Source organism: Streptomyces sp. NPDC058086, assembly GCF_042885015.1.
Lineage (GTDB): Bacteria > Actinomycetota > Actinomycetes > Streptomycetales > Streptomycetaceae > Streptomyces.
The window spans coordinates 110840-161880 of sequence record NZ_JBHVST010000017.1 but is presented as its reverse complement, the minus strand read 5'-3'; the positions used below and the strand labels follow the sequence as shown (position 1 = coordinate 161880).

The following is a 51041-nucleotide window of genomic DNA, read 5'->3' as shown; positions in this document are numbered from 1 at the left end:
TTATTTGGGTATCTTGGGGGGGTTTTTGCGTAATTTGACCAGGGGTTCCGGGCGGCGGGGGCGGGGTGCCCGGTGCGGAAGCAGCCGTATCTTCGGGAGCTTCGGCGGGTCGATGCGGACCTTGACCAGCGGCTCCGGGCGGCGCTTACGGGTCCTGCGCGGAAGGAAGTGCTTCGTCATGCGCCGCACCTCGCCCTCGCCACGTGCAGCTCGGGAGTGAGCACCTGCTTCGTCTTCGGCAGCACGATCCGGCCGTCGAAGTCGCAGAGGTAGAAGTTGAACCACGAGCCGTAGGACGCCGTCCCCGTCAGCTCGCCCAGCTTGTTCGGCAGCCGCTTCAGCACGCCCTCCACGGTGTTCTCGTTCTTGTTCAGCGTTCCGGTGAGATCGGTCAGCTCGGCGATGTCGTCCTTCAGGGGCGGACGCGCGTCCTTGAGCAGCCCCGAGGTGGCGTCCGTCAGATCGCCGATGCCCACCAGGGACTGCCCGATGGGCTTGCGGTCGGCGGACAGCCCCGAGATCACCCGACGCAGCTGCTTGAGCAGCCCGGAGAAACGGGCGCCGCGCTTGTCCAGCGTCTCCAGCACGGTGTTCAGGTTGTCGATCACCGAGCCGATCAGCTTGTCGCGGCCGGCCAGCGTCGTGGTGAGCGAAGCCGTGTGCGCGAGCAGGCTGTTGACGGTGCCGCCCTCGCCCTGGAGCGTCCGGATGATCTCGGTGGCGAGCTGGTTGACGTCCTGCGGGCTCAGCGCCGCGAACAGCGGCTTGAAGCCGTTCAGCAGCGCGTTGAGGTCCAGCGCGGGCTGGGTGCGCGACAGCGGGATCGTGGCGCCGGGCTTCAGCCGGGTGCCGTCTCCCGCGCCCTCGGTCAGGGCGACGTAACGCTGTCCGACCAGGTTCCGGTAGCGGATGACCGCGCCGGTGCTGTTCAGCAGCGGCCGGTCCTCACCGACAGTGAAGGCGACCTCCGCCAGCGTCCGGTCCTTGATCCGGATGCCCTCGACCTGGCCGACCCGCACCCCGGCCACCCGGATGTCGTCGCCCTTCTCCAGGCCCGTCACGTCGCTGAACACCGCGCGGTACGTGTGCTCGGGGGTGAAGGAGATGTTGACGATGGTGGCGGCGAGCAGGGCCGTAGCCAGGATCGTCACCAGGGCGAAGAGGCTGAACTTGATCAGCGGGGCGGCGGCCTGCCGGGCTCCTGACGTCCTCGTGGTCTTCGCGGTCTTCGCGGTCCTCGTGATCCTCATGCGACGCTCACCGCCGTCCCGCGCGCCAGCGGTCCGAACAACAGCGTCGCGACCGGCGGTACCTCGTCGACGGGCACGCCCATGACGGGCGCGACGAGCGAGCCGACTGCGCGCTGCTCGGTCCGGGTGGCGGAGACGCCGCCCGGGCCGGACGAACTGCCCCCCGCCGAACCGTCGTTGAGGTGGACCCCGGGCGCGGGCACCGGCGGATGGGGCAGGTCGCGGCAGTTGGGTCCCGACCGATCGTCGTAGCGCGGATACTCGCCGGGTTCGTACGCCCCCTGCTGGCGGACGACTTCGAGCGTGATGTGCATCTTGCCGCCCTGGAAAGCCTGCTCGGATGCCTGCTCCTCGCGCACCAGGCCGGCAAAGAGGCAGGGGTACTCGGGCGAGTAGCGGGCGAAGAGGTCGAGCGTGGGGCGGGAGACCCGGCCCAGGGTGATCAGCCGGTCGCCGTTCGCGTCGAGGAAGTCGTCCGCGGTGCCCGCGGCAGTGGCCGTCGTGGTGAGCGCGGACGCGAGCCGGTCCCGCTGCTCGACCAGGGTGCGGCTGGTGGTGACGGTGTTGCGCAGGATCTCCATCAGGTCGGGGGCCGCGTCGCCGTACACCTCGGCGACATCGGCCAATCGGGCGAAGTCCTCGGTGAGGGAAGGCAGGTGAGGATTGAGCCGGTGCAGATAGTCCTCCACGCGCGTGAGGTTGTCGCCGATCCGGTCGCCGCGCCCCTCGAGGGCGGTGGCGAACGCGGAGAGCGTGGCGTTGAGCTTGCCCGGCTGCACGGTCCGCAGCAGCGGCAGCAGGTCGTTCATCAGCTGCTGGAGCTCGATGCCGACGCGGGTGCGGTCCTGGGTGATGACGTCCCCCGCGCGGATGGGCCTGGCCGAGGAGCGCGCGGGCGCGACCAGGTCGACGTACTTCTCACCGAACAGGGTCTTGGGCAGCAGGCGTGCGTGCACGTCGGACGGGATGGACGCGACGTACTCCGGCTTGAGCGCGATGTCGAGCGTCGCCTTCGTCCCGTCGGCATGCACCGCGCGCACCTCGCCGACCAGCAGCCCGCGCAGCTTGACGTCGGCGCGGGGATCGAGCTGGTTGCCGATGCTGTCGGCCTCCAGCTCGATCCGTACGGCCGGGGTGAACACCTGTTGGTACACGGCGACGGACAGGGACAGCAGCAGCGCGAGTACGGCGAGGAACACGACGCCGTACAACCGCAGTCTCAGCACTCTCATACGGCTCACCCCGCAATCCGTACGGTCGTGCTGGCGCCCCAGATCGCGAGCGACAGGAAGAAGTCCAGGACGTTGATCGCGACGATCGAGGTGCGTACGGCGCGGCCCACGGCGACGCCGACGCCCGCCGGTCCGCCGCTCGCGTAGTAGCCGTAGAAGCAGTGCACCAGGATGATCAGGACGGCGAAGACGAGCACCTTCCCGAAGGACCACAGCACGTCGACCGGCGGCAGGTACTGCTGGAAGTAGTGGTCGTAGGTGCCCGCCGACTGCCCGTAGTAGCCGGTGGTGATGGTGCGGGCGGCAAAGTACGAGGACAGCAGCCCGACCACGTACAGCGGGATCACCGCGACAAAACCGGCGATCATCCGGGTGGTCACCAGGAACGGCAGCGAGGGCACGCCCATGACTTCGAGGGCGTCCGTCTCCTCGCTGATCCGCATCGCGCCCAGCTGCGCCGTGAACCCGGCGCCCACCGTCGCGGACAGCGCGAGCCCCGCCACCAGTGGCGCGATCTCCCGGGTGTTGAAGTACGCCGAGAGGAACGCCACGAAGTTCGAGGTGCCGAGCTGGTTGAGCGCGGCATAGCCCTGGAGGCCCACCTCCGTGCCGGTGAAGAACGACAGGAAGGCGATGACGCCGACCGTGCCGCCCACGACGGCGAGGGCGCCGCGTCCGAAGCTCACCTCGGCGAGCAGCCGCAGGATCTCCTTCTTGTAGCGGCGTACGGTGCGGCCCGTCCACGCCAACGAGCGGCCGTAGAAGGACAGCTGGCTGCCCAGTTCCTCCAGACGATTCAGCAGCGCCATGACTCAGCCCCTCTGCGGAACGACTTGGAAGTACACGGCGGTCATCACGAAGTTCGTCACGAACAGCAACATGAAGGTGATCACCACCGACTGGTTCACCGCGTCGCCCACGCCCTTCGGGCCGCCCTTCGCATTGAGTCCCTTGTACGAGGCGACGATCGCGGCGATCGCGCCGAACACCAGCGCCTTGATCTCCGCCGCCCACAGGTCGGAGAGCTGGGCGAGCGTGGTGAAGGAAGCGAGATACGCGCCCGGCGTGCCGTTCTGCAGGACGACGTTGAAGAAGTAGCCGCCCGCGACGCCCACCACCGACACCAGGCCGTTGAGCAGCACTGCCACCACCATCGACGCCAGGACCCGCGGGACGACCAGCCGGTGGATGGGGTCGATGCCCAGCACCTGCATCGCGTCGATCTCCTCGCGGATCTTCCGCGCCCCGAGATCCGCGCAGATCGCCGTGCCGCCGGCGCCCGCGATCAGCAGCGCGGTGACGATCGGCGAGGCCTCCCGCAGCACCGCGAGGACCGAGGCGGCCCCGGAGAAGGACTGGGCGCCGAGCTGCCGGGTCAGGCTGCCGATCTGCAGCGCGATGACCGCGCCGAAGGGGATGGACACCAGGGCCGTCGGCAGGATGGTGACGCTCGCGACGAACCAGGCCTGCTGGATGAACTCCCGCGCCTGGAACGGTCGTCGGGGGATGGTCCGGACGACGTCCAGCGCCATCGCGAAGAGGTTCCCCGAGTGCCTCAGCGCCCCGATGGGTGAGAGCCTCATGCGCCGGTCACCGCCTTCCGGTGCAGCTCGGCCTCGCGTCTCGCGATCGCCTCCCAGCGGGGCGGACGGGCGATGCCGGGGCCCGGCATCAGGCGCGGCGTCATGTCGTTGCCGACGTGGCGGGGTTTCCGGTCCGCGTCGCCGAGCCGCGCCAGCTCCTGCTCGACCTGCGCGGCGTCCTTCTCCTCCGCCATCCCGATCGGCCCCTGCATCCGGCCGTTCAGAAACTGCCGTACGACGGGCTCGTCGCTGGTCAGCAGCTCCTCACGGGGCCCGAACATGACCAGCTCACGGCGGAACAACAGCCCGATGTTGTCCGGCACCTGGCGGGCCGAGGCGATGTCGTGCGTGACGATCAGGAACGTCGCGTTGATCTGCGCGTTGAGGTCGACGATCAGCTGGTTGAGATAGGCGACGCGTACGGGGTCGAGGCCGGAGTCGGGTTCGTCGAAGAGGATGACCTCGGGGTCGAGGACCAGGGCTCGGGCGAGACCGGCTCGCTTTCGCATGCCGCCGGAGATCTCGCCGGGCAGCTTCCCCTCCGAACCGATCAGCCCGACCATGTCCATCTTCTCCAGCACGATGCGCCGGATCTGGCTCTCGGACTTGCGGGTGTGCTCGCGCAGCGGGAAAGCGATGTTGTCGTACAGGCTCATCGAGCCGAACAGCGCGCCGTCCTGGAACAACACCCCGAACAGCTTCCGTACCTCGTACAGCTCGTGCTCGCGCAGCTTGGTGACGTCCCGGCCCGCGACCTTCACGGAACCCCGGTCCGGCTTCAGCAGTCCGACGAGCGTCTTGAGGAACACCGACTTGCCCGTACCCGAGGGGCCGAGCATGACCGAGACCTCCCCGGCGGGCAGCGTCAGCGAGACGTCCTGCCAGATGACCTGGTGACCGAAGGACTTGGTCAGCCCTTCCACACAGATCTCGACACCCATCCGGTTCACCCTTCGGCCGTGGAGCAGCTCCGACATCTGCTCTACGGGGAGGGGCCGGGCGTCCGTCGCGACGGAGGCGGTTTTTTTCGGGGATCTTGCGGCCAGGTTTCCGGCGGCTCGACGGCCGCGCTTTTCCCGCTGGTTCTACGGCAGTCCTTTTTCCGGTTTTTCCGGCGGTTCTACGGCAGCGCGGTCGGGGTCGGTACGACGGCCGGGGCGGACGTGGCGGGAGCCTTCGGGAGGGCCGGAGGCGTCGTCGGGACCGTGGACGTGGCCGGCAGATCGGGGAGGCCGGGCACGCTCGGCAGGTCGGACACGCCGGGGACGTCGGGGACGGACGGCACTGGTGACAGCGAGGCGTCCGGCAGCGGTGGCACCGACAGAGGCAGCAACGACCGGTCGTTATCGCCGGGCGGCACCGTCGGTGTCGCCGCGTGGGACGCCGAGGCGGCCGACAGATCACGGGCGTTCGGGGCGGCCACCCGGCCGACGCCGTCGGGCCGGACGGTCTGCGTGGTCGCCTGGGCCATGCGGGACACGGAGGGTCGGGGAACCGTGCCCTGCCTGTCCCCGTCGTGGACGTACGGCAACACGAACCCCGCCACCACCAGGGTCGCGGCCGTCGAGGTCACCGCCACGGCCTGCGCGTGTCCGCCCGCGCGTAGCTTGCCGCGCCCCCACAGGAACAGGGCGAGGCCCAGCGTTCCGGCCAGCGAGTTGCGCAGCGTGCGCCGGGCCCGGGCGAGCAGCGACTCGACGGTGCGATAGCTCAGCCCCATGCGCACGGCGACCTGGCCGACGTCGAGGCCCTCGGACTTCAGCCGGAGTGCCTCGGCCTGGCGCGCGGGCAGCTCCCCGCTGCGCACGGCGAGCCACCTGGCCTCGGCCCGGTCGCACACCGCCTCCTCGACGGGCACCGGACCCGGCGCGGCGAGCGTGGGGCTGCGGTGTACCTCGGCCTCACGGTTGACCTGGCGATACCGATCGACGCACAGCCGCATGGTCACGGTCGTCAGCCAGCCGCCGAGGCGCTCGTCGTCCAGGTCGGGGCGCTCCGCGGCGCGCAGCATGGCCTCGTGCACCGCGTCCTCGGCGTCCTCCGGGCTCATCGACCTGCGCCGGGCCACCTTGAGCAGTTGCTCGCGGTGGCTCCACATGCGCTGCCAACGGTCGTGGGCCGCCTGTATCTCCGCAGGCATGTCCGGCATGTCCGTCGCCATGAGGGCCCCTTTGCGCTCACCCGCCGGTCCTGTGCCGTCCGGCGGGTGGTGACATTACCGCCCGGTAGCCGCGGTTGTGGAGGGGGCGGAGGTCATCGAGTCCCCGCTGTTACTGGTCAGCGGACCGCCGCTGGGCAGCAGGTCGTCGCCGGGCAGTTCGATGTCCGCACCGGGCGGGGGGAGTTGGGGCTTCTCCGTCGGAGTGGCCCCGCCCGCCGGACGGGACGTGCCGGGGGTCGGCGAGGGACGTGCGGACGGTGTCGGGGAGGGGACGGCGCTCGGACGGGCGGACGGTGTCGGCGAGGGTTTCGGCGTGGACGGCGGCCTCGACGGCTTCGGGTGCGCCGAGGACTTCGCGGAGCTGTCCGGCACCACCCGGTACCCTTCCAGGAAGTACGCGTACCAGGCCCTGACCGTGCGCAGATACGCCTCCGAGTGGTTGTAGCCGAGGACCGCCCGGTCCAGCTCGGCCGGGTCGGAGAGGTCTCGTCCGCCCGCACACAGGTAGCGCCCGGCGGCGAGCGCCGCGTCGAAGACGTTGTCCGGGTCGGCCCGCCCGTCGCCGTTGCCGTCCGTGCCCCAGCGGGCCCAGGTCGACGGGATGAACTGCATCGGTCCGACCGCCCGGTCGTAGGCCGCGTCCCCGTCGTACGTGCCGCTGTCGGTGTCCCGCACGACGGCGAAGGCGCCGCCGTCCAGCCGCGGCCCGAGGATGGGCGCCACGGTCGTACCGTCCGCCGTCACCCGTCCGCCGCGCGCCTGTCCGGACTCCACCTGGCCGATCGCGGCCAGCAACTGCCACCGCAGCCGGCAGCCGGGCGCGGCGCGCGCGAGTTCCGCCTCGGCGTGCCGGTAGGCGGCGAACACGCTCGCCGGCAGCCCGGCGCCCGCCACCGACGCCTCGCCCTTGCCTTCCCGGGTCCGCAGCAGCGGGAGGTCGGTGCGGTACCGGGTGTCGCCCGACACGGTCGGGCCCTGCTCGGCGGGCGCCTGCCGCGGGGGTACGGATGCCCGTGCCGGGACCGCCCCCGGCGCCTGTGACGCGGTCAGCGCCGCCATGGCCGCCGCCGCGATCGCCGTACCCCTGGCGCCTCTGACTCTGTGCCCTGCCACGTCGCGCTCCCGTCCCTGTGAGCTGATGTCGTCTGCTCTACGGGGCAGGGCGGCGTGTCCGTCGCACGGAGTGGGGCGATTTCGGGGAACGGGGTCCGCACGGCCGCAAGCGGATGTACTCCCGCTTCGTGGCCTTGCGCATCCGGCCTGCCGGACGCGAGGTCCGCCAGAACGTCGACGGCCCGGAACTACCCGTGTGCCGGCTGCTGGCCGAATGGCCCGTCGGTGAGAGCGAACCTGTGCAGTTCTGGCTGTCCGACCTGCCCTCCGGCATGCCTCTGACCACGCTGGTCCGGCTCGCCAAACTCCGCTGGCGCATCGAGCACGACTACCGGGAGATGAAGCAGGCCCTGGGACTTGCCCACTTCGAGGGCCGGACCTGGGGCGGCTGGCACCACCACGTCACCCTCGTCTCCGTCGCACACGCCTTCTGCACCCTGCAACGACTGGCCCGGGCCCCAAAAGACCCAGCGCCGGCCTGAGCCTCTCCCAAGTCGTCCGCGAGCTACAGACACTCCTCGCCCTCTGGACCGGTGCCTGCTCCACCTGCCACCGCAACATACCCACACCGATACGAACCTGACCAAGCCCTACTAGATGCCAGAACCTCAGCCCCGCTCCCGGTCGTCGCCCGGCCGGACTACGGCAGAGGGCCGCCGGGTGCGGAGGGTTCGGCGTACGCCGGGCTGCGCGAGCCGGTCAACTGGGCGGCGACGCTGACGGGTTGGGCAACCGGCCCGGTTCGCGCTCAGCGGCGTCCGAGGCGGCGCTCGGCCCGGTTGCGGGGCGGGAGCGGTCGGGCGGCCTCGGCCCGCTCCTCCTGCTCGCGAACCCGGCGCTCGTAGTCCTCGCGGGCGCCGATCTCGGCGGCGGTGCGGCGCGCGAGCGTCGGGGCGGCCCAGGTGCCGATCGCCCAGGCGACGGTGGCGGGCAGGACGGGCGCGAGGAGCAGCAGCGTCCAGCGGCCGCCGGCGGCCGAGGCGGCGTTCCTGCGCTGCCGGGAACGGTGCTCCCGCCATGCCTGTTCGGGGGTGGGGATCTCCACCGGTGCGCGCCGGGTGCGCACGAAAGCCGCGACGAGGCTGAGCAGGCAGGCGACCGCCGTCACCGCGTACACCGCGGTACGTGCGGAGCGGGGCACCCCCACCGCTTCCCAGAACCCCGCGTAGAAGGCGGTCACGACGAGCCCGGCGAACAGCAGCAGGGCGAGCTGGAAGCAGCCATGTGCGATCCGGCGCAGCCAGTACCCGGCGCCCCGGTCGAACCAGGTGGTGCCCAGGCGCGGAATCGTCGCCGGCTCCACCTGCTCCCCGGGGACGCCGTCCGCCGTACTTTTCATGTCGTCCCCACCAACATCAGAAGATCTTGTGCCACAGCGCCTTGGACTTGTCGCCGATCCAGTGGCCGGTGCCGGTCACCGTACCTTCGCCCGCGTGCCACGCCTGGGCCCCGGAGTGGCCGATGCCGTACAGCGTGCCCACGACCGCGCCGTGGTCGTCCCAGTCCTCGCTCCAGTGCTCGTGGAGCAGCTTGTCGGCGAAGGTTCCCACGCCGACGACGACCGCGCCGCCGACCGCGGCCGTGGCGACCACCCCGTCCACCGGGATCGAGGCCGCGAGACCGACACCGGCACCCAGGGCCACCAGGCCGCCGCCCACGTCGACGAGCACCGAGTGGCCCCAGGACCAGCCCTCGTCGTGGTCCTGCTTGGCCTCCAGACCGCCGACGGCCACCGTGGCCGCGACGTCGATGACCGGGATCTCCTTGAGGAACCCGGGAGCGCCCTCGGCGAGTTCACTGCCGCGCAGGACGTCCGCCATCTTGTAGTTGAGGTACCGGTCGTACGGCACATGGGAGCTGCCGTTCTCCAGCCCGGCCAGCCGCCCTTCCAGGCTGTCGAGTTGGTCGGCGGCGGCCTGCCACTCCCCGCGCAGCTTGAACGCCTTGGGGAGGTTCGCGTCCGCCGTCCGGAACTTGGCCTCCTCGTCCTTCAGCGCGGACAGCGCCTTGTCGTGCTCCTCCTGGGCGTGCTTGATGTCGTCGGCCATGTCCAGGCCGAGCGCCCGGTCGCCCTCCGCCCCAGCGGTCCACAGGCCGCGCAGGTAGTCGGCGACCACGATCTTGTCGCCCTTCTGCATCGGCTCGCTGAGGTCGATCTCGGCGTAGAGCTGGCCGATGTGATTGGCGGCGAGGAGCCGGGCACGCTGGGCCTGGTGCATCAGCTCCGTGTAGAGGGTGGTGTAGTCGTTGTTGTCCTTTGTTGCCTGCTCCTCCTTCTCGGAGGGCGGGTTGTTCGTCGCGAGGGGGATGGGCTCCCCCTTTGGCCCCATGGACACGCCCTTCTTCTGGGCGACATAGGCGGCGTTCTGCAGTGCCGTGTTGGCCGAGGACAGGTTGGTGGACAGGTCGGTGAGCTCCTTGCCCACCGCATACACCAGTTCCGCGAAGCCGCCGGCGGTGATCGCGTCCTTGGTCCAGGCGGCCTCGAACTTCTCCGCGGCCTCGCCCTTCCAGCCCGCGTCCTTGACGAGCTTGTCGACTCCCTCGCTGAGCGGTTTGACGATGTCGTCCAGGTGCTCCTTAGCACCGGTGAGGGCGGTGCCCATGGCGGCCAGACCGTCGATGTCGCCGCCCACCCAGGAATCCGTCACAGCTTGTGCCCCCCGTCTCGCTATCCCATCAGGTCTTCGAAAAGCCTGGTCGCCGCGCTCGGCGACGCGCAGCCGTGGGTGGCGGTGCCCCGCGCCGCAGCCGGCGGGCAAACGCGGGCGCAAGCCCAAGCGCGGGGCGGAGTTCGCGTTCGAGGTTGCCGCCACTCAGCCGGTCCCGTCCGTCACCACGGTGACCGACACCACCCACTACGGGAAGGCCGTCGCGACTGCCTGGGACCGCCTGCACCCGCTGCTGGTCAGGCGCTCGGCCTGGGCCGACCACCCCGAAGGAGAGCCGCCGGTCATCGAAGGCACCGTCATCCGTCTTCAGGTCGACCACCTCCGTGGAGACCGCAGCCCCAAGCCGGTCTGGCTGTGGTGGTCAGCCATCGCCGCTACTGCTGGGGATGTGGACCGGCTCTGGCAGGCATTCCTGCGCAGATTCGATCTTGAGCGCACATTCAGGATGTTCAAGCAGACGTTGGGGTGGACCGCTCCCAGACTCCGCGAGCCGGCCGCCGCCGACCGCTGGACCTGGCTCGTCATTGCCTCACACGCCCAACTCCGCCTTGCCCGGCCCCTCGCAGAAGACCTCCGCAAACCCTGGGAACGGCCCGCACGCCAAGGGCGCCTCACACCCGCACGCGTCCGTCGAGGATTTCGCCGCCTCCACGGGAAAACCCCTCAGCCGGCCAGCGCACCGAAACCCAGCACCGCAGGCCCCGGCCGGCCAACCGGCGTGAAGAACAAGCACCGTGCACGCGAGCACCCCGTCGGGAAACAGGACAAACCAAACCTCGCGGCAGCCATCACAGGCAGCAGAGCTGCATAAACGCCAAGCTGAGACTGTGCAGTGAAATTTGGGGCCTTACACCTCCCCACGGTGCCGCCGGACCCCCCCGTCCGGCGGCACCGCCATGTGCGCGGCCCGGTGCTGGATGCGGCCTCAAGGCTTCACATTAGATCTTGCAGGCTAGATTTTCATTGTTGCAATGTTCTGTCTACTTCTTGCGTGTCCATGTCGACGATATTACGGTCCCCCTCGCGTCGTCAGCACCCCCTGCCTCCCCCCTGTCTCCCGGCTCCCCTTGAGCCCCGTCCCTCCCTCTCTGGCGGTGTCAGCGGCACAGTTCCGGCATTTCGTGATGAAAGGAGTGGCAAGTGTTCCATTCCATCCGAGATCTGAGACGAGTCCTCGTCTGGGCGGTGAGCACCGCGATGGTGGCTGCCGTCGGCGTCTTCGCTCTGGCTGTCCAACCTGCCTGGGCGGCGACCGCTGCCACTGGCGGCAGCGGCGCGAACCTGCCGTACGTCGAGGTGCAGGCGGAGAACTCCGTCACCAACGGCACGTCCATCGGCCCGAGTTACACCCAGGGTCAGTTGGCCGACGAGGCGTCGTACCGCAAGGCGACGACGCTGCAGGGCACCGGCGAGTACGTCACGTTCACCACGCCGGTGGCGACCAATTCGATCAACTTCCGGTACAGCATCCCCGACACCTCGGGCGGCTCGGTCTACACCGCCGCGCTGTCCCTGTACATCAACGGCGTCAAGCAGCCCGACTTCACCCTGACCAACGCCTACAGCTGGTACTACGGCAGCTACCCCTTCACCAACTCGCCGGGCAGTAACGCACCACTTCTTCGACGAGGCCCACCGCCTGTTCTCCACCACCTATCCGGCGGGAACGACCTTCAAGCTGCAGGTCGATTCGGGGGACACCGCCTCCTCGTACACGATCGACTTCGCCGACTTCGAGCAGGTCGGCGCCGCCCTGACCGCACCCTCGGGGTCGGTGTCGGTGACCAGCAAGGGCGCCGACTCCACCGGTGTGAGCGACGCGACCAGCGCGTTCAACGCCGCGATCAGCGCGGCCGGTTCCGGCGGCACCGTGTGGATCCCGCCGGGCACCTACAACATCCCCGGCCACATCAGTGTCAACAACGTCACGATCGCCGGTGCCGGCATGTGGTACTCGACCGTCACCGGCACGGCACCCGGCTTCTACGGCAACTCCGCGCCCTCGGCCAGCACCAACGTGCATCTCCAGAACTTCGCGATCTTCGGCAATGTGCAGGAACGCGACGACAGTGCCCAGGTCAACGGCATCGGCGGCGCGATGAGCAACTCGACCGTGGCCGGCCTGTGGATCGACCACATGAAGGTCGGCGCCTGGATGGACGGGCCGATGGACGGGCTGACGTTCACCGGCATGCGCATCCGTGACACCACCGCCGACGGCATCAACTTCCACGGCGCCGTCACCAACTCGAAGGTGACCAACAGCGACATCCGCAACACCGGCGACGACGGCATCGCCACCTGGGCGGACTCCGGTATCGGCGCCGACGCCAACGACACGATCTCCAACAACACCGTGTCCCTGCAGATCCTCGCCAACGCCATCGCGATCTACGGCGGCCACGACAACACCGTCAGCGGCAACCGGGTGGTGGACACCGGCCTCGCCCAGGGCGGCGGCATCCACGTGGGGCAACGCTTCACCTCGACGCCGGTCGGCACCACCACGATCTCCGACAACACCATGATCCGGGCCGGCAGCCTGGACCCCAACTGGCAGTTCGGCGTGGGCGCCCTGTGGTTCGACGGCAGCCAGGGCGCGATCACCGGCCCCATCAACGTGACCAACGCGCTGATCCAGCAGAGTCCGTACGAAGCGGTCCAGTGGGTCGAGGGCACCATCAGCGGCGTCAACCTCAACAACGTGACCATCGCCGGCACCGGAACCTTCGCCCTACAGGAACAGACCGGCGGCGCCGCCAAGTTCACCAACGTCACGGCGACCGGCGTCGGTTACTCGTCCCCGGTGTACAACTGCTCGGGCGGCAACTTCGTCGTCACCGACGGCGGCGGCAACTCCGGCATCAGCGGCACGCCGTACTGCGGCGGTTGGCCGGCCCCGGTGTATCCGCCGTACCCGTCCGAAGGTGTGACGGCCACCCCCGGCGCGCTCAACTTCGGTTCGGTCGCGACCGGTTCGACGAGCACCGCACAGACCGTGACGGTCTCCAACCCGACCGACACCGCCGCGTCCGTCTCGTCGATCTCCACCAGCGGCGACTACTCCCAGACCAACACATGCGGCGCGTCGATCGCGGCGAACGGCTCGTGCACCGTCAGCGTGAGGTTCGCGCCGACGGCGACCGGCAGCCGTAACGGCACTCTGGCCGTCGACGCGGGCGGGATCACCAACACGGTCAGCCTCTCCGGTACCGGCACCACGCCGGGCCCGGTGCTGAACACCGACCCGGCGAGCCTGTCCTTCGCCGATACGGTGGTCGGCTCGTCGGCCACCGCGCAGACGGTGAAGGTGACCAACTCGGGCACCGCATCGGCGACCGTCTCGGGCGTCACGGCGACCGGTGACTTCAGCCAGACCAACAACTGCTCCACCCTCGCGGTCGGCGCGTCCTGCACGGTGACCGTCGGGTTCAAGCCCACCACGGGCGGATCGCGCACGGGCAACCTGAACGTCACCAGCAACGCCAACAACAGCCCCACCGTCGTCGCCCTGTCCGGCAGCGGCATCGACAGCACCACCAACATCGCCGCCGGGAGGCCGGCGTCGACGAGTTCGAGCAACAGCCCGTACGTCGCCTCGAACCTCACCGACACGGACGCGTCGACGTACTGGGAGGGCACGAACGGTTCGTTCCCGCAATGGGCCCAGGTCGACCTCGGCCAGAACTACGGCGTAGGCAAGGTCGTGCTCAAGCTCCCGCCGTCCACGGCATGGTCGGCTCGTACGCAGACCCTGTCCGTGCAGGGATCCACGGACGGTTCGAGCTTCTCGACGATCAAGGCCTCGGCGGGGTACACCTTCGACCCGAACGCCAACAACAACACGGTGACCATCACGTTCAGCGCCGCCACGGCGAGATACGTGCGGGTGAACATCACCGCCAACACAGGGTGGAACGCCGCCCAGTTGTCGGACTTCGAGGTGTTCCCCAGCGACGGCGGCTCCTCGCCGGCGACCTTGTCGGCCAGCCCGACGTCGTTGACGTATCCCACCCAGGCGCTCAACACCTCCAGCGGTGCGCAGACGGTCACGGTGACCAACACCGGTACCGCGGCCGCGACCGTCTCCGGCATCACCGTCACGGGCGACTTCTCGCAGACCAACAACTGCGGGACGTCGATCGCGGCGAACGCCTCCTGCACGGTCAACGTCACGTTCAGGCCCACCGCGTCCGGCACCCGCACCGGCGATCTCAGCATCGCCAGCAACGCGTCGAACGGCACGACCACGGTCGCGCTGACCGGCACCGGGGCGGGCACGGCGAGCAGGAACCTGGCAGCAGGCGCGGCCACCACCGAGTCCAGCCACACCGACGTCTACCCGTCGTCGAACGTGACGGACGGCAACCAGGGCACCTACTGGGAGAGCGCCAACAACGCCTTCCCGCAGTGGGTGCAGGTGGATCTCGGTTCCGCGCAGAGCGCCGGCCGGGTCGTCCTCCAGCTCCCGGCCGGCTGGGGTGCCCGTAACCAGACGTTGTCCCTGTCGGGCAGCACCGACGGCGCCGCCTTCACCACCATCAAGTCGTCGGCCACGTACACCTTCGACCCCGCCACCAACAACACGGTCACCATCACGTTCACCGCGACCACCCAGCGATACGTCCGGGTGAACATCACGGCGAACAACGGCTGGCCGGCCGGTCAGATCTCGGAGTTCCAGGTTTGGAACACCTGATCCGGCCTGAGGGTGCCGTCGAGCGCGAGCGCGTTCGTGCCCGGCGGCACCGACCACCGAAGAGGAGTCCGGGAGGAGTCCAGATGGGTGCCACACGCAGAGTCTTCTTACGGGCCGCGGTCGCGGCCACCGCGGTGGGAACCGTGGGAGCGACCGAGACCGTACTCGCCGAGACCGCGTCGGCGGCCAGCCCGCCGGGCGACGTGGTCGGCAAGATCAGCGTCGGCTACCAGGGCTGGTTCGCCTGCATCGGCGACGGCGCGCCCATCAACGGCTGGTGGCACTGGAGCCAGAACTGGGGCCAGTCGCCGTCCCCGAACAACACCAACATCAAATGCTGGCCCGACGTGCGGGACTACACCAGCACGTACCAGACCTCGTACGCCGCCCTCGGCAACGGCCGGCCCGCCACGCTGTTCTCCTCGTACGACCAGCAGACGGTGAACACCCACTTCCTGTGGATGCAGCAGAACGGCATCGACACGGCCGCCCTCCAGCGCTTCAACCCCACCGGCGGTGAGGGCCCCACCCGCGACGCCATGGCGACCAAGGTGCGCGGCGCCGCCGAGTCGTACGGCCGGAAGTTCTACATCATGTACGACGTGACGGACTGGACGAACATGCAGTCCGAGATCAAGGCGGACTGGACGAACAAGATGTCCGCGCACACCGCGTCCTCGGCATACGCGAAACAGAACGGCAAGCCGGTCGTCTGCGTCTGGGGCTTCGGCTTCAACGACAACGACCACCCCTTCACCGCCGACGCCTGCCTCGACGTCGTCAACTGGTTCAAGGGCCAGGGGTGTTACGTCATCGGCGGCGTCCCGCGCGAATGGCGGACGGGCACCGGGGGCTCACGGCCCGGCTATCTGGGCGCCTACCACGCCTTCAACATGATCTCGCCGTGGATGGTCGGCGCCATCGCCAATGTGACCGAGGCCGACGACGCCTACAACACCTACACCCTCGGCGACCAGGCCGACTGCAACGCCAACGGCATCGACTACCAGCCCTGCGTCCTGCCCGGCGACGTCTCCGGCCGGCAGCGCGCGCACGGCGACTTCATGTGGCGGCAGTTCTACAACATGGTGCGGGCCGGGGTGCAGGGCATCTACATCTCGATGTTCGACGAGTTCAACGAGGGCAACCAGATCGCCAAGACCGCCGAGACTCAGGCATGGGTGCCCACCAACTCCGGATTCCTCGCTCTCGACGAAGACGGCACCGCCTGCTCCTCCGACTACTACCTGCGCCTGACCGGCGACGGCGGCCGCATGCTCAAGGGCCAGATTGCGCTGACCGCTACTCGTCCCACCCAGCCGACCGTCCCCACCGGCGGTGACACCACACCGCCCGCCGCGCCGGGTGCCCTGACGGTCACCGGGCACACCAGCAACTCCGTCTCGCTGGCCTGGAACACGTCGACCGACAACGTCGGCGTGACCGGCTACCGCGTCTTGCAGGTGCCCGGCTCGACCAGCACACAGGTGGGCACCACCAGCGCCGCCTCGTTCACTGTCACCGGACTCGGCGCGTCCACCGCGTACACCTTCGACGTCGTCGCCTTCGACGCGGCGGGAAACGAGTCGCAGCCCTCCAACCAGGTCACCGTCACTACCGACCCCCCTTCCAGCACCACCGACCTCGCCCTCCACCGCCCCACCTCGGAGAGCAGCCACACCCAGATCTACGCCTCGGGCAACGCGACCGACGGCGACACCAACACCTACTGGGAGTCCGCCAACAACGCCTTCCCGCAGTGGGTCCAGGTCGATCTGGGCGCCGCCACCGGCGTCAGACGGATCGTCCTCGACCTCCCCCCGGCGTCCGCCTGGGCCACCCGTACCCAGACCGTCTCCGTCCAGGGCAGCACCGACAGCGGCACCTTCGCCCAGCTTCTCGCCCCGGCGGGCTACACCTTCGACCCGGCGACCGGCAACACCGCGACCCTCACGCTTCCCTCCACCGTCACCACCCGCTACGTACGACTCACCTTCACCGCCAACAGCGGCTGGCCGGCCGGGCAGGTCTCGGAGTTCCAGGTCTTCGGCGCCTGATGAACAGAGGGCCTCGACCTTACGGTGGGCTCCTTCTTCTCGGATTCAGGCCACCGAAGCCGTCCGTAAACCCGTGCGCCCTCGCCCCGTGCGGAATGCCGTTTTCTTGCCTGAGAGCCGTAGGGAAGTCCCGCTCCCGCCCCACGTTCTGGAGGCCCTCGAACGTCACATCCACCGGCTGGAGCGTGACGTCGTGGTCTTCACCACCGTCATCAAGGGCCGTGCCAACGAGGGGAAAGGCCCGGCCCCGGATTACGATCGCCGGCGTGTGCACGGCTTCACCACGCTGCGGGTCGGTCTGGTCTCCACCGTGTAGCCGCGGCTCTCGGCTTCGGTGAGGAGCGCGTGCATGATTCGCAGGGCTCGGTCGGCGAGCGGGCGAGACAGGTACAGCGGGATGACCTCCGGTCTGCCCCGGGTGTCGACCACGTTCTGAGACCGGCCGAGGGCCTTGCGCGTCGCGTATGGGGCTCGGGGTTCTCAGGCGCGGAGGCGACGGCACCCGCCGGATAGTGCGCGGCTGCCGTTGGGCTGCCCCCGCAGTGATCAGGGATATCCCTCGGACGGTGTCGAATGGGGCAGGGCGTCCGTGGTCGTTACCGCTGGAGGACCGCGTGGTTCTGGTGACTGCGTACCGGCGGACCGACCTGAAGCGGTGGCAGCCCGCCGTGCTGTTGGGCCAACCGGCAGCCGTCCTGGTCGACCAAGGCTATGTCATGGTGCCAGGTCGGATCGGATCGGATCTGACCTGGGCTTTCTCATGTCCTGGGTAAAGTCAGGACTCGTACCAGAAGACCCCGTCGACGCCGCCGTTCGCGATGGTCTGGGTCATGACGTTTCCGTCGTTCGCGTAGCGCCTGTGCGTGTCTGTGAGGAAGAAGGTGTAGGCGGACACGGGTGTCGTGGCGTCGCAGGCCAGGTCTGTGCGGATGCAGAAGCGGGCGACCGGGACGCCCGGGAACTCCTTGGGGCCGGGGCCGGCGGAGGTGAAGCCGAGGGCGCCCAGGCCCTTGGGGACCTTGGCCCACAGGCCGGTGTCGGGCTGCTTCGGGTCGGCGTACAGCATGCCGTTGACCAGTTCCCGCGGGATGTCGGTGCCGCCGCCCGCGATCGTCTCCAGTACCTGGTCGGCGGCCTGCGCGCCTTGGGAGTAGCCCACGATCGTGAGGCGTGCGGTCGGGTCCTTGCGGTGGGTCTCCTCGGCGGCGGCCAGGAGGTTCTTGTAGCCCTGCGCGACGCTGCTGTCGTAGCTCGGCGCGGTCACGTCCGGCGTGTTCTGGCCGTTGAGCCAGGGGCCGGCACTGGCCGGGTAACAGACCGGGACGGGGATGCCGCCGTCCAGGTGCTGGTTGGCGTAGTAGTACGTCATGGTGCACCCGGGCGCGTCCGTCGCGGAGCCGGTGCCGCCAAGTTCGATGTAGTAGTGGTTGGGGGACTCGGCGTGCGCGGCCGTGGGTGCGATGGCGGCGGCGGCCGCCATCGCGACTGTGAGGGCGACGGTCTTGGCGCGGCGCGTGAGTCGGTTGGTGTTCCGCATTGGATGTTCCCCCGGGGTCCGATGACATGGTGGTTGCTGGTGGGACGGCACCTGACGTTAGGGAGGAGCGATGAAATCGTGATGAAGCGCGATCCCGCGGACGCGTCATCTCCGACGGGCCGGCCGGCCGGGGACGGGGAGTGTTGGATGGGCCTGGGCCAGGTGGTGTTGCAGGCGGGCGTGGCGGAACTGGTAGACCGCGCCGGCCTGGCGCAGTACACCGCGCCGGTAGGCGTCGTCGAGGAAGGTGACGACGGCCCAGGGCAGGCGCCCGGTCAAGGGCAGCCAGATCCGGGAGAGTACGAGCCACTGGCCCCAGGCGGTCATGGTGAGCGCGTATCCGAGGGCACCGCCGAGACCGCTGATGGTGCCGAGTACGAGTCCGGCGCTGGGGCTCCAGACGAGTGGACCCAGTGGCCCCTGCAGGAGGTCGACCACTGCTCCGGCTCCGAACCCGACCACCGCCCCGAAGGTGGGCGCCCAGACAAGCAGTTGGGTGGTCACGGTGCCGCGGTTGGTGTTCAGGAGGCTGCGTGGGTCGACGGCGGAGCGGATGTCGAGGGGGCTTTCCAGAAGGCCGACAAGGCAGAAGGTGAGTCCGGCGCCGCCGCTGAAGACCAGGCCGAAGACGATCGCGTCGACAAGCCCGATGTGCAGCGCGGTAGAGAGCCCGGCCTTCCCGACGAGCTTGCTGACCACCGCGCCGACCGCGAATCCGTAGCCGAAGCCGAAGACCAGTCCGCCCAGCATCCCGATGACCAGTCGGGGCCCGGCCTTCCACTGGATGGTCCCTGGCCTGCCGCGGATCTGCAGGCGTACGACGGACGGTGTCACCGGTATGTCCCTGACCGCGAACGTGAGCCAGTGCACGAGCCCGAACATGAGTCCGGAAAGGAGTCCGACGATCGTCGCGTCCACGATCGGGAACGGGAACGGGCTGCCAATGGCGGTGGAGACGGCGCAGTCGACGAGGCCGATGGCCAGTCCTGTCACCAGTGCCGTGACCAGGGTGCGGGTGGAGCGGCGCAGTCCGCTGCCGAGTCGCCACCAGGCCAGGTCGGGGGTTTCGAGCCGGTTGAGGTGGTGGGCGAGGTAGCCGAGCCAGTGTCGGGCGTGCTCCGGGTCGAAGGTGGGGCGAGGCCGGGCGCCCGGGGCCTGCGGAAGTCGGCGGCGGTAGACGGTCGGGATGAAGTTGTCCAGGAGGTGGTCTTCCAGCTCGTCCGGGCTGCCGAATCGCTCGGTGTCGAGGAGTGAGGCCGGGTCGTGGTCGGGGGTGTCGCTGTAGATGGTGCGGGCGAGCGCGACCATCAGAGGGTTGGCCAGGACTGCGGCGAGGGGGGACACGGGCTGGTCCTGCGGCTGCTCGCGCAGTGTGGTCAGTACGGGCTCCCAGGCGTTCGCGGTGGGGTTCGCGCGGCCGGGCTTGCGGGTGGTGCGGGGGAGGTAGTTGGCCAGGTCGTCGAGGGTGAGGTCGGTGAGTTCGAGCGCGGCGGCGGAGGTCAGTACGTCGGTTTCGGCGACCGCGGCGGCGTATTCGGCGGGGCGGCTGGTGAGCAGCAGGGGGAGGGTGGTGGCGTTGAGGGCTTCCAGCGCGGGGCGGCGCAGGCCGTGGGCCATCTCGTCGAAGCCGTCCAGGACCGGGAGTATGCGGCCGGACTCGACCAGGGCGGAGGCCAGGGTTGTTCCGCCGGGGCCCTGGGCGGCGTAGCCGGGGTGGTCGCGGGTCAGTTGGCTGGTCAGCCAGTCCCGCAGGGTGATGGCGGTGGGGTTCCATGCGCCGATGCTGAAGATCACCGGAACGGGCTCCGCCGGCGTCCGTGACTTGAGGCGGTCGAGGACGAAGCGCAGGGCCAGGATCGTCTTGCCCGAGCCGGATCTCCCCAGCACCACCAGTCGCCCGGACGGGATGCGCCGGTACAGCTCGGCGATGTCGTCCAGCCGGCCGTCCAGGTCCAGCGGGTCGGCCGCCGCTCCCGCCGGGAGACGGAGGATGTTGGCCCAGTGGTCGGTCAGCTCCTCGGGGGCCGCCTGCCAGCGGACGGGCAGAGGGAACGGGTCCTGGATCTGTCGGTGTTCCTCCTCGCGCTGCCAGCGGGCGGCCACGGCCTTCGCGAGTTGCTCGGTCGCGTCCGACGGCGCGTCATGCGCTGCCGACGTCGGCTGTCCCGAAGCCGACGACGCAGACCCTGGTTCCTCCGACCCCGGTTCCTCCGATTCTGGATCCTCCGGACCCGGCTCTTCCGTGGCGGCCTCGTCCTGCCCGCCGCCGTCCGGGTTCCGGCGGACGGCGGCGCCGAGTAACTCCTCGCGCTCCACGGGCCGTAGCGGCAGAGCCTTGGCCAGCTCCCGCACCGTGGTCATGCGCGGGTTGGAGCGCCTGCCGGTTTCCAAGCCGCGGATGGTGCGCACGCTCACCCCGGAACGCTCGGCCAACTCCTCCTGGGTCAGCCCCGTCTGGACCCGCAGCCGCCGCAGCACATCGCCGAACCCACTGGTCACAAGTCACGGCCCTTTCCTCTGAGATATCGCCTTTTCGCAGGTGGGGGACTCTAGCGCGGCCACCGGCCACATATGACCGGTTCAATGTCCTGTCCACGTTTCCTCCACCGGGGCCACCTTCGAGGGCATCGAGGGATCGACTCGACGGGTCGAGTGGATCGACCGGTCCGGAGAACGGGGAACAGCCATGCAGACGACGACCGCACCGCACGGACGGCCGACCGTCACCGCCCTTACTCCGCAGGAGCGTGAGGTGCTCTACGCGCTCGGCTGCGGCCTGGAGGACGCCGAGATCGCCGACGTCCTCGCCCTGCCCGAGCTTGTGGTGAGCGGGCTCCTGGGGCGCGTCCTGGTGAAGTTGGAGCTGCGGGACCGGGCTGCCGCCATCGTGCACGCCTTCGACTGCGGCCTGGTCGTGCCCGGACAGGGCCCACGCAGGCAGGCGGCGGCGCGGGGGATCACTGTCCGTCAGCGGACGGGCCCCGCACCCGGTCCGTGGCTTCGGGTCTCCGTGCTCGGCCCCTTGCGGGCGTGGCTCGCCGGTCAGCCCGTGGACGTGGGCCCGGTGCGGCAGCAGGCCGTGCTGGCGGCGTTGGCGCTGAGCCCTGACCGTTCGGTCAGCCGGCAGCAACTGCTCGATGGCGTCTGGGGGATGGAGTCGCCGGGCGGGAACGTCGTACCGGTCTATGTCTACCGGCTGCGCAAGAGCCTGCGTCTCGGGGAGTGCCCGGACTCGCTGATCAGGCGCGACCGGTACGGCTACGGACTGGTCCGCGGTGTGGCCGAGCTGGACGTGGCGTGCATGGAGGTACTCGTCACCGCGGCCGGGGCGGCCGAGCGCGCCGGTGACCTGTCCGAGGCGGTGCGGCTGTGCGACCGGGCGCTGGACCTGTTCTGTGGTGTGCCGTTGGCCGGACTGCCCGGCCCGTTGGCCGAGTTGGAACGGCTGCGGCTCGCCGAGCGCAGGGTCGCCCTGGCGCAGCGGAAGGCGGACTGGCAGCTGAGGCTCGGCCGGGTTGCCGAGGCGATCGCCGGGCTGTCCGCCCTGGCTCTGGAAGAGCCGCTGAACGAACCGGTCGCCGTGCTGCTGATGCGCGCGCTGCAGCGCGGCGGTCGGCGGGCCGAGGCGCTGGCTGTCTTCGACCGCGCCGGCCGGCGGCTCGCGGACGACCTGGGGGTGGCCCCGGGCGAACTGCTGCGGCGGGCTCGGTGGGCGGTCCTGCGCGGGGACGACTCGGGCGCCGGTCGCGGCCGGGTGGGTGCGGCATGAGCGACGGGACCTCCCGCGACCGTGACGAGGAGTTGCTGCTGGCGAGGATCTCCGCAGCCGCCGGCCGCGCACACCTCGGCAGGCGACGCGCCACCTATCGGGCGGCACCGCACGGAGCCACCGCGCGTGCCGGGCGGGGAGTGGCGATTCGGGTGCTCGGGCGGGCCGTTGCGGAGGGCGCGTGCCGCTTGTGGCGGGCCGGTGGCAGGACGGGGGTGAACGCGGGCGCCCGGCTGGACTTCTACGAGCAGGGGATGACGGCTGTCGTCGACGGGCGGATCCATGTCATCCGCTACGACACCACCCTGGTGCGTCGGCGCAGAGTTCTGTCCCCGAAGGGAATCACCCGCGCCCACGTGCTCGTCGACGTCGACGGTGAGCGGATCATGCTGAGCGGCGGCGACTTCGGCCACCCGGAGGTGTGGGGACCCGAGATCCGTCGTGCCGTCACCGAGGCCCAGGTGCCGCGGGCCCTGGCCGCGCTGGCCGAGGGGGCGCGGCTCACCTTCGGCCCCGTATGGATCACCAGGGACGAGATCGGCTCCCGAGGAACGTCCCTGCGATGGCCGCAGGTCCAGCAGGTCGAGATCTTGAACGGTTCCGTCGCGATCCGCGTCGCCAGGCGGTGGCAGGTGCTGGGAGCCGTGGCGTCCGGGATCCCGAACCCCTTCGTCTTCCACGCCCTCGCCGAGCACCTGGTTGGTGCCGCACGGAACGACGACTGACGTACGACCCCCTGTTTCACGGCGATTTCACCGGCTGCTCCTAGCGTCCGGCAGGACGCGCCGGCAGCCACACGCAACCCACCGAGCACAACCGCCGGTGACGATCCGAAGGAGACCGGCATGGCCGACAGCTACCGACACCGGTGCGGCGAGTGCGGGCACCGCACCGCCTGGGGGAGCGAATCGCACGGCGAGCAGGCGATCGAGACCCACTACGCCCGGAGCCATCCGCATGTCGTCCCCGGGGGGATGGTCGAGTTCCGCAAGGGGTCCTCCTCCGGCGGCGGTTCCGGTTGCCTCATCGCCCTGGGGATCGTGGTCCTGCTCCTGATCATCGCTTCCCGGCACTGACGGACAGGCGACAGCCAGGAGACGGAGGATCACGCGGCAGCACCGGCCGGCATCGAGTTCGCAACAACACCGAACACACCCAACACTCACCAAGAACACCCGGAGGTCAGATCCATGTCCGTTCCCTTTCGGCCGAGCCGGCGCTCCCTGCTCAAGGCCGGTATGGGCCTGCCGCTCGCTGGAGTGGGCTTGCTCGGTGCCACCCCTGCCGTGGCCGCCGGGCAGAGCGGTACGCCGCTGTGCGACCAGGCCGGTGACTCGGCGAGTCAGCAGGGCCTGGGCTCCAGCGATCTCGGCATCCCGTACCTCCGGGAGCACGACGGAAGTTGGGGCTATGTCTTCGGCGACTCGTGGACGGGGATGCAGCAGAGCGGCGACTACATCGGCTCCCCGGTGATGCTGAACCAGGCGAGCTTCGACGCCTCCGGCGCGACACCGATCTCGTTCACCTGGGCGCAGCCGACCGGCGGTCAGGCCGACCAACTGTTCAACTACCAGCACAACACGGACAACGGGTACGGCTTCGAGGTGAGCCGCATACCCAACGACTGCATCGAGTTCGGCGGCCGCACGTACATCCAGTACACGTCCGTGGCCACCTGGGACCCGCCGGCCGGCTACGACGGTTCGCTGATGTCCGGTGTCGCCTACTCCGACGACTACGGGGTGACCTGGAACGACTACGACTACCACTGGGCCGGCGACACTCAGGGGGCGAACCAGTCCCTGTACGGCATGTGGTCGTTCGCGGGCATCGACCCCGACGGCTGGCTCTACATCTTCTCCAAGCGCTGGAACGGCACCCACAAGAACACGGCCGACGGCGGAGCCATCCAGCTGTTCCGGATCCAGCCGGGCGACTTCCGCGACGGCAACTTCGGCGCCCAGCAGAACTGGGCCCATCTCGACGGTTCCTGGCAGTGGACCACCGCGGCGGCGCCGTCGGTCATCCTGACCGGGCACAACACCGGCGAGTTCTCCGTGAAGCGGATCGACGGCACCTACTGCATGAGCTACTTCGACGTCGACATGGGCGCGATCTGCACCCGCGCCGCTCCCCACCCCGACGCCGGGTGGAGCATCCCGATCCCGCGGATCACCGCCTTGACGGTGCCCAACCTCTACGGCGGCTACATCCACCCCGGCAGTGCGAGCGCGACCTCGCTGACCCTCCTCGTGTCGCACTGGAACGGCATCCTGGGGCAGCCGTACCGGGTGCTGCAGTTCGACGGCATCAATCCGTGATCGGAGCGGGTCCCAGGTCAGAGCGCCTCCGACCTGGGCGGGCGCCTCGGCCACCGACGCTTCGCCTGACGGAATCGAGCAGCAGAGTCGCCCTGCCCCACGGGGTCGGCCATGGGCCGCAGACTCCTCGGATCGGCACCGTGCTCGCTTCTTGCTCTGGGGCTCCTCAAATCGCGGGACGCCGTTTCCCTCCGGGCGATGTACACGTTGACCCAGGAAGTCGATCGAATACAGGGGTGGCGATGGAATTGGAACTGGCGGCACTGGCGAGTGTGGCCGCGTCGACGGTGGTCAGCGGAATGGCGACGGCCGGGTGGGAGGGAGTGCAGCGGGCGATGGGCGAGCTATGGCGCCGGGTGCATCCCGAGCGGGCGGATACGGTGGTGGCCGAGCTGGGCGAGGCGCGCGCCGAGGTGCTCGTGGCACGGCGGAACGGGGACGAGCAGGCCGAGCGGGAACTCGTCGGTGAATGGCAGGCGCGGCTGCGCCGGCTGTTGGTCGCCAACCCGGAGATGGTGACCGAACTCCAGCGGTTGATCGAGGAGTTGCGGCCCACTGCCCGCGAGGAGGAACCTCGGGCCGGCAGCGTCACTCTGACCGCGAACGCGTCGGGGCACTCCCGCATCACCATGTCCGGGCGGGACATCAACATCACCAAGGGGTGATCGTTTGAGCTACTCCGGAGGGACATCGGACGGTTCCGACCGCGACGGCGACGGCAACGCTGGGACCCGAATCGATGTACGAGGGGACGGTCGGTCCCGGATCAGGGTGGCCGGCCGCGACATGAACACCACCTACTTCGTCAGCGCCTCGTCGGCGGCGCTTGCCGCCCTCGTGGGCCTCGTGATTCTCCTCGGCATGTGGCAGCCGTGGCAGGAGACGGCGTCGACCGGCGAACGGAACCGCACGGACACCGGGATCGGTTCGGGTCCCTCCGGCGGATCCTTTGCGAAGCCCGCGCCGTACCGGGAGCCCTCGTCCGCCGGCGGGGACGACAAGGAGTCGGAGGCCCCGGAAGCCTCTTCCAGCCCCTCTTTCAGCCCCAGTCCCAGTCCCAGCCCCTCTGCGACCCCCGACCCGCCGGACCCGGTCGACGTGGCATTCGCGTCCGTCGGTGTCGGCACCTGCCTCAACGTGTACGACAGCGGCTGGGGCAAGCTGAACCACGACCGGCCTTTCGCGGTCGACTGCGGTGCGAACTTCGCCTTCTCGAAGGTGACCATGGTGACGACGTCCGCCTCGAACTGCCCCCAGGGCGCGGGCCGACGGGGCTGGGGTCACGTCAACGACGACGGATCTTCCATCGCGCTGTGCCTTGACCGCGTGTTCGCCGTGGGGCAGTGCTTCCCCGCGACACTGAGCAAGCAGGCCGACGGGTCCCTCCACGGTGAAGGGCGGCTCTTCAGCGTCTGGGGCTGTGACCGGACGCAGGTGCCGAGCGGCCAGAACGCGATCATGGCGATCACGGCGGTGTTGAGCGGTGGCAGCTGCCCCCAGCGGAACGACAGGCAGACGCTCTCCTGGCAGATCTTCAATGGCGCAGGCAAGGTCTGTGCCGTGCAGAAGACGAACTGAGTCGCTTGACGCGTCGGGGCGGCCCGAACGGTTCTCGGGCCGCCGCGCCCTCCAGCAGTTGCGTGTCGGGATCGAACAGCAGGTCGGTCGGCATGTGATTGCGCAGGATGTCATTGCGTCCCACTGGCAGTCCGGGGCTTGACGTCAACGGCCTACGAGCCGCCTGCGGGCGGTGCGCCGGACCTCTCGCCCATTTCAGGGGAACGCGGGTCTGCAGCGGATATATGTCGATGCCCGTTCGATCCATGGCGAGAGGACGTTCGAAGGCAAGACCGACATCCTCTACGTCAACGGCACGGACATGCCGTCCGTGAAGTCGACGATCACCGCCAAGCTCAAGCAGGACAGCTCCATCGACTACGTGACGACGCTCGGCGCCATCAAGTCCGGCAAGATCCAGTGGGCCATCGACCAGCAGCCCTACCTCCAGGGGTACTTGTCGGTCGACTCCCTGTGGCTCTACAAGACGAACGGCAACTACAGCGGAGGCGGTGAGGCACCCGTGCTGACCGGGCCGGCCTTCGTCGACAAGTCCAACGTCGACAAGATCGCCGAGTTCGCCGAGTTCGCCGCGAAGGGAACCCGGTGACGACCGTGACCCAGACAACGGCACCGGCGACGGGCTCCCCGTCGCCGGCCCCGCCGGCCCCTCGGAAGGCCGGGCGAACCTCTGAACGGCCGCTGACCATCGGGCTGTTGGCACGGTTCGGCACCGGCAAGATGGGCGCGGATCATGTGCGCGGACTCCATGACGTCGTCAGCGGGGCACGCGTGACAGCCGTCGTCGACATCGAGGCGGAACGGGCGAGGACTCTCGCGGACGCCATCGAGGGCTGCACGGCGTACGCCGAACCCGCGGCGGCCATGGCAGCGCAGGACATGGACGCCGTCCTCATCGCTTCCCCGGGGCCCGCCCATGAGGCGGCCCTGCTCGAAGCCCTCGGCCGTGACCACCATCGGCACCGGAACCTGTCCATGCCGCCATGGTTCACCAACGAGATGCTCATCAACGACTCGGTGGTGCACGAGATGGACGTGACACTCTGGCTTCTCGACCAGGAGATCGCAGCGGTCACCGTGCACAAGCCGGCCCCGACGTCACACGCTCCGGCTGTTATGAACGACCCTCAATTCGTGCTCTTCGAGACGGAGTTGGGTGCCCTGGTCGACGTCGTGATCTTCGCTCTCCGCTATGCCGTGGCCGGAAGGACCGTACGGGGCCGTACCGGGAACCCGGCCGCCCGGTAGGAATCGTCGATGAGCCGCATCGTGGTGAGCGCGTCGTCGGCGTCGAGCGCCGGCGGCACACCGCGCCGCAGGTGGGCGGCGAAGGCCTCTAGTTGGTAGGTGTACGAGGACCGGCGGCCGAGCTCCTCGGTGCGCTCACCGGCGGCTGTACGTACGACGACACGGTCGTCCAGATGGGGCTGTACGAAGTTCACCGCTGTGGCTTCGCCGCGCGAGCCCACGACGCGGCAGCTCATCTGCCATGTGTGGTGGGCCATGTGGCAGCGGGCGCTGCCCGTGGCGCCGCCCGGGAACTCCAGATCGGCGTCCAGCCACTCGTCGACCCCCGCGGTCTCCGCCTTCTCACCACCGCGCGCGGCGACCAGCCGGGGCGCCCCACCTGCCCAGGGCGCGAGCATGCGCTGGGCGTGCAGGCTGTAGCACCCGAGGTCCATCAGCGCGCCGCCCGCCAGCGGGAGCGACCACCGCACATCGCTGTCCGGTGGCGCGGGCATGGCGACCATGGTCTCGACATGCCTGAGCTCGCCCAACTCCCCGCTGTTCAACAGCTCGTGCAGGCGCCGGGTGACCGGGTGGAACAGGTAGTGGAAGCCCTCCATGAACACCGTGCCCGCCTCGGCGACGGCCTCGTGGACCTCAACCGCCTCGGCTGCGTTGCTCGCGGACGGCTTCTCGGTGAGGACGTGCTTGCCGGCCTGGAGGGCGGCCAGGTTCCACGGCCCGTGCAGGCTGTTGGCCAACGGGTTGTAGACGACCTCGATCTCCGGGTCGGCGACGAGCTCGGCGTAGGAGCCGACCACCCGCTCCACGCCGTGCGTGGCGGCGAAGGCCTCGGCCCGGTCGCGGTCGCGGGCGGCCACCGCGACGAGGCGGTGGCCGGTCGCTCGGGCCGGTCCCACGATCGACAGCTCGGCGATGCGGGCCGCGCCCAGGACGCCGATCCGCAGGGGTTCGTCCGTCATCACTTGCGCACCTCGTCGAGTCGTACGGGCCGGTGTTCACGGAGCGACAGTGTGCACGCCCCGGCGATCAAGCTCGCCTCGACGGCGTCCCCGACCGTGCAGGAGGAGGGGCGGGTGCCGGCGACGACCTCGGCGAACGCGATGATCTCGGCGCGGTAGGCGTCGGCGAAGCGGTCCATGAAGACGGTGTGCGGCGCCACCGGGTCGGTGACCACCAGCGAGTCCACCGCCTCCAGCCCGGCGAGGGTCTCCGCGTGGAAGGCGCCGATGCGGCCCAGCCCCATGATGCCTATACGCATCAGAATCGTGCTCCTTCTGCTGAAGTGCGGCTCAGTCCTGGCCGCCGAAGACGATCTGCTCCCACAGGTTGATCGCGCGACGTCAGCCCTGCCGCGCTGACGAGACAGTCGATGCGTCCGTGAGCATCGACGGCGACGACTCCGTCCTCAATCAGTCCCATGAGAGCGCTGTGTCCCTTTCAGCCCTGGCGGTGCTTGGCTGCGGCCTGCAGTTCCTGGCGCAGTCGCTCGGGGTCCCATTCCTCGGCCACGGCCTGCCAGAGGGTGTCCGCCTGGGAGGGCGGGGCGAGACCGTCCACCGGCGGGTCGAGGTCGAGGTTGGTCGGAAAGGGGTAGCCCTCGGCGGTGGCCGCGATCACGCGGCGCAGCCAGTCCTCCGAGACACCTTCGGACTTGCGGCGCAGCAGCACCGCGAACAGCGCGTTCGCCATCGCCTCGCGGTCCACCGTCTCCATGGCGCGGCCGAAGGCGGAGGAGATCTGCAGCAGATTGGCCATGCGCCTGATGTCAGCCGAACGGTTGTGCCCGGCGGCGTGGAAGAGCGCCGGGTTGAAGAAGACCGCGTCGCCCTTCTCCAGGGGGAGTTGGACGTGGTGGGCGTCGAAGTACTCGACGAACCGCGGGAGTCGCCAGGCGAGATAGCCGGGCTCGAACTTCTGCGAGTGCGGCAGGTAGAGGGTCGGGCCGGACTCGACGGGCATGTCGCAGTGGGCCACCGCGCCCTGCAGGGTCAGCACCGGAGAGAGCCGGTGGACGTGCGCCGGGTAGGTCGCGGCGCGCTCCTGGGAGAGGAAGCCGAGGTGGTAGTCGCGGTGGACGTTCTGCGCCGCGCCGCCCGGGTTGACCACGTTGACCTGTGAGGTGACCTGGTAGGCGGGGCCGAGCCAGGCCTCGGCGATCAGCTCCAGGATGTCGTTGGCGTAGTAGTCGGCGAACGCCTCGGGCGCCCGTACGGCCACCTTGTCCAGGGCGTTCCAGACGCGGTCGTTCGCACCGGGCTTGGCGAAGTGGTCGCCGCGGGCCGCGCCGCTCGCGCGCTCCTCCTCGATCAGTGCGCGGAAGGCGTCGGAGGCCCGGTCCACGACGGCCGCGTCCGGGAAGGCGCCCTTGAGGACCACGATGCCGGGCCCGTCCAACAGAGCCCGGATCAGCTCGTCCTGCACGCTCCGACGGCTCTCCGGGGAGGTCGCCAGAGAGCGGAGCCGATCGCTGTCGTAGAGCGGGACGTTCTGTTCGATCCGCTCGGCCGAGAGGTGGTCGGCGGGGTCGGTGTGCTGCTCCACGAGCGAGCGGAACACGTCGAGATCGCAGTCCGCCTCGGTCAACCAAGTCCGCGATCCTGCGGCTGTGGGAGACATCCGGATCCTTTCGCAGTCCGTGTATTTCTGCCAGTCTTGAGAACCCGAACCCATCATTCAATGCTTATCAGCGCATCAAAAATCCATCATCGGCATTTGGGACCAGTCATGCGACACCGCTACCCGATCAGGGAAATCGCCCGTCAGGCCGGACTGAGCACGGCCACGGTCGACCGCGTCCTCAATCAGCGGGGCAACGTGACGGAGAGCACCATCAGGGAGGTGCACGAAGCCATCAAGGACCTGGACCGGCAGCAGAGCCAGGTCCGGCTCGGGGGACGCACCTTCATGATCGACATCGTGATGCAGACCCCGGAGCGGTTCTCCACCGCGGTACGGGACGCACTCGAAGCCGAACTGCCCTCCCTGCATCCCGCTCTCGTGCGTTCGCGCTTCCACTTCCGCGAGACCTGCCCTCCCGCCGAACTGATCGGAACCCTGGACAAGATCGCGAAGCGTGGTACGCAGGGCGTGATCCTCAAGGCCCCCGACGAGCCGGAGATCGCGGCCGCGGTCGGCAGGCTGGTCGCGGCCGGCATCCCCGTCGTCACCCTGGTGACCGACCTGCCTCACAGCGCACGCCTGGCGTACGTCGGCATCGACAACCGCGCGGCTGGCGCCACCGCCGCCTACCTCCTCGGACAGTGGCTGGGCAAGCGGCCCGGCAACGTGCTCACCACCATCAGCCGGGGCTCCTTCCGAGGCGAGGAGGAACGCGAGATGGGCTTCCGCAGCGCGATGCGCCTCGCCGACCCCAGACGATCCCTGGTGGAGGTCACCGACAGCGACGGCCTGGACGCCACCCAGCACGATCTCGTCCTGGAGGCGCTCAAGCGGGACGAGGGCATCATCGCCGTGTACTCCGCGGGCGGGGGCAACCTCGCCACCCTCGACGCCTTCGACGCGCTCGGGCGGGAGTGCGAGGCGTTCATCGCCCACGACCTCGACCACGACAACACCCGCCTGCTGCGCGAGCGCCGCCTGTCCGCGGTCCTCCACCATGACCTGCGCCAGGACATGCGCCGCGCCTGCCAGATCATCATGCGCGCCCACAAGGCGCTCCCCGACGACGGGCCGTCGCTGCCCTCGGCCATCCAGGTGGTCACACCGTTCAACATGCCACCAGGTGCTCCGTCCGTGCCGGTCGTCGAGTGACGGCCGCGGCGCCCGCCATGCGCATCCGCTGACCGGCGCATGGGCGATTGCCGCGACCGCGTCTCGTCACGTCAGGGGTGTGGCGGGCCCCAGGGCGGGCGGGGCGGCGTCGGTGGACGTCCCCCAGCCGGACGGTTCGGCGCCGACGGTGAAGGCGAGCGACCGCAGGCCTCGGAGCGACTCGGTCGTCAGATACGTACGGCTGTAGGAGGAACCGTCGACCCTCGCCGACTGGATGTACCGGTCACGGTCCGAGGTGCCCGTCGCCGTCACGGTCAGGGCGCCCCGCGGGTAGTAGCGCCGGTCGAGCGTCAGATCGACCCGCTCGAAGACGGGCGTCGACAGGCCCCAGGTGTCGTAGCCGGGCTGCACCGGGAAGATCCCGATGGACGAGAGCACGTTCCAGGCGGACATCGTGCCGAGGTCGTCGTTGCCGGTCATGCCGGTCGGCGCGTCCGTGAACAAGGTCAGCGCGGCATGCACCACATCGGTCGTCTTCCACGGCTGACCGGTCGACAGGTACGTGTACGGGGCGATCAGGTCGGGCTCGTTCTGAGGGTTGTACTTGTCCGCGTTGTAGTAGTCGTACGGGCCGTTGACCCATACCTCTCGTGCGGTCTTCGCCGGGTCCTTCAGAAGCTGCTCGTACGCGAAGAACGAGTCGAGCCGGTCGTTGGCCGTCTGCTTGCCGCCGATCAGGTCGACCATGCCCGGCAGGTCCTGCGGCACGAGCCACTGGTACTGCCAGGACGTGCCTTCGTGGAAACCCTCGCTCAGTGCGGGGTCCGCCGGTCCGGTGAAGGCGCCGGAGGCATCCCGCGCGCGGAAGAAGCCGGTCGAACCGTCGTAGATCTTCCGGTAGTTCTGGGACCGTGCGGCATAGCGTGCGGCGTCCGCGTCGTGGCCCAGATCCCGTGCCATCGCGCCGAGCATGGCGTCAGACAGGGCGTACTCCAGGGTCGCGGAGGCTCCGTGGTCGTAGTCCGAGTCGCCGGGCTTCGCGTGTGGGCGGTCCTTGACGTAGGGCGCGAAGCCGTTCGCGATGTACTCCTTGTTGGCCTCGCGGCCCACCGCGGGCGAATCGGCGGGAGGCACTCCGTCGGCATTCTTCTTCAGGGCGCGGTAGGCCCGCTCCTCGTATCCCTTGAGCAGGCCCTGCTGGTAGGCGTTGGTCAGGAACGGGGTGACAGGATCGCCGGTCATGATGTTCGTCTCGACCGTGCCGTAGCCCCACTTGGGCAGCCAGCCGCTGTCTTCGTCGATCTTGATGACGGAGATCGCCATGTCCCTGGCCTCACGTGGCGCGAGCAGGGAGAGGAGTTGCGACTGGGTGCGGTAGGTGTCCCACAGTGACCAGTTCTGGTAGTAGGTGAAGCCCTGTGCGCGGTGGACCCGCTGGTCCCAGCCGGTGTAGCGACCGTCGGCGTCGCTGCCGATGTTGGGCGCGAGGAACGACCGGTAGAGCGATGAGTAGAACGTGCGGCGCAGGGTGTCACCGCCGCCCTGGGCGCGTACGTCGTCGAGCCGGTCCTCCCAGGTGCGGTGCGTCTGGCTCCGGACGGCGTCGAACGAACGGCCCCCCTCGGAGAGGAGGTTGAGGGCGGCGCCGCGGGCGTCCACGTACGAGAGCGCGGTGGTCGCTTCGACCGTCCGGTCCTTGGTCGTGTCGAAGCGGACGAAGGCGCCGTTGCGTCCCGCGCTCACGGATTCCTTGGAACCCTCGGTGACGGTATCGCCGTTCCAGGTGCCCGAAGTGGTGAACGGGCGGTCGAAGCGGGTGACCGTGTAGACGGTGTACGGCTTGGTGTCCTGGCAGAAGCCGCTGCCGGTGATGGCGGTGCGCACCGTACGGTTGTCGAGGATCTCTACCTTGGTGGAGATCGTCCTGTGCAGCGACTGCCCCGCGTTGAGCAGGACGTTGGCCTTGTCCGTGGCAGGGAAGGTGTAGCGCTGCACCCCGGTCCGGGCGGTCGCGGTCAGCTCGGCCTCGATGCCGGTCTTCAGGTCGACCCGGTACGAGCCGGGGCTCGCCCGCTCGCTGTCGTGGCTGAACTCCGCCTGGTACTTGGCGTAGTCCGTCTCGGTGACGTCCCCCGTGGTCGGCAGCACGGGCAGGTCGCCGCCCAGGCCGCAGCCGACGCCCGAGAGGTGGACGAGGGAGAAGCCGCGGATGTGATTCTGGGAGTAGTCGTAGCCGGTGTTGTGGCCGGTGTCCGGCGAGAACTGCACCATGCCGAAGGGCACTGCGGCGCCGGGATAGGTGTTGCCTTCGTTCTCCGTTCCGATGAACGGATTGACCAGATCGGTGAGCGGGGCGCTCGGCGGGACGGCCGCCCGAGCCGCCGGAACCGCGAGGGAGCCGCCGAGGAGGACGGTGGTCGCCACCACCATCCCCGCATCGCGCAGCCGTTGAGTCCATCCCATGGGCGGGAACGCCTCCTCGAAGCCTAGACAACGTTGTCAAGCGCAGAGTGCGATCATTCTTCGTCGTGTACACGTAATCGTCAAGTACTCCGAGTGGGCGGGCAGTTCAGCGGATCACGCGCACCCGCGGTCTTCAATGACCAATCACGCGAGCCACCCGGCGGCGTAGTTGAACAGGGACAGAAGCCGCTCTCGCTGATCGTCACCGTCGGTCATCGGGGCGACTCACCGCAGTCCAGCCCGTACGGGAGCGCATCCGTGTGCCCCGGACCGGGGCCCGCCGTCCACGCACCCGGCCACGAGGGACGACAAACTCGCCGTCCCCTACGAAGCCGCAGTCACCGTCGTCGGCATCAACGAGTGGCTCTGACGACGTTGAACGCGCGTACCGCAACGTGGTCGGATACGCCCGTCGTACGCACGAACCTGTCGCCCCGGGAGATCCGTCGTGCCCTACTACCTGCTCACCGTGGAGAGCTCACATCGCACCGGCTTCGGCCTCCAGGTCAAACCCACCGTGCGGATCAAGGAGCTGGCGTCACGGGTGAAAGACCTGGACGTACCCATGCCGGGCGACAAGCTTCTGCTTCTCTTCCCGGGCGAAGGGACATGGCAGGCACCGCTGGCCGGGTTCGCCATCGAGGCATGGAGCCGGGGCGGCGTGTACTACAGCCGCAGCAGCCCATCGGACCCGGAATTCACCCTCACCATAGGCGGCTACCGCGAAGCCCCGGATCTCCCCGTGGGCACAGAGATCCGGCTTGACGACACAGCCCCTACGGGGGGCCACCACACGAAAGGCTGGCGGCAGATCATCGAGGACATCACATCGGCGCCGTGGTGGCGGGCAGACCCGGACACCATCGACCGGACTGTCCCGGATCGCTGAGGCCTCGTCGCCTCGGCCACGCGCATCACGAAGGCCAAGCACGTTGAAAACGGCCGGCCGGAGGTCAGCAGCGCGCCGACCTGGGGACGTACGATCGGGCTTCCTTCGCTCTGGAAGGTGGTCTGTGCATGCCCGTGCCGAGCCTGCTCGCGGTTTTCGCGCACCCGGACGACGAGTCATTGTCGGCCGGCGGAGTGCTTGCCCGGCACGCGGCCGAGGGCGCGCGCACCGCAGTCGTCACGGCTACCTGGGCCGCGGACACCCCTCGGGCTGCGGAGTTGGCCGAGGCGCTGCGGATCCTCGGCGCCGGCAAGCCGCGGATGCTCGGCTACGCCGATGCGCGTGTACCGCACTCGGCCCCGGGCGGCGTACGGTTCTGCGATGCGCCGCTCGACGAGGCGGTGCAGCGGCTGGTGGCGCACATCCGGAAGTTCCGACCGGACATCATGGTCACCCATGACGCCTACGGCGGGCTGCCCGGTCACCCGGATCACATCCACACCCATCGGCTGACCATGCTCGCTGCCCAAGCGGCAGGCCTTGGGCAGCTCTACCCGGATACTGGTGCCCCCTGGCAGTCGCGTGCCCTCTACCTGGCCACGCACCCGCACTCGGCCGTGCCGGCGCTGAGAGACGTGATCGGTGCACGCAAGGCGGTGTACAGCGTTCCGGATGAACAGGTCACCGCGACTGTCGATGTCGGCCCCTGGATGAAGCAGAAGATCGCCGCCGTACTCGCGCACCGCTCCGAGGTCGAGCGGGGAGCCCTGCCGGGGGTGATCGCCAGTCTTCCGCCGGATGCACGGGAGCGGCTGTTCGCCACCGAGTGGTACATCCGTCATGCCCCCATTACCGCGGCCGCGGCCCAGACGGAACTGACCGCCTGACCACGCGGGGGTCAAGGCGGCCTCGTGCGACCGCGGGATCGAACGGTGGCAGCTGTATCTGACACAGGAGCAGATTGACTCCGTGGTGTACGGGTTGTGGCCGCGCCGGATGACCGGTTCCACCGGGGAGGGGCCGGGGCGTTGTGGAACCGGCTCGCTCATCAAGGTGATGCCCTCCCTGTTCCTTGGGGTCGTGGCCGATTTCGCCTGATTTCCCGATGCATGATGGCAGCTCACCGCCGCCCGTTTTCCATATGTGCAGTGCATGGGAGTCCAGCTTGTCCGCACATGCCCGTCGCGCCCGGACCGTCATCGGATCCGTACTTGCCGCACTCGCACTGGCTGCGAGGTGCACCACGCATACCGAGACGAGCGCACTCGGCCATCCGGAAGTGTCGACGGTTCCCGTGCGGAGCGTGTCCCCATCGCCGGCCCTCACCGCGCGGGGGACGCAAGAGCTGCGCGACCCCCCGCAGATCGTGAGCACGAACGGGCTGCTCAGGACCAGGATCGTCGTCGAACGCAAGAAGGTGCGTCTGGCAGGCCGCGATCTGTGGGCCCTGACGTACAACGGGATGTACATGCCGCCCACGCTGCGTCTGCGGCCGGGGGACCGGATGGAGATCTCCTTCGAGAACAAGCTCGACCATCAGACGAATCTGCACGTCCATGGCATGCACGTCTCGCCCGTCGGCAATTCGGACAACATCTTCCTCAAGGTCGAGCCAGGGAAGACGTTCACCTACGAGTACACCTTCCCCAAGAGCCTGGAGCCGGGAACGTACTGGTACCACCCGCACCCGCACCCGCTCTCCGCCGCCCAGACCGCCGGCGGCATGGCCGGCCTGATCGTGGTCGACGGCCTCGACGCGTATCTGCCCGCGCCGCTCCGCGGGATCACAGAACACGTCGTCGCGCTCAAGGACTTCCAACTCGTGGGCGACCAGATCAAAACCACGAATCTCAAGATCGGTTCACCCACGACACGCACCGTCAACGGGCAGCTCAACCCGCGGATCCGGATCAGGCCCGGCGAGACCCAGCTGTGGCGGCTCGCGAACATCGGGGCCAACATCTTCTACAAAGTGACGCTGCCGGGCACCAGGTTCCACGTCGTCGCCCAGGACGGCTACCCGGTGAACAGGGTCTATTCCGTCGACACCTTGGTCATCCCGGCCGGTGCCCGCTACGACGTGCTCGTACAGGGCCCGAAGGCCGGTGTGTCGGAACTGCGGACCCTGCCGTACAACTCCGGCAAGGCCGGAAACCAGTTCCCCCTGGCGACACTGGCCACGGTCCAGTCCGAGGGCGAACCGATGCGAGCCGCGGCCCTGCCCACTGCCTTCGCCCCGCTGGACGACCTCGCGAAGGAGGCCGTCGCGGGACGAAAGACGGTCATCTTCACGGAGAACAAGGCGGGCACGCTCTTCTACATCAACCACAAGCAGTTCGACCACAACCGCATCGACTACCGGTCCAAGCTCAACACCGTCGAAGAGTGGACGATCAAGAACGACAGCGACGAGGTCCACTCGTTCCACATCCACACCAACGACTTCCAGGTGATGAGCATCAACGGCAAGCCGCAGGCCAACTACGGCTTGCAGGACACCGTCGACGTCCCGCCTCGCGGAAACATGGTCATCCGTATCCGGTTCCTCGACTATCCGGGCAAGACGGTCCTGCACTGCCACATCCTCAACCATGAGGACGCGGGGATGATGGCGGTACTCCAGATCGACAAGTAACCGCCCCGACCTCGCTCGTCCGTGATCATCGGTCCGGTATGGGGCGGACGGTGAGGATCTGTTGTGCGTGTCCGACAGGGCCGTTGAGGTCGTGCAGGACGGTGCTGGTGAGGCCCTGGCCAGTGGGGCCGAAGGTGACCGTGGTGTCCAGGCCGGTCCAGTGGCCTTCGGGTTGGCGGTGGAGGTGGACCGTCAGGTCGACGTTGGGGTACATCCAGGCGGTGGGCGGCTGTCGTACGGCGATGCCGTTGGCGGTGTCGACGAGGGCGAGGTAGGACGCGAGCGTGCTGCTGGGCTCGCCGGCGACGAGGGCGTGGCGGGTGGAGATCCAGGCGGTCGTACGGCCCGGCCGCGGTGGTGCGAGCGGGCGGACGTCCAGGGAGGCGATGTATCCGCCGGGCCACACCGAGGCCATCGGCCACGGGGTGAGCGCCTGGGGAGGGGTGAGCAGGTCGTCGGGGCCGGCGGCGACGGCGGAGGTGTCGACGGTGGCGAGGAGCCACGCACGGGCACGGACCACGGGCCGGTCGGCGATGAGCACGACGGCTTCGATCAACTCGATGGTGCGGCCGGGGCGGATGGTCTCCACCCGGATCTCGCACTCGTCGAGGGCGAGACGGCCCAGGATGTCGTAGCTGATCCGGGCCGGCACCAGGCCGGTGTCCGGCCGCGCGGCCAGGTGGCGTTCGATGGCGTGGACGACGAGGCCGCCGAGCGGGCTGAAGTGCTGTTCGTCGGGGTCCCATGCCCCGCCCGTGTGGGCCGTCGGCTTGTAGTGGCGCTCGTCGATGCGCTCGTAGTAGCTGTCGGGGGCCGGGGTGCCGGTGTTCAACGGACGTTTCTCCTCGGGCGGTTCGCGGTGCTGATCACAGAGTATTGAGCAGGACGACGTAGAGGGCGGTGCCGATGCCCACGCTCAGGATCGTGCGGCGGCCGAAGGCCAGGTGGACGCCGACGGTGACGGCGACCGCGAGCAGTGCGTACCCCGTTCCGTTCGGGTCGTGCGTGATCGTGCCGTGCAGGGCCGTCACGGCGAGGATCGCGAGGATGCCGACCGGCATCCACACCGACAGTTGCCGCACCATCGCCGAGCCGCGCAGGGTGCGCAGTACCGCGAACGGCAGGGCGCGCAGGGCGAGCGTGATGCTGAAGACGATCGCCAGGACGGCGATGAGATACGAGGTGCTAGGCATCGGAGGTCTCCTGGGCGGGTCGGCGAGTGGTGAGCGTGTGGCGCACCAGGAGCAGGCCGACGAACAGCAGCAGTGCGGTGAACATGGCGAGGCCCGGCGTCAGTACGAGCGCGAGCGCGGCGCTGGCACCGGCGAGCAGGACTGAGGGGAGTTCGCCGCGGGAGCGGAAGGCGTCCAGGGTGAGCACGGTGAACAGGGCGCACAGGGCGAACTCCAGGCCCTTGATCGGCGCGGGCAGCGCGGCGCCGAGAGCGACCCCGACCAGACCGCCGCCGACCCAGTAGGTCTCGCACGCGATCTGCATCGCCAGCAGCCGGGGTGCCGAGCGTTCCGCCTCGGGCAGGGAGGCGTTGACGGCGTATGCCTCGTCGATCATGGCGTAGACGGCGTACGCCTTCGCGACCGGGTGCTTGACCAGGTGGAGGGGGAAGGAGAAGGCGTAGAAGACGTGCCGGAAGTTGACCACGAGGACGGTCAGCGCGACCGCGGCGAGCGGGGTGACGGTGGCCGTCATGCCGACGAGCAGCAGTTCCAGGGAGCCGGCGAACGCGGCCAGGGACAGGGCGGGGGCGAGCCACCACGGGAGGCCGGCCTGCATGATCAGCAGGCCGAGAGCGATACCCAGGGGGAAGATCCCGAGTCCTGCGGAGAAGGAGTCGCGGACTCCGAGGGTGATCAGGCGGCGCCGGTCGGCGGGAGCCCGAGCCGCGACCGGGGCGGCTTCCGGTGTGGCTGCGCGGGGCGGAACGTCGTGGTGCATGTGTTTATCGTCCCGGAAAACGCACGACATGTGGTTGCAAAGATTGCTTGTCCGGCCGCCTTGGGTGCAATCTTCTGTCGTGGATGCGATTGATCTGGCAATCATTGCCGAGCTGGAGCGGGACGGACGGCTGACCAATGTCGAGCTGGCGCAGCGGGTCGGGCTCACGACCGGGCCGTGCCTGCGGCGAGTGCAGCGCCTGGAGGCCGACGGGGTCATCCGCGGTTACCGGGCCGTCATCGACCCCGTCGCCGTGGGCCGCTCCTTCGAGGTGCTCATCGACCTCAGTCTCGAAGCCCAGGACGCGGAGACGGTCGAGCGCTTCGAGCAGACCATGGCGCGGGCCGAGGAGGTCATCGAGCTGAGACGGCTGTTCGGCAGCCCGGACTACTTCGTGCGCGTGGCCGTCGCGGACCTGTCCGCCTACGAGACCTTCCTCAGCGGGCACGTGATGACCATCCCGCGGATCAAGAACGTCACCTCACACTTCACGATGAAGGCGGTGAAGACGGCCTGACGACCGGCCGTCCCGCCGGCCGCCCCCCGACGGCGGCCTGGTCACTGGGGAATGGTCACCAGCACCCGGCCCCGGCCGCCGGCGTCGACGCGGTCATGGGCTTTGGCGATGTTCTCCAGCGGGTAGCGGTCGCCGACGTCGACGGTGAGGGCGCCCACGGCGGCCGCGGCGGTGAGGTCGCGGGCGGCCTGGCGTCTGGCCTCGGCGGGGAAGTCGTCGCTGCCGAGCAGACGCAGGGTGACGTTGTTGAACAGCAGCGGCCAGAAGGGGATTTCGGTCCGGTCGGCGCGGGTGGCGTAGGCGGCGATGACCGCGTCTGTCGCGGCGACGGCGGTGTCCAGGTCGGCGTTGTCGGAGAGTGCCACTTCGATGATGCGGTCCACGCCCTCGGGCGCGCGGGTGCGGATCGCCGTCGCCGGGTCGGCGGAGTCGAGGGCGACGGCGTGGGACACGACGGCCGTGTCGACGCGGTCCAGATCGTCGCCGCGGCGGACCGTGGCGAGCACGGTGGCTCCGCCCCAGCGGGCGAGCTGAGCGGCCAGGGAGCCGACCCCACCGAGCACTCCGTGCACCAGCACGGTCCTCCCGTCCACCGGCCCGTCGCTGAACACGGCCCGGTGCGCGGTGATCCCGGGGATGCCCAGGCTCGCACCGAGTTCGTCGCCGAGGTGGTCAGGCAGGGGAACGGCCAGGTCCTCGGGTACGACGGTGTACTGGGCGGCGGTGCCGAAGGGCCGGTACGACTGGGCGCCGTAGACCCAGACCCGCTGTCCGACCCTGCGCGCGTCGACACCGTCCCCCACGGCGTCGACCACCCCGGCGGCATCGCTGTGCGGAATCACCCGCGGATACGGCATCGACGAGCCGAGCCACCCTCGCCGCTTCTTCGTGTCCCCGGGATTCACCCCCGACACGGTGACACGGACCCGAACCTCACCGGGGCCGGGCTCGGGGTCAGGGAGTTCGCCGACCCTCAGCACGTCGGTGGCCGGGCCTTGTTCGTCGTACCAGGACGCAAGCATGTGGGACCTCCGTCGTCTCTCAGCTCGCGGGCTCTTCGAGCGTACGGGGAACGTTCTCGGTGTGCGCGCCGCCGGGCTCGTAGGCGTCCTCGCCGAGGACCTCGCGCAGCCGGGCCTGCTCGACGGCCTGTTCGGGGGCGCGGCGGTGGCGGCCGCGGCGATCTGTGCCGCCGGGCGGCCGCACATCCACCTCCGTGAAGCGCACACCTACCTCCGTGAAGCGCACACCTACCTCCGTGAAGCGCGCGACCGCTCTTCACCCACCGGCAACTCAGTGGTCCTGACAAAGACATCGGGCGTGTCGGTGGATGATCGGGCAGGTGTGGCCGCGCGGGTCGGTTCGGTTCTTCTCCGATCCGGCGCCGGTGACTTCACCGAGCCGCGGTGTGGTCGGTCAGTTGGTCCAGGAAGCTGTCGACGGTGACCACGGGGGTCGGCCAGCCGAGTCGTCGGCCGAGTCGGGCCATCTGGGGCTGTTCGAAGGCGGACACGGACGGATCCCCGGCTCCCTCCAGCCAGCGCTCCACAGGGCCGTCCCACCGAACGCGGCCTTCGGTGAGGACGACGACCCGGTCGAAGTTCTCCGCGCAGAAGTCCGTGTCGTGAGTGATGGCGATGATCGTCTTTCCCCGCTCGTGCAGGTCTGCGACGAGCTCTTCGAGCAGGACGACGGAGCGGTGGTCCTGACCGGTGGTGGGCTCGTCCAGGACGATGACCGGGGTGTCCATCGCGAGGACCGAGGCGAAGGCGACCCGTTTGCGCTCGCCGAACGACAGATGACGGGGATGGCTGTTCGCCTCCCCGGTCAGGCCGGTGACCCGCAGTGCCCACTGCGTGAGGGCGGTCCGGCGGTCGGTCGGGAAGCCGAGGTTGCGGGGTCCGAAGCCGACTTCCTTGGCCACCGTGGCGGCGTGCAGTTGGTCGTCCGGGTTCTGGAACACGAAGCCCACGCTGCGGGCCAGCTCGGCGATCTCGAGCCCGGCGGCATCGCGGCCGTCCACCGTGACCGTCCCCGACGTGGGGCGGGCGATGCCGATCAGGTGCCGGGCCAGCGTGCTCTTGCCCGCCCCGTTGGGACCCACGACCGCCACACGTTCGCCGGCCGCGACGGTCAGCGAGACGTCCGCGAGCGCGGTCGTTCCGTTCGGGTAGCGATGGAAGAGGGAGTCGACGCGCAGCACCATCACATGCCTCCGGCGGTTCTCGTGCTCTTCAGCGAGACGGTGAATCCTTCCGCGGCTGCCTCCAGGGTCACCGGCAGCGGACGGTCCGACTCCCACAGGCCGCGCCCGGCGGCGCGGCGTGCGGCCGTCGTGTAGCGCAGCGGGGCCACCCCCCACTCCGCGAGCCGGGGGTCGGTGAGGACATCGGCCGGCGGCCCGTCGGCGGCGATCCGCCCCTCGTTCAGGACCAGGACGCGGTCCGAGCACCGGGCTGGCCGTTCCAGCCGGTGCTCGAACAGGATGACGGTGACGCCCTGCGCCCGCAGGGTCTCCAGCGCCTCGAACACCAGGCCGGTCGCCACCGCGTCGAGCTGTGAGGTCGGTTCGTCGAGCACCATGACGGCCGGCCTCATCACCAACGCCGATCCGATGGCCAGAAGCTGCTGCTGCCCACCGGAGATCTCGTACGGGGAGAGATCGGCCAGGGCGGTGAGCCTCAGGTCGGCCATGACCCGATCGACGCGTCGGACCATCTCGGCCCGCTCGACGCCGAGGTTCTCCAGACCGAAGGCGAGCTCCTCGCGCAGCGAGAACCGTGCTCCCGAAAGTTGGTTGAACGGGTTCTGCATGACCAGGCCGACTTCGCCGACGAGTTCGGACGGCTGAGTCTTCGCCAGCATCCGTCCACCGACTCGTGCCGACCCCGTGGTCGCGCCGCCGGTCATGTGCGGGACGACGCCGCTGATGACTCCCGCGAGGGTGGTCTTGCCCGCGCCGTCGGCACCGGTCACGGCACAGAACTGGCCACGCGGCACAACGAGATCGATGTCCTGGAGGGCGGGGCGGGAGCCGGTCGGGTAGGTGAGGGAGAAGTCCCTGAATTCGATCACCGGAGCACTCCGAGTACGTTGGTGACGACGGCGGTGAGCGCGCACAGTCCCATGACGATCCGGGCGACCCGCTGCGCCGCGGTGTCCGGAACCTCGGTCAGATACGTGGGGCGGCGGCCGGCGCCGAAGCCGCGGGTCTCCATGGCCACCGCACGGTCCCCCACTTCCGTGAGGGCACCGAGGATCAGCGGTCCGGCCATGGGAACCAGGGCCCGGATTCGGCCGCGCAGCCCTGTGACCGCCAGGCCGCGCGCCTGTTGGGCGTGCATGATGCCCTGGGCCCGGGTGGTGAGGGCGGGCGCGATCTGAAGGGCGGCCGAGACGACGTAGACGGTCTTCGGCGACATGCCGCGCTGTGTCATCGCGCTCATCAGCGCGCCGGGTTGCGTGGTGAGGAGAAGCAGGAAGAATCCCCCCATCAGCGCCAGGAGACGCAGTGCGGTCTGCGTGGCAAAAACCAGGCCTTCATATTTCAATTCCAGGGGGCCGATTTCAGCCACCACCTGGTGAGTATCCGGATAAAAGAAGCCCTGAATCAGGTAAACCGTGAGCGCGAGGGGCAGCCACAGGGCGAGAAGCATGGGGGCAAATTTACGAAGGGTTCCTGAAATTATCACCATGGGGAGTACCGTGGCGCAGAAGAGCAGAAGCGGCCACCAGGTCATGGTGAGGGCGAATGCGGATACGGTGACGGTGACCGCGAAGGTCAGCTTGGTGAGGGGATTCAGCCGGTGCACGGGGGAGTCGTCGGTCGCGCGCGGGGATATGTCCATGCGGGTCACGTCCTTCTCGGCATGAGGGGGTGAACCGCCAGCACTCGATGCCGCTGCACAAAGGGGAAACGGTGCACATAGCCGGAGGGCAGGCCCGCCAGCAGGGTCAGGGCCAGTGCGACGGTCAGCGCTTTGTCCAGGGGGTCCGCGACCAGCCCTTGCAGGCTGGCGGCCTTCAGCATGCTGTTTCCGTAGGCCTGGAACGTCGCGATGACAGCCGACTGCCCCACCGTGCCGCCGGCGTTGCCGAAGACGAAGGCCGTGATGGGGGCGGAGACGATGCCGGCGGCCACGCCGATCACACCGCCCGCGAGCAGGGCGGTCGGCAGGCGCCGGAACCAGCCGGCCCGTGCCAGGGTTCCCGCGATGAAGCCGATCAGGGCGGCGGTCACCGCGTAGGGCAGAGCTCCGGGAGTGATGGTCATCCCGACGACGATGCTGGCCAGAGCCCCGGTGGCGGCGCCCGCGGCAGGTCCGGCCAGGACACCGACGAGCACGGTGCCGATCGAGTCGAGTTGGAGCGGTAGGCCGCTGAAGTAGACGATTTTCCCCATCACGATGTTGATGGTGATCGCCACCGGCAGCAGGGCCACGGTCGTCGTCGGCAGCCCTGCCACGGCACCGGAGACGATCAGCATCGCCCCGAGGGTGTAGCCGCACAGGGCGAGCAGGGCGGCCGGACCGCCCACGCCGCCGTGTACGGAATCGGGTTTGGCTGAAACAAGCCCTCCGTAGGTGATGGCGACGATTACCGCGCCGATTCCGATACGTCGGCGCGGTGAGAGGTGCCATGGGTTTAACGAAATCCGGCCCGTCACTTGATCTGCCACCCCCGTATGTTGGCAGGCCCCATTGGCCGCCGGTCATCATGCAGAGACCGAGTCGACGGTGTCAACACCGACTCAGGTCCGGCCGACGGGGAGGTATTTCCCTTCGTCAGGGAATTGAAAACGTCATTGACAAACAAAGATCTTCAACGTTCTACTCGATTGAAACCGAGCTCGCCACGGACGTCGCTTTGTCCGGTTTGAAGGCAGGTGGCGAGTTTTTCGTCTATCACCAGAAACGGGGAAGATGTCATGGCCAACTACCAGTCGTTTGCGGATTCCTACACGGCCGGGCTGCGTGACGTACTTGCGGACGGCAATGACGTGGACTCGGTGCGCGATCCGCTCTCCAAAGCCTCGGGTTTCGGCCAGAACGACCGTCCGTACCGCGAACTCCTGGCTTACCAGAGCCGTATCGCCGACCCGACCTCCTGTCTCGCGGTCACCCCGCACCTTCCGGTCAATCTCTCCTACTGCTTCGGCCTGCTCGCCTGGTCCCTGGACGGCCGCAACGACGTCGACACCCCGGCGTACTACCGCCGCGGCGCCCATGAGTACTCGGACGACCAGCACACGCTGAGTGGTGCTTTCGGCCATCGGCTGCTGACCTCCAGGGGGAACCAGCTGGAGGAAGTGGTCGGCCGCATCGAGCGCGACCCCGCCCACCGGCGCGCGTTCGCCCTGGTGTTGCAGCCCGAGGACAATTTCCGCCAGTCGCGGGAGTATCCGTGCGCCGTGGGCGTCCACCTGTTCCTGCGGGACGGCGCGCTCACCTGGATCACCGTCATGCGAGCCCAGCAGGCACTGACGGTCCTGCCGTACGACGCCTTCCTCTTCATGGGCATGCAGCAGTACGCGGCTTCGCTGCTGAACGTCCCGAGCGGCCCGTACATACACCAGGCGGGCACTTTCCACTTCTACGAGAACGAGGTGGAGTTGGCGCGGAAGATCGCCGAAACGCCGGCGGAGGCCGTGGCGCTGCCCGCGTTCCCGGGCACCCCGGACGGCGGCCGGGAGGTCGCGCGCGAACTCATCGACTTAGAGCGGCGGCTTCGGCTCGCGGCGCAGTCGGGCGACATCTCCACCGTGGACGAGATCGCCACCCACAAGGCGAACACCGAGTTCGCCGATGTGGCCCGGGCCTGCCTGGCCACGCACGCCTACCGCAAGCTGGGCGACACGACGTCGCTCGTGACCAGCCCGGCGTCGAACGGCGGCGTCGTGAACCTCATCGCCGCGATCTGATCGCGCCGGGGAATCACACGTGAGGACAACGATTCGTACCCCGCTGAAGCCGCACCGTCCGCACGCGGCCGAATCAGGCGGGAAGGTGACGGAACTCGTCGTCCGGCGGCGCCGGCTGTTCACGGCGCACCCGGGCGAGGCCCGGTTCACCTACCCGGTCATGGCGGCACTGGTCCCGGTGGCGACCAGCAGAGGCGGGGAGGTCGCCTATCCCGGTGATCCGATGTGCCTGTACTCGGCGCTGACCCTCACCATCCAGCGCTCGGTGGCCCGCCTGCGTGCGGGGCTGCCCGAGGAGCCGTCCCTCGACGACGTCTGCCCGGACTGGGGGGACTGTCCGGACGACGACTACCGCCGTACGGCGAACGGGCCGCGGACCACGCTGATCGCCGACAGCCGGACGACCGACGGCCACGTCTTCGACCCCCGCATCTGGGACGAGGTGGCCCAGGAGCGGTTCATCGCCGAACTCCGCGCGCTCCAGCCCAAGGTGCTCCTGCTCAGCGCGGTCTCGGCGGCGCACCGGTACGCCCTGGAGATGGCCGAGCTGGCCAAGGTCCACGCGCCCCACTGCGTCGTCGTCCTCGGCGGCCGGCACGCCGACGAAACGACGAAGTACCGCGACGCCGACGGCACGGCGGACTTGTCCTGGAGCAGCACGGTGGAGGTCGTCCGCGACGGCCGCGCGGCTCAGGTCGTCGACTTCGTGGTCGCCGGTGACGGCGCACCCCTGCTCGACCTGCTGCTGCGCGCCCTGTCGCTGACCGTCACGCCCGGCTTCGGTCCGACCGACAACACGGAGGTGCTCGACGCCCTTCCGCTGGTGGCCGACGCCGAGGAAACACTCCGCGGTTCGGGCACGATCGTGGGCCTGTGCCCCGGTGAGGCGGTGGTGGTGCCGGTACGGGGCGAGCGACTCGGCTCGGCCGAACTCCCGTCACCGTACGAGGCGTTCTCCATCCGCGCGCGCTTCGGCATCTTCACCGAGGCGGGCAGTCACTCCCTCGGCAGTCGTACGGCGCACATGATGACGCTGGACTCCTGCCCGTTCAAATGCACCTTCTGCTCGGAGAGCATCCAGGTCTCCCAACGGCCCACCCGCTTCGCGGTGAGCGAGACCGAGCACGTGGCACAGCGCGTCCGCCGGCTCATGGACTGGGGCGCGGAAGCCGTGTTCTTCGACGACCCGGTGTTCTGGGGCGGGAACTGGAAGGCGATCACCGAGTTCTGCCAGGACCTGCTGCGCCAGGGCACGGAACTGCCCGGCGGCACCCGCCTGGAGTGGGGCGGACAGCTCACCGTCGACGTGGTGCTCAACCGTGCCAAGGCCGACGAGGTGCACACCGCGCTCGAACTGATGCGCAGCAGTGGCTGCACCTACATCTACATCGGCATCGAGAGCATGGCCGAGAGCGTGATGGCCCACGTGGGCAAGAACCTGCTGCGCCGCAACCCCGAGGCCTGGGTGAGCAAGGTGCGCGAGGCACTCGCGATCATCCGGGGCCACGGCATCCGGGTCGGCAGTTCGGTCCTCTTCGGTCTGGACGGCGAGTGCCGGGAGACCATCGAAGAGACCATCGAGGAGATCGGCCGGCTGATCGACGACGAACTGCTCGTCATGGCCAGCCCCAACATCCTCACCTACCATCCGGGTACGGCGATCACCGCCGCACACGGCCAGGACCGACTGGACTATCACTCGCGCAAGGACAACAGGCCCCCGTACACGTACTTCGAAGAGGCCTATCCGGAAGTCGTCTCCCAACTGCTCACCGAGGACGACATCTGGTACATCCACAAGTCGGCGGCCGAGCGCTGGGGCACCGTCCGCAACAGTGCGGCCGAGCCACTGACCGAGGCGGCCAGATGACCACCATCACCGACAACAGCCTTGGGAGGGCCCGTGCTTGACGTCGACCGAAAGAGCTACTGGGGCGACTACTACTCCTACTTCCCCGCCCTGGCCCGCTACATCCCGCTCGGCGAATACGCCCGGCGCGTGCAGCCGCGCGCCTGCGTCCTGGGCGTCTCCGACGGCAAGTTCGCCCTGCCGCTGCTGCGCGCGGGCTGGCAGGTCGTCGGTGTGGAGAGCGACGACCTCTTCCTCAACGGCGGTGAACTTGACCTCGTCGACGGCCACCACGACGTCGTGGGCCTGCGCCAACGGCTTGCCGCCGAGGGCCTGGAGGACCGGTGCACCGTGGTGGAGCAGGACTACATGACCCTGCCTGCCGAGGGCGACTTCCAGCTGGTGCTGGGCAGCGGCCTGTGGTCGATGCCGCCCAACCGGGCGCACACGATGGAAGCCCTCGTCCACCATGCGATGGACATGGTCGCTCCGGGCGGACTCTTCTTCGGCGAGTACCTGATCGGGCTCAACGACGACGAGCGGCAGTGCGGTTACTACCCGACGGCCACGGAGATGGAGCGGATCGTCACCCGGCCCGGCTGGGAGCTGTTCGAGAACGCCGACCTGGGCATCCGCGGCGAGAGCCACCTGGGCTACGAGCAGTGGCACTACCACCGGTACGCGGCCGCCATCGCCCACCGCATGCCGCCGCCCCGTGAGCCCGTTCGGGAGAAGTGACCTTCGTGACCGGAACGCATCTCAGCGGCTGTCCCCGCATCCGGGGGGACAGCCGCCCGGCTGTCGTGGTCACCGATCTCGACGGCACACTGCTGCTGTCCGACGGCAGCGTGAGCGAGCGCGCGGTGGCGGCGCTGCGCGCAGTCGCCGCACAGGGGACCCGCGTCGTCTTCGCGACGGCCCGCCCGGCCTGGTCCGCCCGCGGGCTGCTGTCCGCCGCGTCCGGTCTGGGCGCCTTCCTGGTGTCGTCGAACGGCGCCGTCGTCAGCGACCTGGACGGCGGGGGCGTACGACGGATCCGGGCGATGACACCCGCCACCGTCCGCGCCGAGATCGCGACGCTCGGGCAGCGCCCCTGGGCCGTGGACCGGGAGCACGACCGACTGATCGGCCCCGGCTGGCCCGACATCCTGGCGAGCGGTGCCGGGACGGCCCTGCGCGTCGATGACGTGCCGGACGGCTCGCCGGTGCTGTGCCTGATGGTGCACATCGATTCCGCCGCTCCGCCTGCGGCACTCGGGGTGCGGGGAGCGGTGCGGTGGACCTCCTCGGGGCCGGGACTGCTGGAGGTGTCGGCCCCGGAAGCGGACAAGGTGTCCGCGGTCGCCTCGGTCCTCGCCGGCCTCGGCATCGGCTGGGAGCGGGCCGTCGCCTTCGGCGACGCGCCCAACGACACGGGCCTGCTCGCCGCCGCGGGCCTAGGCGTTGCCGTCGCGAACGCGAGCGCGGACGTACGCGAGGCCGCCGACGCCCTCACGGCGTGCAATGACGACGACGGCGTGGCCGCCTGGTTGGAGGGAATGTGTCTGTGCCACGTGTGAAGACCCTTGCGGAGGCCCAACGGGTGTGGATCGTGGGTGGTCCCGGCTGTGGCAAGTCGACCCTCGCCCGCGCCCTCGCCGAACGGCGTGGCATCCCGCCCGTCACGCTCGACGCCCTCTTCTGGGGACCGGCCTGGACACCGGTGCCCACGGAGGAGTTCCTCGCCGGCGTCGAACGGGAACTGACGGCCGACACGTGGGTCGTCGACGGTCAGTTCGCCGCGAGCGTCGAGGCCTTCGCCCACCGTGCCGACTGCGTGGTGTGGACCGATCCGCCGCTGCGTGTCACCTGGCCGCGGCTGCTGCGCCGTACCGTACGGCGCTGGATACGCCGTGAGGAACTCTGGGGCGGCGTCCGGGAAACGTTCTGGACCGTCGTCGGCCCCCGGTCCATCCTCTGGTACGCCGTGCAGGTCCGCAGCTCCCAACGGGTCGCCAACCAGAAGCTGTTCGACGAGCTCAGCGGCACCGGCATCCTGCTCCTGCACACGCGCGACAGCGATGTGCGATCTCTGCTGAAATGAACCCCGGTACCGTTTCCCCCTACACTCATCCGATCACCTTTTCTGGAGTTTCCCCCATGCACGTCTCCTCGTACGACTCCGTTGACCAGCTGCCGGCAGCGGAATGGGATGCTCTGGTGATCGGCGGGACGATCTACTCCAGCAGCGGCTTCGCGGGCGTACGCGCGGAGGAGTTGCCGCCCGGAGCCGCCACTCGCTATCTGCTGGCGCGCGACGCGCAGGGAACGCCGGTCGCGGGAGCCGAGGCGTACGCGTTCACACGTCCGCCGCACCTGCTCTACACCCCCGCCGACCTGCTCGCCGGTCTGATCGACGATGAGCGGCACGCCCAACTCGCCGCCCGGCCGATGGTGTTAGGCGCGGGCTGGTCGGAGTTCCGCGGCCAACTGCCGGGCCGTGAGGGAGTGACGGCGCAGGAGCGCGCGCAGGCGGTGCACGCGCTAACAGCGCGGACCCTCGACTTCGCCCGAACCGCCGAAGCGGACGTGCTCGGGTACTACTACCTGCCCCGGGCGGAGGCGCTGGAGGTCGCCGAGGCCCATGCCGACGACGGGGCGGTGGTCCTCTATCACGACGTGGAGACCGTTCTGCCCGTCGGTCTGTGGCAGAACCTGGACGACTACTTCGCCTGGCTGCCCTCAGGCCGACGGCCCCGGGCCCGGCGGGAGAGAAGGGACTTCGGCCGCAGCGGGCGGACCATCCGGGAGGTCTCCCTTCCCGAGGTCGTCAAGGAGATCGCCCCGCTCAACAGCGCACTGATGCGCAAGCACGGACACGCGTACGGTGAGGAGCGCGCGGCAGCGGTGTACGACCGCCAGGGCCGCCACCTCGGCGACCGCAGCACGTTGCTCCTGGACGAGGACGCCGGGCAGCCCATCGGTTTCGCGCTGCGGTACCGGCACGGCGACACGCTGTATGCGCGCGTGGCTGGTTTCGACTACTCGGTGCCCAACGTGGCCGACTATTTCAACCTGGTCTTCTATCACCCCATCGAGTCGGGCGTCGGCCGCACCGTGCGGGCGATCCACCTCGGTCTGGGCACCTTCCAGGCAAAGCTGGCGCGCGGCGCCCAGCCTCATCCCCTGTACAGCGTGTTCGTGGGAGTGGACCGGCCGTTGGCGGCGGACGGGGCGAAGGTCCGCGAGCGCAACCGGGCCGAGGCGGAGGCGTTCGGCGCCGAGTACGGCCAGTACGTGGTGGGCGGGTTGAACACCGACGACTGGCTGCTGTGAGCAAGGGGAGGAAGACACATGCCTGATGTGAGGCACTTCGAGACGATCGACGACATCGACCGGGAGGCCTGGGACGCGCTCGCGCCGGGCAGTTGCTTCTACCAGAGCCACGCCTGGCTGCGCGGTCAGGAGAGGCCCGAGTTCGCCACCCCGGGATACCTCACCGTCGAGGCCGACGGCCAACTCCTCGCCGGGACGCCGTACTACGACTTCCCGTCGGAGAACGCGCCGCCCCTGCCGGACGTGGCCGAGGGCCATACCGCGCTCAGGTTCGGTACCCGTACGGGCTACCACAACGAGTTCCTGCTGCCGAAGGATCCCGGTACGGCAGGGGAGGCACTCGACGCCCTGGTCGCCGGTGCCGCCGAGAGGGCCGCGACGCTCGGCTGCGACGCGCTGCTCTTCGACTTCCTCACCACCGAGAGCCTGCGACTGCTCGCGGGCCGGTTCGGGGTGCGGGCGCAGCTGCGGGCCGCCGAGGCCGTGGTGCACAACGACGGCGGCACCTTCGATTCCTACCGTCAGCTGCTCGGCCGCAACGTCCG

General features: G+C 69.3%; 46 protein-coding genes and 6 pseudogenes (1 of these 52 cut by a window edge). 27 read left to right on the top strand and 25 right to left on the bottom strand.

Features of this window, described 5'->3' with window-relative positions; translation table 11 throughout:
• Positions 1–176: 176 nt before the first annotated feature.
• From ACFVWD_RS16555 to ACFVWD_RS16525, 7 genes are all read right to left on the bottom strand, one after another.
• On the bottom strand, positions 177–1250 hold the full coding sequence (locus ACFVWD_RS16555) for an MCE family protein (protein WP_389596752.1): 1074 nt from the start codon (positions 1248–1250) through the stop codon (positions 177–179).
• Complete coding sequence (locus tag ACFVWD_RS16550; protein WP_389596750.1) at positions 1247–2482, bottom strand: MCE family protein; 1236 nt, start codon at positions 2480–2482, stop codon at positions 1247–1249. The genes ACFVWD_RS16555 and ACFVWD_RS16550 overlap by 4 nt, the downstream gene beginning before the upstream one ends.
• 5 nt (positions 2483–2487) lie before the next feature.
• Positions 2488–3291: an ABC transporter permease gene (locus ACFVWD_RS16545; protein WP_060899958.1), complete on the bottom strand. Its 804-nt coding sequence runs from the start codon at positions 3289–3291 to the stop codon at positions 2488–2490.
• A gap of 3 nt (positions 3292–3294) precedes the next feature.
• Positions 3295–4065 (bottom strand): MlaE family ABC transporter permease, encoded by a 771-nt coding sequence (locus ACFVWD_RS16540; protein ID WP_389596748.1) that lies wholly within the window; start codon positions 4063–4065, stop codon positions 3295–3297.
• Positions 4062–5006 carry an ABC transporter ATP-binding protein gene (locus tag ACFVWD_RS16535; RefSeq protein ID WP_168508368.1) on the bottom strand — a complete coding sequence of 315 codons (945 nt, stop codon included), beginning with the start codon at positions 5004–5006 and terminating at the stop codon, positions 4062–4064. Before ACFVWD_RS16535 ends, ACFVWD_RS16540 begins: the two co-directional genes overlap by 4 nt.
• Positions 5007–5185: 179 nt before the next feature.
• Entirely contained in the window at positions 5186–6226 is a 1041-nt protein-coding gene (locus ACFVWD_RS16530; protein ID WP_389596746.1) for a sigma-70 family RNA polymerase sigma factor, read from the bottom strand.
• Positions 6227–6280: 54 nt separating this feature from the next.
• Positions 6281–7339: a lytic murein transglycosylase gene (locus ACFVWD_RS16525; protein WP_389596745.1), complete on the bottom strand. Its 1059-nt coding sequence runs from the start codon at positions 7337–7339 to the stop codon at positions 6281–6283.
• 32 nt (positions 7340–7371) lie between these two features.
• Here ACFVWD_RS16525 and ACFVWD_RS16520 point away from each other — a divergent pair.
• Positions 7372–7821: pseudogene (locus ACFVWD_RS16520) on the top strand (transposase); the annotation flags it as partial.
• A gap of 266 nt (positions 7822–8087) precedes the next feature.
• Here the strand turns inward: ACFVWD_RS16520 and ACFVWD_RS16515 are convergent.
• Both ACFVWD_RS16515 and ACFVWD_RS16510 read right to left on the bottom strand, forming a co-directional pair.
• Entirely contained in the window at positions 8088–8678 is a 591-nt protein-coding gene (locus ACFVWD_RS16515; RefSeq protein WP_389596743.1) for a hypothetical protein, read from the bottom strand.
• Positions 8679–8694: 16 nt separating this feature from the next.
• Positions 8695–9990, bottom strand: a complete 1296-nt coding sequence (locus ACFVWD_RS16510; RefSeq protein ID WP_389596766.1) for a WXG100 family type VII secretion target — start codon at positions 9988–9990, stop codon at positions 8695–8697.
• 82 nt (positions 9991–10072) lie between these two features.
• Between ACFVWD_RS16510 and ACFVWD_RS16505 the strand changes: the two are divergent.
• Together ACFVWD_RS16505 and ACFVWD_RS16500 are read left to right on the top strand one after the other, a co-directional pair.
• Positions 10073–10822, top strand: a pseudogene (locus ACFVWD_RS16505) (transposase); the annotation flags it as partial.
• 386 nt (positions 10823–11208) lie between these two features.
• Positions 11209–11695, top strand: a pseudogene (locus ACFVWD_RS16500) (coagulation factor 5/8 type domain-containing protein); the annotation flags it as partial.
• Here the strand turns inward: ACFVWD_RS16500 and ACFVWD_RS16495 are convergent.
• Positions 11665–11802, bottom strand: coding sequence for a hypothetical protein (locus ACFVWD_RS16495; protein WP_389596765.1), 138 nt, complete (start codon positions 11800–11802; stop codon positions 11665–11667). The pseudogene ACFVWD_RS16500 and the gene ACFVWD_RS16495 overlap by 31 nt on opposite strands.
• Between ACFVWD_RS16495 and ACFVWD_RS16490 the strand changes: the two genes are divergently transcribed.
• The 4 genes and pseudogenes from ACFVWD_RS16490 to ACFVWD_RS16475 all read left to right on the top strand — a co-directional run.
• On the top strand, positions 11792–14710 hold the full coding sequence (locus ACFVWD_RS16490) for a choice-of-anchor D domain-containing protein (RefSeq protein ID WP_389596764.1): 2919 nt from the start codon (positions 11792–11794) through the stop codon (positions 14708–14710). The two genes, ACFVWD_RS16495 and ACFVWD_RS16490, sit on opposite strands and share 11 nt — an antisense overlap.
• 83 nt (positions 14711–14793) lie before the next feature.
• Positions 14794–16767 (top strand): discoidin domain-containing protein, encoded by a 1974-nt coding sequence (locus ACFVWD_RS16485; protein WP_389596742.1) that lies wholly within the window; start codon positions 14794–14796, stop codon positions 16765–16767.
• 106 nt (positions 16768–16873) lie between these two features.
• Complete coding sequence (locus ACFVWD_RS16480) at positions 16874–17083, top strand: hypothetical protein (RefSeq protein WP_389596740.1); 210 nt, start codon at positions 16874–16876, stop codon at positions 17081–17083.
• A 265-nt stretch (positions 17084–17348) separates the two neighbouring features.
• Positions 17349–17447, top strand: a pseudogene (locus tag ACFVWD_RS16475) (IS5/IS1182 family transposase); the annotation flags it as partial.
• 95 nt (positions 17448–17542) lie between these two features.
• On the opposite strand, the gene ACFVWD_RS16470 reads toward ACFVWD_RS16475, so the two are convergent.
• Together ACFVWD_RS16470 and ACFVWD_RS16465 are read right to left on the bottom strand one after the other, a co-directional pair.
• Positions 17543–18304, bottom strand: coding sequence for a PE-PPE domain-containing protein (locus ACFVWD_RS16470; protein ID WP_389596738.1), 762 nt, complete (start codon positions 18302–18304; stop codon positions 17543–17545).
• Between the two features lie 105 nt (positions 18305–18409).
• Complete coding sequence (locus ACFVWD_RS16465) at positions 18410–20803, bottom strand: helix-turn-helix domain-containing protein (protein ID WP_389596736.1); 2394 nt, start codon at positions 20801–20803, stop codon at positions 18410–18412.
• 187 nt (positions 20804–20990) lie between these two features.
• Between ACFVWD_RS16465 and ACFVWD_RS16460 the strand changes: the two genes are divergently transcribed.
• The 8 genes and pseudogenes from ACFVWD_RS16460 to ACFVWD_RS16425 all read left to right on the top strand — a co-directional run bounded on the left by ACFVWD_RS16460 (position 20991) and on the right by ACFVWD_RS16425 (position 27220).
• Complete coding sequence (locus ACFVWD_RS16460; protein WP_389596734.1) at positions 20991–22073, top strand: BTAD domain-containing putative transcriptional regulator; 1083 nt, start codon at positions 20991–20993, stop codon at positions 22071–22073.
• Entirely contained in the window at positions 22070–22798 is a 729-nt protein-coding gene (locus ACFVWD_RS16455; protein WP_389596732.1) for a DUF6585 family protein, read from the top strand. The genes ACFVWD_RS16460 and ACFVWD_RS16455 overlap by 4 nt, the downstream gene beginning before the upstream one ends.
• Before the next feature lie 120 nt (positions 22799–22918).
• A complete protein-coding gene (locus ACFVWD_RS16450; RefSeq protein ID WP_389596731.1) occupies positions 22919–23149 on the top strand; it encodes a hypothetical protein in 231 nt (76 codons plus the stop codon).
• A 114-nt stretch (positions 23150–23263) separates the two neighbouring features.
• Positions 23264–24394 carry a DUF4185 domain-containing protein gene (locus ACFVWD_RS16445; RefSeq protein ID WP_389596729.1) on the top strand — a complete coding sequence of 377 codons (1131 nt, stop codon included), beginning with the start codon at positions 23264–23266 and terminating at the stop codon, positions 24392–24394.
• 242 nt (positions 24395–24636) lie between these two features.
• Positions 24637–25059 (top strand): hypothetical protein, encoded by a 423-nt coding sequence (locus ACFVWD_RS16440; protein WP_389596727.1) that lies wholly within the window; start codon positions 24637–24639, stop codon positions 25057–25059.
• 121 nt (positions 25060–25180) lie between these two features.
• Positions 25181–25972: a hypothetical protein gene (locus ACFVWD_RS16435; protein WP_389596726.1), complete on the top strand. Its 792-nt coding sequence runs from the start codon at positions 25181–25183 to the stop codon at positions 25970–25972.
• A 196-nt stretch (positions 25973–26168) separates the two neighbouring features.
• A pseudogene (locus ACFVWD_RS16430) lies at positions 26169–26561 on the top strand (sugar ABC transporter substrate-binding protein); the annotation flags it as partial.
• A 107-nt stretch (positions 26562–26668) separates the two neighbouring features.
• Complete coding sequence (locus tag ACFVWD_RS16425; RefSeq protein ID WP_389596724.1) at positions 26669–27220, top strand: Gfo/Idh/MocA family oxidoreductase; 552 nt, start codon at positions 26669–26671, stop codon at positions 27218–27220.
• Here the strand turns inward: ACFVWD_RS16425 and ACFVWD_RS16420 are convergent.
• The 3 genes and pseudogenes from ACFVWD_RS16420 to ACFVWD_RS16410 all read right to left on the bottom strand — a co-directional run bounded on the left by ACFVWD_RS16420 (position 27163) and on the right by ACFVWD_RS16410 (position 29839).
• On the bottom strand, positions 27163–28182 hold the full coding sequence (locus ACFVWD_RS16420; RefSeq protein ID WP_389596723.1) for a Gfo/Idh/MocA family protein: 1020 nt from the start codon (positions 28180–28182) through the stop codon (positions 27163–27165). The genes ACFVWD_RS16425 and ACFVWD_RS16420 overlap by 58 nt on opposite strands.
• A pseudogene (locus ACFVWD_RS16415) lies at positions 28182–28376 on the bottom strand (Gfo/Idh/MocA family oxidoreductase); the annotation flags it as partial. The pseudogene ACFVWD_RS16415 and the gene ACFVWD_RS16420, both read right to left, overlap by 1 nt.
• 284 nt (positions 28377–28660) lie before the next feature.
• Complete coding sequence (locus tag ACFVWD_RS16410) at positions 28661–29839, bottom strand: phytanoyl-CoA dioxygenase family protein (protein WP_389596721.1); 1179 nt, start codon at positions 29837–29839, stop codon at positions 28661–28663.
• Between the two features lie 108 nt (positions 29840–29947).
• Here ACFVWD_RS16410 and ACFVWD_RS16405 point away from each other — a divergent pair, with 108 nt between their 5' ends.
• Positions 29948–30994 (top strand): LacI family DNA-binding transcriptional regulator, encoded by a 1047-nt coding sequence (locus ACFVWD_RS16405; protein ID WP_389596719.1) that lies wholly within the window; start codon positions 29948–29950, stop codon positions 30992–30994.
• 66 nt (positions 30995–31060) lie between these two features.
• Here the strand turns inward: ACFVWD_RS16405 and ACFVWD_RS16400 are convergent, their stop codons facing one another.
• Complete coding sequence (locus ACFVWD_RS16400) at positions 31061–33418, bottom strand: GH92 family glycosyl hydrolase (protein WP_389596717.1); 2358 nt, start codon at positions 33416–33418, stop codon at positions 31061–31063.
• Between the two features lie 448 nt (positions 33419–33866).
• Here ACFVWD_RS16400 and ACFVWD_RS16395 point away from each other — a divergent pair, with 448 nt between their 5' ends.
• The 3 genes from ACFVWD_RS16395 to ACFVWD_RS16385 all read left to right on the top strand — a co-directional run bounded on the left by ACFVWD_RS16395 (position 33867) and on the right by ACFVWD_RS16385 (position 36942).
• Positions 33867–34307, top strand: a complete 441-nt coding sequence (locus tag ACFVWD_RS16395; protein WP_389596716.1) for a hypothetical protein — start codon at positions 33867–33869, stop codon at positions 34305–34307.
• A 128-nt stretch (positions 34308–34435) separates the two neighbouring features.
• Positions 34436–35194 carry a PIG-L family deacetylase gene (locus tag ACFVWD_RS16390; RefSeq protein ID WP_389596714.1) on the top strand — a complete coding sequence of 253 codons (759 nt, stop codon included), beginning with the start codon at positions 34436–34438 and terminating at the stop codon, positions 35192–35194.
• A gap of 416 nt (positions 35195–35610) precedes the next feature.
• Positions 35611–36942, top strand: a complete 1332-nt coding sequence (locus ACFVWD_RS16385; RefSeq protein WP_389596712.1) for a multicopper oxidase family protein — start codon at positions 35611–35613, stop codon at positions 36940–36942.
• 25 nt (positions 36943–36967) lie between these two features.
• On the opposite strand, the gene ACFVWD_RS16380 is transcribed toward ACFVWD_RS16385, so the two are convergent.
• Genes ACFVWD_RS16380 through ACFVWD_RS16370 form a run of 3 tightly spaced genes read right to left on the bottom strand, consistent with a single transcriptional unit; the run spans position 36968 to position 38895 of the window.
• A complete protein-coding gene (locus ACFVWD_RS16380; protein ID WP_389596710.1) occupies positions 36968–37774 on the bottom strand; it encodes a thioesterase family protein in 807 nt (268 codons plus the stop codon).
• 34 nt (positions 37775–37808) lie between these two features.
• Positions 37809–38135, bottom strand: coding sequence for a branched-chain amino acid transporter permease (locus ACFVWD_RS16375; protein WP_389596708.1), 327 nt, complete (start codon positions 38133–38135; stop codon positions 37809–37811).
• On the bottom strand, positions 38128–38895 hold the full coding sequence (locus ACFVWD_RS16370; RefSeq protein ID WP_389596707.1) for an AzlC family ABC transporter permease: 768 nt from the start codon (positions 38893–38895) through the stop codon (positions 38128–38130). Before ACFVWD_RS16370 ends, ACFVWD_RS16375 begins: the two co-directional genes overlap by 8 nt.
• 79 nt (positions 38896–38974) lie before the next feature.
• On the opposite strand from ACFVWD_RS16370, the gene ACFVWD_RS16365 reads away from it, so the two are divergent.
• Entirely contained in the window at positions 38975–39412 is a 438-nt protein-coding gene (locus ACFVWD_RS16365; RefSeq protein WP_168514160.1) for an Lrp/AsnC family transcriptional regulator, read from the top strand.
• 41 nt (positions 39413–39453) lie between these two features.
• Here the strand turns inward: ACFVWD_RS16365 and ACFVWD_RS16360 are convergent, their stop codons facing one another.
• The 6 genes from ACFVWD_RS16360 to ACFVWD_RS16335 form a co-directional block, all read right to left on the bottom strand.
• The gene (locus ACFVWD_RS16360; RefSeq protein ID WP_389596705.1) at positions 39454–40434 is read right to left on the bottom strand and encodes an NADPH:quinone reductase; all 981 of its coding nucleotides are present in this window, start codon (positions 40432–40434) and stop codon (positions 39454–39456) included.
• 19 nt (positions 40435–40453) lie between these two features.
• A complete protein-coding gene (locus tag ACFVWD_RS16355; RefSeq protein WP_389596703.1) occupies positions 40454–40639 on the bottom strand; it encodes a hypothetical protein in 186 nt (61 codons plus the stop codon).
• 166 nt (positions 40640–40805) lie between these two features.
• Entirely contained in the window at positions 40806–41618 is an 813-nt protein-coding gene (locus tag ACFVWD_RS16350; RefSeq protein ID WP_389596702.1) for an energy-coupling factor ABC transporter ATP-binding protein, read from the bottom strand.
• The gene (locus tag ACFVWD_RS16345; protein WP_389596700.1) at positions 41618–42487 is read right to left on the bottom strand and encodes an energy-coupling factor ABC transporter ATP-binding protein; all 870 of its coding nucleotides are present in this window, start codon (positions 42485–42487) and stop codon (positions 41618–41620) included. Before ACFVWD_RS16345 ends, ACFVWD_RS16350 begins: the two co-directional genes overlap by 1 nt.
• Entirely contained in the window at positions 42484–43260 is a 777-nt protein-coding gene (locus tag ACFVWD_RS16340; protein WP_389596762.1) for an energy-coupling factor transporter transmembrane component T family protein, read from the bottom strand. The genes ACFVWD_RS16345 and ACFVWD_RS16340 overlap by 4 nt, the downstream gene beginning before the upstream one ends.
• Before the next feature lie 5 nt (positions 43261–43265).
• Positions 43266–43949, bottom strand: coding sequence for a hypothetical protein (locus tag ACFVWD_RS16335; RefSeq protein ID WP_389596699.1), 684 nt, complete (start codon positions 43947–43949; stop codon positions 43266–43268).
• A 390-nt stretch (positions 43950–44339) separates the two neighbouring features.
• Here ACFVWD_RS16335 and ACFVWD_RS16330 point away from each other — a divergent pair, with 390 nt between their 5' ends.
• The 7 genes in view from ACFVWD_RS16330 to ACFVWD_RS16300 are tightly spaced (at most 56 nt apart) and all read left to right on the top strand, a layout consistent with a single transcriptional unit that may run on beyond the window.
• On the top strand, positions 44340–45332 hold the full coding sequence (locus tag ACFVWD_RS16330) for a thymidylate synthase (protein ID WP_389596697.1): 993 nt from the start codon (positions 44340–44342) through the stop codon (positions 45330–45332).
• Positions 45333–45351: 19 nt separating this feature from the next.
• Positions 45352–47202 carry a radical SAM protein gene (locus ACFVWD_RS16325; RefSeq protein WP_389596695.1) on the top strand — a complete coding sequence of 617 codons (1851 nt, stop codon included), beginning with the start codon at positions 45352–45354 and terminating at the stop codon, positions 47200–47202.
• A gap of 33 nt (positions 47203–47235) precedes the next feature.
• Positions 47236–47919, top strand: a complete 684-nt coding sequence (locus ACFVWD_RS16320; RefSeq protein WP_389596693.1) for an SAM-dependent methyltransferase — start codon at positions 47236–47238, stop codon at positions 47917–47919.
• 5 nt (positions 47920–47924) lie between these two features.
• The gene (locus ACFVWD_RS16315; RefSeq protein WP_389596691.1) at positions 47925–48740 is read left to right on the top strand and encodes an HAD family hydrolase; all 816 of its coding nucleotides are present in this window, start codon (positions 47925–47927) and stop codon (positions 48738–48740) included.
• Positions 48722–49264, top strand: a complete 543-nt coding sequence (locus ACFVWD_RS16310; RefSeq protein WP_129592171.1) for an adenylate kinase — start codon at positions 48722–48724, stop codon at positions 49262–49264. The genes ACFVWD_RS16315 and ACFVWD_RS16310 overlap by 19 nt, the downstream gene beginning before the upstream one ends.
• A 56-nt stretch (positions 49265–49320) precedes the next feature.
• Positions 49321–50496 carry a GNAT family N-acetyltransferase gene (locus ACFVWD_RS16305; protein ID WP_389596689.1) on the top strand — a complete coding sequence of 392 codons (1176 nt, stop codon included), beginning with the start codon at positions 49321–49323 and terminating at the stop codon, positions 50494–50496.
• Positions 50497–50514: 18 nt separating this feature from the next.
• Positions 50515–51041: the 5' portion of a hypothetical protein gene (locus ACFVWD_RS16300; RefSeq protein ID WP_389596687.1), read on the top strand. Its footprint extends 592 nt past the window's final position; only the first 527 of its 1119 coding nucleotides appear in the window; it begins with the start codon at positions 50515–50517; its stop codon lies off the right edge, out of view.

What these genes read in the sequence shown, in the direction of transcription:
- ACFVWD_RS16555 (WP_389596752.1), bottom strand. Translation starts at nt 1,250, where the DNA reads ATGAGGATCACGAGGACCGCGAAGACCGCGAAGACCACGAGGACGTCA.
- ACFVWD_RS16550 (WP_389596750.1), bottom strand. Translation starts at nt 2,482, where the DNA reads ATGAGAGTGCTGAGACTGCGGTTGTACGGCGTCGTGTTCCTCGCCGTA.
- ACFVWD_RS16545 (WP_060899958.1), bottom strand. Translation starts at nt 3,291, where the DNA reads ATGGCGCTGCTGAATCGTCTGGAGGAACTGGGCAGCCAGCTGTCCTTC.
- ACFVWD_RS16540 (WP_389596748.1), bottom strand. Translation starts at nt 4,065, where the DNA reads ATGAGGCTCTCACCCATCGGGGCGCTGAGGCACTCGGGGAACCTCTTC.
- ACFVWD_RS16535 (WP_168508368.1), bottom strand. Translation starts at nt 5,006, where the DNA reads ATGGGTGTCGAGATCTGTGTGGAAGGGCTGACCAAGTCCTTCGGTCAC.
- ACFVWD_RS16530 (WP_389596746.1), bottom strand. Translation starts at nt 6,226, where the DNA reads ATGGCGACGGACATGCCGGACATGCCTGCGGAGATACAGGCGGCCCAC.
- ACFVWD_RS16515 (WP_389596743.1), bottom strand. Translation starts at nt 8,678, where the DNA reads ATGAAAAGTACGGCGGACGGCGTCCCCGGGGAGCAGGTGGAGCCGGCG.
- ACFVWD_RS16485 (WP_389596742.1), top strand. Translation starts at nt 14,794, where the DNA reads ATGGGTGCCACACGCAGAGTCTTCTTACGGGCCGCGGTCGCGGCCACC.
- ACFVWD_RS16470 (WP_389596738.1), bottom strand. Translation starts at nt 18,304, where the DNA reads ATGCGGAACACCAACCGACTCACGCGCCGCGCCAAGACCGTCGCCCTC.
- ACFVWD_RS16460 (WP_389596734.1), top strand. Translation starts at nt 20,991, where the DNA reads ATGCAGACGACGACCGCACCGCACGGACGGCCGACCGTCACCGCCCTT.
- ACFVWD_RS16455 (WP_389596732.1), top strand. Translation starts at nt 22,070, where the DNA reads ATGAGCGACGGGACCTCCCGCGACCGTGACGAGGAGTTGCTGCTGGCG.
- ACFVWD_RS16450 (WP_389596731.1), top strand. Translation starts at nt 22,919, where the DNA reads ATGGCCGACAGCTACCGACACCGGTGCGGCGAGTGCGGGCACCGCACC.
- ACFVWD_RS16445 (WP_389596729.1), top strand. Translation starts at nt 23,264, where the DNA reads ATGTCCGTTCCCTTTCGGCCGAGCCGGCGCTCCCTGCTCAAGGCCGGT.
- ACFVWD_RS16440 (WP_389596727.1), top strand. Translation starts at nt 24,637, where the DNA reads ATGGAATTGGAACTGGCGGCACTGGCGAGTGTGGCCGCGTCGACGGTG.
- ACFVWD_RS16435 (WP_389596726.1), top strand. Translation starts at nt 25,181, where the DNA reads ATGAACACCACCTACTTCGTCAGCGCCTCGTCGGCGGCGCTTGCCGCC.
- ACFVWD_RS16420 (WP_389596723.1), bottom strand. Translation starts at nt 28,182, where the DNA reads ATGACGGACGAACCCCTGCGGATCGGCGTCCTGGGCGCGGCCCGCATC.
- ACFVWD_RS16410 (WP_389596721.1), bottom strand. Translation starts at nt 29,839, where the DNA reads ATGTCTCCCACAGCCGCAGGATCGCGGACTTGGTTGACCGAGGCGGAC.
- ACFVWD_RS16405 (WP_389596719.1), top strand. Translation starts at nt 29,948, where the DNA reads ATGCGACACCGCTACCCGATCAGGGAAATCGCCCGTCAGGCCGGACTG.
- ACFVWD_RS16400 (WP_389596717.1), bottom strand. Translation starts at nt 33,418, where the DNA reads ATGGGATGGACTCAACGGCTGCGCGATGCGGGGATGGTGGTGGCGACC.
- ACFVWD_RS16390 (WP_389596714.1), top strand. Translation starts at nt 34,436, where the DNA reads ATGCCCGTGCCGAGCCTGCTCGCGGTTTTCGCGCACCCGGACGACGAG.
- ACFVWD_RS16375 (WP_389596708.1), bottom strand. Translation starts at nt 38,135, where the DNA reads ATGCCTAGCACCTCGTATCTCATCGCCGTCCTGGCGATCGTCTTCAGC.
- ACFVWD_RS16370 (WP_389596707.1), bottom strand. Translation starts at nt 38,895, where the DNA reads ATGCACCACGACGTTCCGCCCCGCGCAGCCACACCGGAAGCCGCCCCG.
- ACFVWD_RS16360 (WP_389596705.1), bottom strand. Translation starts at nt 40,434, where the DNA reads ATGCTTGCGTCCTGGTACGACGAACAAGGCCCGGCCACCGACGTGCTG.
- ACFVWD_RS16350 (WP_389596702.1), bottom strand. Translation starts at nt 41,618, where the DNA reads ATGGTGCTGCGCGTCGACTCCCTCTTCCATCGCTACCCGAACGGAACG.
- ACFVWD_RS16340 (WP_389596762.1), bottom strand. Translation starts at nt 43,260, where the DNA reads ATGGACATATCCCCGCGCGCGACCGACGACTCCCCCGTGCACCGGCTG.
- ACFVWD_RS16330 (WP_389596697.1), top strand. Translation starts at nt 44,340, where the DNA reads ATGGCCAACTACCAGTCGTTTGCGGATTCCTACACGGCCGGGCTGCGT.
- ACFVWD_RS16305 (WP_389596689.1), top strand. Translation starts at nt 49,321, where the DNA reads ATGCACGTCTCCTCGTACGACTCCGTTGACCAGCTGCCGGCAGCGGAA.